The sequence below is a fragment of the Lactobacillus sp. IBH004 genome (genome assembly GCF_026185255.2).
Taxonomy (GTDB): Bacteria; Bacillota; Bacilli; order Lactobacillales; family Lactobacillaceae; genus Lactobacillus; species Lactobacillus melliventris.
In genome coordinates this window covers 977,227-1,034,897 of the sequence record NZ_CP110217.2, presented here as the reverse complement: position 1 = coordinate 1,034,897, position 57,671 = coordinate 977,227, and the positions used below count along the sequence as shown (strand labels likewise).

Genomic DNA, 57,671 nt, shown 5'->3' with positions numbered 1-57,671 from the left:
AAAAAATTGAGCAGGCAGCTAAAGATTGCGGAGACACAGTTCATATAGAAACACAGGGAACTATTGGAACTGAAGATGCATTAACGCCGGAGGAAATTAAGGAAGCTGATGTTGTTTTGTTAGCAGTTGACGTAAAAATAACTGGAAGAGAAAGATTTAAAGGTAAAAAAGTCGTCCAAATTTCAACGGATACTGCGATACAAAGTCCAAATAAACTGATGAAAAAATTACATTCAGCTTTAAATATTAAATAGAGGTTTGAAAATGGCTGAAAATAAAATTATAGTCAAAATTAAAGAACCTGCCTTAACAGCAATCTCATATTTGATTCCCGTTGTTGTTGCGGGTGGATTGTTATTAGCAGTTGGTAATATCTTTGGTGGTAAAAACATTACCAACTTTACAGGTACGATCGGTGTATGGGATGCTTTCAGTACTGCAGGAAGTTTAATTTTAGGTCTTCTTCCAGTAGTTGTTTCTACAGGAGTTTCTTTTGCGATTGCTGACAAACCAGGAATTGCTCCAGGATTTCTGGTCGGTCTCATTTCAAATATGATTAAAGCCGGCTTCTTAGGCGGTTTAATCGGAGGATATGTTGCTGGCTGGTTCACAATTTTAATTGTTAAGACAATAAAGGTTCCTAATTGGGCTCAAGGTTTAATGCCAACGCTAATTATTCCGTTTTTGTCATCAATCTTGTCTGCTGCTGTCATGTTTTATATTTTAGGCGCGCCAATTGCTGAAGGCCAAAGAATCCTTACCAGATATTTGACGCAACTGCCTTCGAGCCAAAAATTCTTTTACGGTGCGATTATTGGAGTTTTGGCATCAGTTGATTACGGTGGTGCTATTAATAAAACTGTTTTTGCTTTTGTGCTAGCTATGCAGGCTGAAGGCGTTAATGAACCAATTACTGTTTTGATTTTAGCTTCTATGGTGACACCTTTTGGTTTTACTTTTGCTTATTTCCTTGAAAAACTCTTTCACAAGAAGATTTATACTCAAACCGAGGTGAATACTTTAAAAACAGCATTTCCAATGGGTTTATGTGAAATAACCGAAGGTAGTTTACCAATTGTACTTAATGATTTATGGAGATCAATAGTTTCAACTGCTTGTGGTGGTGCTATTGGAGGAGGACTTTCAATGCTATGGGGTGCGGATTCAAAAATTCCTGCTTCTGGATTATTTGCAGTCCCAACCATGTCAAGGCCTGTTCAATTCTTAATTGCTCTTCTTATAGGTAGTTTGGTTACCGGAATAGTTTTCTTTCTTTTAAAACGACCAGTTAGTGTAGAAAGTGAGAAGAAAGAAGAAAAAGATGTTGATTTAGGAGATATTAGTATAGGATAAATGAGAAGCAAGAATTCAAAAAAATATATAGGCAATCAAGCACAACTTAATTCTGTCAAATATATTCAATTTCTTGAAGGAAAGGCTACTGGATTAAAAGCTTATGAAATAGCTACAGCCAGTGGCTTTTCAATTACAATTGCATTAGACAGAGGAATGGATATAACAGAATTAAAATTAGACGGCAAGAATATATCTTTCTTATCGGCAACGGGTCTTGTAAATAGTACTTATTTTAATGAAAACAATGACAAAGGCTTTTTGCGCAATTTCAATGTTGGTTTCTTAACAACAGGCGGTTTGACATACATGGGAAGCTCTGATAATCAGCGCGGTTTACATGGTACTGTTAGCAATACACCGGCATATAATTTCAGCTATAAGATTTTTAAAGATAATATTCAAGTTGAAGGTAACATTGCTGATTCACAGATGTTTGGGCCTAATTTAATTCTACACCGTAAAATTACTGTTTATACAAACAAGACAAGTATCAGTATAGATGATGCTTTAAGAAATGCTGGAGACGAAACTGTCCCTTACATGCTTTTATACCATAACAATTTTGGCTATCCTTTTTTAACGCCCGAAACAAAAATATTTTTTCAGCCTGATGAAAGTTGTGATCGTAAGTATCATAAAATTAAAGGTGAATACCCTTTTAGACTGAAAGAACCTGAAATGGGCAAACCTGAGCAAGTGTATTTTCATACGTTAAGAAAATCTGAATATAGTTTAATTAGTCCAGAAACAGGCATTTCTTTAAAAGTTAAATTTAGTAGTAAAACACTCCCCGTATTGAATGAATGGCGTTTGGAACGAAATCAAAACTATGTTTTAGGATTAGAGCCAGGTACAAATGATGTAAATGGCTTTATTCAGGCTAATAAAAATAACAAATTAAAATACATAAAACCGGATGAAATAGTTAAATTTAACTTGAAATTTGATTTTAGTGAGGTCAAAAATGAAAAGATCACAAATTAATAGAATTCTGCAAAAAGATATTTCTTTTGCAAAAGAAAAACAAGTGTATTTTCCAAAATTTGCAAGTTGGAATATTGATAATTGGACTAACTTAGAGGAAAGATACCGTGAAATTGTAGATAATATGTTAGGCTGGGATGTAACTGATTTTGGCAGCGATGATTTTACTAAATATGGTCTGGTTGCGTTCACATTTAGAAATGGTAATTATGATCATACTGACGTTTATCCTAAACCCTATTGTGAGAAGATTTTATTCTTAGAAGAAGGGCAAGAACTACCATACCATTTTCACAAATTAAAAGAAGAAGATACTATTAATCGTGGTGGGGGAAATTTATTAATCAGAGTATGGAATTCAACTGAAACAGGTGAGTTTGATCGACAAAAAGAGGTTAAAATAGTTAAGGATGGAGAAAAACTTCTAGTTCCAGCTGGAACAACTATCAAATTGGAGCCGGGTGAAAGTTTGACTGCTACACCTGGAATTTATCATAAATGGAATGTTGAAGCAGGAACTGGTAAAGTAATGGCTTGGGAAGTTTCTAAAACAAATAATGATAATTTGGATAATATTTTTTATAAGCCCATTCCTCGAATACCTGAAATAGAGGAAGATGAACTCCCTTACCGCTTGTTATTTGGTGATTATCCCATTTGGTCCAAAAAACTAAATTTTCAATTTAACCCTTATAAAAATAAATAATGGAAAGATATGTATTAGGAATAGACTTAGGCACTAGTGCAGTGAAAGTTAGTTGCCTAGATCATTCAGGAAAAATAATAGATCAAGAATCAGAAAATTATCCAGTCTATAATTCAGCTGAAGGTTTTAGTGAGCAAAATCCTAACGATTGGGTTCAAGGCACTTTAGAAGCCATTAAAAAAATCATGATCAAGATAAGAAATCTTGCAAAAATTGATGGAATATCATTTTCTGGACAAATGCATAGCCTGGTAATTTTGGATAAAAATAAAGAAATTATTCGACCAGCAATATTATGGAACGATGGCAGGACAGCAACTGAAGCTAAGTATATAAACGAAAATTTCGGTAAAAAAATAGTTGAAATCACTGGTAATAAGGCAACAGCTGGTTTTACTCTGCCTAAATTATTATGGTTACAAAAAAATGAACCAAATAATTTTGCTAGGATTAGATACTTCATGATGCCTAAAGATTATGTCAGATACAAAATGACTGGTAAGATAAACACTGATTATTCAGATGCTACTGGAACAATAATGTTAGATATTGCTCACAACTGCTGGAGCAATGAAATTTTGAATTTTTTTAAAGTTCCTAGATATTATTGTCCCGAGCTGGTAAATTCTACAGATTTTATTGGTTTTCCCCTGCATGAAGTTTGTGGAAAAACCGGTTTAAATCAAGACGCAAAAATATTTGCTGGGGGAGGGGATAATGCTGTCGCTGCGATTGGCTCTGGTATTCTGAATTCACAAAATATACTGTGTAGTATTGGAACTTCAGGAGTAGTTTTGGCTGATGAGAAAAGTCCTCACACACCCTATGAAGGAACTTTGCAAATGGAACACCATGCAATACCTGAACACTTTTATTCAATGGGAGTTACTTTAGCAGCGGGTGAATCTTTAAGTTGGTTTAAGAATACTTTCTTTCCTCAGAAATCTTTTAGTGATTTACTTTCGATGGCACAAGAATCAAACTTAGGTGCTGATAAACTATTTTTTACACCTTATATCAATGGTGAAAGGACTCCCTATTCAGACTCTTTCATTCGTGGAAGCTTTACAGGAATAAGTAATACATCAACGAAAAATGATTTTTGCCGAGCCGTCATAGAAGGTATTACCTACAGCTTACAGGATTTAATATCAATTTATGAGCAAAATAATAAAACTATTTATAATATTATTTCTATTGGTGGTGGTGCAAAAAGTAAATTTTGGCTGAAACTACAAGCTGATGTCTTCGGTAAAAATATTGTTGCTTTAAAGAATGAACAGGGACCTGGAATTGGTGCCGCTATGATTGCAGCAATGGGGTGCCGTTGGTTTAAAGACTGGAATAGCTGCATCAATGTATTTGTAAAATATAATGAAATTATCGCGCCAGATCCACATAACACTGCCCTTTATCAAAAATACTATCATTTATATCATAAAATATATAATTCTATTGCTCCTCTGGCCAGAGCTGCAACTAGGCTCTAAATAAAATTGCTTTGAGTATTAAATAATGAGAGAATTATTATTCAGTTATTATTTTTATACTAAGAGGACAATTTTATGACGGATAAATTTCACCATGCATTCGGGTGTTATGGCATTATTGGCGATCAACAAAATTTAGTTGTTATCAAAAAAGAAGGTGGGCCTTATATAAATCGGTATGACTTGCCAGGTGGTAGTTTAAAAGATGGCGAACCATTAGACCACGCAGTTAAACGCGAAGTAAACGAAGAAACTGGACTAATTGTGCAAGACTATGAACAAATCGGGGCCACTTCATTTAGATATCCCTGGAATTATGACCAATGGCATTTTAATCAACATATCTGTGTTTTTTTTAGAATCAATAAGTTTACTGGTAATTTACAGACCAAGGTTAAACAGTTTGCGGGACAAGATTCTTTTGGGGCTGTATCAGTTCCTCTCGAACAGCTCAATCTGGCAAATTCTTCACCTCTGGTATTAAAAGCAAAAGAGATTTTATTAAATCCAAATAAGTTTGACTTAGCAGATCAAACTTTTGCTAATTGGATTGTACTAGATCACCCAGTTTTTTAAACTAAAAAAGCGGTTAAGGAATTTTTTCCTTAACCGTTTTTGTTTATTTGTAATTACCGCAAATTTTGTAAAAATGTGAGTGCTTTGGCATAATTAGGTTCATTAGTTAACTCATGAATAAGTTCTTGGTACAAAACTTTTTTATTTGCATCTACAATCCAGATACTTCTAGAATCGAATTTCGTAGCGTCAATAAACAAACCCATTTTTTTGCCAAAGTCAAAACTCTCGTCTGACAAAAGCTCCATCTTTGATACTCCCTCTGCAGCACACCAATTTTTCTGTTCTTCTGGAGTATTGGTAGAAATAGTATAGAAATTAATGCCATCAAAATTATCCACCTCGCTGTTAAAGCGCTTAGTGGAAATACTGCAAACGCTAGTATTGATGTTAGGCACTACACTAATCAAAGTAACCTTATTAACCAAATCAGTGGTTGATACAACTGAACCATCTGACTTTTTTACCTTAAAATCTGGCAGTTGCTCGCCAATTTTGATTGGTTCTCCATTAGTTGACAGCGGCTCACTTTTCATTGTTACTTGCATAATCATTACCCTTTCTCAAAAATAAAAACAATTACCATTTCAAGTTTAACCTATCGCAGAATAGTAACTCAATAAATCAGCTTTTTAATTGCTTTCAGTATAGCTACTGATACGTTTAATAGCTTCTTTTAAGTTTTCTTCAGACGAAGCATAGGATAAGCGTACGTATCCTTGACCACCAGCACCGAAATAACTGCCTGGTGTTACGCCAACCTTGGCTTTTTCAGCTAAATCACTGGCAAACGCCACATCATCACAGCCAAATTTACTGGGAATTTTAGCAAAAATATAAAATGCCCCTTCAGGAGTAGCCATAGTGTAGCCATTTTTTTCGAGTCCATCCTGAAGCAGATGCATGCGTTTTTGATATTTTTCTCGCGCGGCAACATAGTCCTGATCTCCATAATTCAAAGCCTCTGTGGCAGCTGCTTGAACATTGTCAGTCACTGCAGAAATTAAAAATGAGTTCACCTTTATCATTGATTTCATTAACTCAGAAGGTCCAGCTATATAGCCTATACGCCAGCCAGTCATGGCAACACTTTTTGAAAGCCCTGATAATAAAACAGTTCTTTCAGGAATAAATTGTGTCAATGAATAATGCTTTTTTTGACCATAAATTAATTCAGCATAGATTTCATCACTGACAGCGAAAATGTCGTATTTAGTAATGACAGCTGCTAATTCTTGCAAGTTTTTCTTTGAATAAACTCGTCCTGTTGGGTTAGACGGATCAGTGATAATAACAGCCTTTGCGCCTTTTCCTTCATTTTCCAAAGTTTCCGTTAATTTTTCTGGAGTTAAAAGAAAATGATCATTAGAAGTATCTACTTGAACTGGAATTCCACCAGCCATTTTTATGATTCCAAAGTAGACTCCCCAAACAGGGGTAGGCACGATTATTTTTTCACCAGGATTAAGTAAAGTCATGGCGGCGATATTCAATCCTTCAGAAACTCCAACCGTCGCACAGATTTCACTTTTGGGATCATATGTAACACCTAAGCTTTTTGCTAGATATTTGCTAACAGCTTCCAGGTATTTTTCTTTCCCAGCTTCAGGAGCATAATGAGAGTCATCACTATTGATGTCATCAATTGCCGCTCTTTTTATGTGTTCTGGGGTATTTAAGTCAGGTTCACCAATAGTCAATTTTATAATTCCAGGTATTGTGGAAATTTTTTGATTGAAGGATCTGATCGCTGGATTAGGTATACTACTAATTTTCGAATTAATTTTTGTTGATAATTTTTTTGCTAATGTTGGCATAAAAAGAACCTTCCTTTTTTTATTGAAACCATATTATAACCCAGTATGTTTCTAAATAAAATTAAGAAAAAGTGTTTTTTATAAAGTTTTAGTTTAGTGTGTTATCCCAAATTTTGTTATAGTTAATTAAGGAGCGTGAGATAAATGGATCAAGATCAAAAAGCCAAAAGGCTAAAAGAACTAACACCAGACCAATTTCAAGTTACTCAAAAAGCAGCAACAGATTATCCTTTTAGAGGAAAATATGATGATTTTTACCAAAAAGGAATCTACGTTGATATTGTCTCAAGAGAGCCTTTGTTTTCAAGCGAAGATAAATATGATGCGGGTTGCGGGTGGCCTAGTTTTACCCGGCCAATCAAGAAATTGGTTTATCACCGTGATCAATCACACAATATGGAAAGAACTGAAGTTAAGAGTCCAGAAGGTGATTCACATTTGGGACATGTCTTTGATGATGGACCCAGTGATAAAGGAGGGCTCAGATATTGCATTAACTCCTCTGCTTTAGACTTTATTCCTTTTGATCAATTGGAACAAAGAGGATATGGTGAATACCGTAAACTTTTTAAATAATAAAAATTATGTAAAAAGACCTGATGTCAAAATCAGGCCTTTTTACTACTTAAACTATTTCTTGTTCCTTAAAACTGCCATAAACTCGTTCTACTTCGGTAACACTCATAAAAGCATAAGGATCGCTTTTTTTAACAATATGTAAAACGTCATACATATCATATCTATCAATAACTGTAATGAGAACTTTTTTCTCGTTATGGCTGTATGCACCCTCAACATCATGAAAGATAGTGATGCCCCGGTGCATTTTTTCTTGAATGCCATCAATGATTGTTTTAGGCTTTTCTGTAACAATTGTGACTTGTAATTTTTGATGCTGAGTGTATACAGCATCGATTACACGGCCATTGATGAAAATTGTCAAAGCTGAATAAAGGGCACGGGTCCAGCCGAAAGCAAAACCCGCAGCAGCAATAATAATCAGGTTAATTAAAATACTGATTTTACCGTAACTAGTACCCGTTTTCCTTTGAATCACTATTCCAATGATATCCAGTCCGCCAGTTGAAATACCATTCTTTAGAGCAAAACCTGTTCCCAGTCCGTTGATCATACCACCAAAAATAGCACAGACAAGGGGGTCAATATGCATATTCACCGGTTGAATGACTCTCATCATAATTGAACCAAGAATGACAGTAATAATGGTAAAGAAGGTAAATTTATGGCCAATCTTTATCCACGCTAAAAGAAGCAGGGGCAAGTTAAGAACAAAGTAGAGGACTGAAGTTGACAAGGTAAAGGGCAAAAACCGCTCACTCATAGTGTTAATCAATTGTGCAAAACCAGTAACCCCCGAAGAGTACATGTGGCCGGGTGTCCAAAAGAAATTTAAAGCTACGGCAACCGCTAATGAATAAAAAAAAGATGCAGAAATTTTTGATAGTAGGTTATACCGCCGATTGAACGCGTCAAGTTGATCCATTGTTAATAAATCCTTTTTATTAAGCACTCTAATTAATTTTTATAAAATAATAAAATACTAGTTTTCATATTAAATATAAAAACTAGTATTTTTCTTAAGTATACTAACACAACTACGTAAAATTTAAAGCACTTTTGGTCAAAACTTTGATTAATTCTGCCAATGTTTTTTTATGAAATCTGCTCTGCCACCAGACTCTTCAAGATTGTACCGGAAAGGATTTTTTTTGTAAAAATCCTGATGGTAATCTTCTGCCGGATAAAACGGTTTAGCAGGTTCAATTTGAGTAACAATGGGGTCATCAAATTTGCCGCTATTTTGTAAAGCTTCTTTTGAATTTTCAGCTGCTTCTTTTTGAGCAGGGGAATTATAAAAGATTACTGGACGATAGTTATCTCCACGATCCTGAAATTGTCCGCTTGCATCTGTAGGATCCGTTACTTGCCAGTAGTAGTCCAATAATTTCTGATACGACATAATTTCAGGATCAAAAGTTATTTCCACTGCCTCTGTATGACCAGTAGTTCCAGTGCAAACTTGCTCATAAGTAGGATTTGGGACATGACCTCCTGTATATCCAGAAATCACTTTCTTAATTCCAGGCAGTGAATCAAAAGGTTTAACCATGCACCAGAAGCACCCACCAGCGAAAATCGCAGTATCTAGTTTTTTATTGTTTGCTTGCATAATTTGGCCCTTTCTATGAACTAAAAGCTGTTATTACCTACTTCTATTTTATTTTTTGAGCCATTTTACTGCAATTAATCAGCCTATGAATTCTTATACTTGGTGATTTATTAAATAAGCCCTTTTCAGCTTAAAATATGTCCCTAGAAATTACTTTTGTACTCCTAAATGATTCATAATAATAGCTGCTGTTTCTTCAATTGAGCGGTGTGCAACATTAATTACAAAACAGCCTAATTTATCATAAAGCTTTTGTGCAGAATCTAATTCCTTTTTAATCGCATCGGTATTAGAGTAAGATGTATCAGGACTCAAGCCATAAGAAATCATTCTTTCCCGCCTAATTTCATTTAAAACGGATAAATCGTTAGTCAAACCGATAATCTTTTTAGGATCAATTTGATATATTTCCTTAGGAATATGGGTGTCAGGCACCAGCGGTAAATTCGCTACTTTCAAGTTTTTGTTTGCTAAAAATAAAGATAAAGGCGTTTTTGAAGTCCTTGAAACTCCCAGCAGAACAACATCTGCTTCCAAAAACCCTTTAGGATCCTTCCCATCATCATACATTACAGCAAACTCCATTGCAGAAATCCGATCGAAGTATTTTTGGTTCATTTTGTGTTGTGCACCAATTTTTTGCTCAGGTTTAAGACCAGTCAATTTTTGGATAGACTCAATTGCAGGTGACAGAATATCTACGCTTTCGATGTGATGTTCTCTGACAAAGCGAATAACTGGTATTTGCATTTCATCTTTTACCAGGCTGTAAATAAGTAACAAATTAGGGTATTGTATTATCTCTTCAAAAGTCTCCTCTAATTTTTCTTTGTTAATTATGAAAGGATATCTTCTGTAAGTGATTTGCGCGTCAGGAAATTGTGCTGCGGCAGCTACAGCATTATTAAACGCTGTATCTCCGGCAGAATCTGAAATAATTATAATGTTAACTTCTTTTTTTGGTGTCTCTTCAGCCATCATTTACTCCTTTTTAATTTATTATACAATTTAACAAAAGTCATTAACAGGTTAACTTTTTTTAAAAAAATATTGAACGTTTGTATTGACCGATTGTTGATGTTTGATATAATTTAGTTAAATGTATGACGGTAACGTCAAGAAATGGAAGGAGGGATCACATATGGCCAAGACAGTCGTTCACGAAAACGAGTCTATTGATGATGCTCTTCGTCGTTTTAAACGTTCCGTTTCTAGAAGCGGTACTCTACAAGAATACCGTAAGCGCGAGTTCTATGAAAAACCTAGCGTTCGTAGGAAACTCAAGTCTGAAGCAGCTCGTAAACGTAGACATTATTAATTATAAACGACTTTTATCAAAAGATAGAAGTCGTTTTTTTCATTACAAATATCAAAAGTTTAAGGCATTATTTAATTTAAACTAAGGTTCAAATTTGATATAATTTACCTAGACTTTACACAGAAAGAGGGAATTTATTTGAGTTTGTCTGAGCAAATAATGTCAGATATGAAAGACGCAATGAAAGCACGTGATAAAGTAAAATTAAACACAGTGCGTATGATAAAAGCAGCTTTGATGAATGAAAAGATTAAAGCTGGTCATGATTTAACCGCTGATGAAGAACTGACAGTTCTCAGCAGAGAAAAGAAGCAGCGTGAAGAATCAATTGCAGAATTTACTAAAGCTAATAGAGACGACTTAGTAGGAGAAACCAAACAGGAATTAGCTATTGTTGAAAATTATCTGCCCAAGCAAATGACAGATGAAGAGCTCAACCAGGCTGTTTCCCAAGCAATTTCTGAAACTGAAGCTAAGGGCAAGTCCGATTTTGGCAAAGTGATGAAAGCTTTGATGCCCAAAATAAAAGGTAAAGCTGATGGTAAAGCAGCTTCTAATGCGGTGCGTAAGCAGTTAAGTTAAACGCAAGAAAAGGAGCAGAGTTATTTGGCCCAAACCAATTTTATTCCTAAAAATCCTGAAAATATCCAAAAACTAGTTGGAGTTAATGATAGTAACTTGAATCTGTTATCAACTGGCTATAATACTAGTGTAATTGACACTGGTAATAGCATTGCCATTCAGGGTGAAGATAAAAATATCAAGAAAGTATCAGCTGTTCTGCAAGCTTTGGATAATGTAGTTAATGCCAATATCAACATTGGTCCCGCTGATGTTGTGAGTGCCATGAAAATGGCCGATAAAGGTACTACGGAGTATTTTCCTGACTTATACAAAAAGATTTTAATTCGGGATGCTAAAGGCAAACCGATTAGAGTTAAAAATATGGGGCAGAAAAAGTATGTAGAAGCAATTGAAAAAAATGATGTTGTATTTGGTATTGGTCCTGCCGGTACTGGTAAGACATTTATAGCGGTGGTATGTGCAATTGCTGCTTTTAAAAGAGGAGAAGTTTCTAGAATTGTATTAACTAGGCCTGCTGTTGAAGCAGGAGAGTCATTAGGCTTTTTACCTGGTGATTTAAAAGAAAAAGTTGATCCTTACTTAAGGCCAATCTATGACTCTCTTTATGCTATATTAGGAACAAATACTACTGATCATTTAATGGAACGGGGAGTTATTGAAGTAGCTCCTTTGGCTTATATGCGCGGACGCACTTTGGACGATGCTTTTGTGATTTTAGATGAAGCTCAAAATACCACTGATGCTCAAATGAAAATGTTTTTAACAAGACTGGGTTTCAATTCAAAAATGATTGTTAATGGTGATATGACTCAAGTTGATCTTCCTGGAAAACAACATAGTGGATTAATTGATGCCCAGAGAATTTTAAAAAATATTGCTGAAATAAAATTTATTTGGTTTTCAGCTAACGATGTTGTTCGTCATCCGGTTGTTGCCAAGATTATTAATGCATATGAAAAGGAAGATAAATAAAATTAATGAACCCAATTGATATTACTTTCAATGATGAAGTTGGTTTTCTTGATGATAAAACGCGTGATTGGAAGAAATGGATTAATGACCTTCTTTTGCTTGCTAAAAATGATATTGCTAAAAAGAATAACTTGGAAATGAGTATTAATTTCGTTGATGAAGAGAAAAGCAATGAAATTAATAAGAAATATCGTGACAAAGACAGACCGACTGATGTTATTTCGTTTGCAATTGAAGATGGTGAAGACCTGTTGGATTACAGTACATTTGAAGATGATCCAGAATTCAATGAGGATATAGGCGATCTATTTATGTGTCCGAGTGTAATTATGCGTCATAGTAAGGATTATGGTACAGGTTGGGACCGTGAATTTGGTTATACCTTGGTCCACGGCTTCCTGCATCTTAATGGGTATGATCATATTAAACCAAATGAAGCAAAAGTAATGTTTAAAATTCAGGGTAAAGTTTTAGAAGAATATGGGTTGCCACTATATCCGGATCAACTTGATGAAGGCAGAGGAAAATAATGACTGATGATATAAAAAATAAATCTGGTTTTGTTACTTTATTAGGAAGACCTAATGTTGGTAAATCTACCCTAATGAATTATTTAGTAGGTCAAAAAGTTGCTATTACCTCAAGTAAACCTCAGACTACGCGTAACAAGATTTCTGGCATTTTAACCACTGATGATATGCAGGCGGTTTTTGTTGACACTCCCGGTATATTTAAGCCTCACCTTGATTTAGATAATTATATGGATAAAGCCAGCTTGTCTAGCTTAAACGATGTCGATCTCATTTTATTTATGGTTGAACCAGAAAAAATGGGCAAAGGTGATGCTTATATTACTGATTTGTTGAAAAAAGCGAAGGTTCCAGTTTTGCTTCTTATTAATAAAGTAGATCAGGTTAATCCCAACGCACTGTTACCAATTATTGATCAATACCGTCAACTGGACATTTTTAAGGAATTTTTGCCAGTTTCTGCAACGCAGGGAATAGGGATTAGTGATCTGATTCAGGTGTTGCATCAATATTTACCTGTAGGACCTAAATATTATGGAACAGATCAAATAACTGATCGCCCTGAATATTTCATGGTAGCAGAATTAATTCGTGAACAAATTTTAAACCTGACTGCTGAAGAAGTTCCTCATGCTGCTGCTGTTTGGGTCGAACAAATGAATAAGCATGAAAATAATAAACTGCAAATTGAAGCTACCATCTATGTTGAAAAGAATGGTCAAAAAGGAATTATTATTGGCAAAAGCGGAAAGATGCTGAAGCAGATTGGCATTAATTCCCGACATCAAATTGAAGATTTGTTAGGTGAAAAAGTCAATTTGCATCTCTGGGTTAAAGTTCAACATAATTGGCGTTCTGATCCACGCTTTTTAAAGCAAATAGGCTATAATCCCAAGGATTTTAGCTAAAATGGCACGACAATTAAAAGAAGTGCAGGGAATTATTTTTAAAAGGCAAAAATACCGTGAGGCAGATTTATTGGCAAAAATAATGACCAAGAATAATGGAATAATTACTCTACTTGCTCATGGAGCACTTAAGCCAAAATCAAAATTAGGTGCATCTTTACTTAATTTTTCCTATGGCACTTATGTCATATATTTTACTGGTCACGGTCTAAGTACGCTCAGAACTTATAAAGACGTCAGTCAATTTGATGGCCTGTTTAGTGATTTAACTAAAAATGCATATGCTTCTTTTATCCTTGATTTGATAGATCATGCTTTTATTGAATATCAAAATCTGGGTAAATACTATAATCTGGCAAATTTTGCGTTACAAAAAATTAACGCTGGAACTGATCCTGAAATGATCACCCAAATTGTGCAAATGCAATTATTGCAAGCTTATGGTGTTGAGCCAGAAATGCGTCATTGCGTTATTTGTGGTAAAGAACAAGGCGAATTTGATTATTCCATTAAAAGTGGTGGCATTTTATGTAGTCAGCATTTTGATACAGATCCTGGCCGATTACATTTAAAACCAAAGGAAACTGCTGTTTTAAGAACGATCTTTTTACTTCCTTTTGAACGGTTAGGCGACATCAAAATAAATACTGCTACCAAAACGGCGACCCGTAAGGCTATTGACCGCATATATCAGGAAACAATTGATCTTAACCTCAAAACTAAAAAGTTTTTAGATGAACTTAAATTAAACGAGTGAGTCTTCTGCTTCACTGAATTTTATGGTAAAATAATAATGTATTTTGGCGATAATGAGGATAAAAAAAGTACCTGTTAAGCGAGTGCTAAACAGTGGGAGAGCATCTGGGAAAAGGCACCTCTAGTCAATTTAATTAAGAGCAGGAATTATTTCCTGAATTAGGGTGGAACCGCGATTAAATCTCGTCCCTATGCATGTTTTGCATAGGCTTTTTTTATGGTCTGATGCAGGAAGGAAATATAAATGGCAAAGAAAAAATTAACTATTCAAGATATGGTTTTTAAATTAGAAAAATTTTGGTCTTCAAAGGGCTGCATGGTAATGCCCTCTTACGATGTTGAAAAGGGAGCAGGAACAATGAGTCCCTATACTTTTTTACGCGCTGTGGGACCAGAACCATGGGCTGCATGTTATGTCGAGCCATCAAGACGTCCGGCTGACGGTAGGTATGGTGATAACCCTAACAGATTGTTTCAACATCATCAATTCCAAGTGGTGATAAAACCTGCACCGGAAAATATTCAACAATACTACTTAGACAGCTTAAAAGAACTAGGTATCAATACACTTGAGCATGACATTAGGTTTGTAGAAGACAACTGGGAAAACCCTTCAATGGGCTGTGCCGGTGTTGGTTGGGAAGTTTGGCTTGATGGAATGGAAGTAAGTCAGTTTACTTATTTTCAAACCGTTGGTGAACTTGATGTTAAACCCACAATGAGTGAAATTACCTACGGTGTGGAACGATTAGCTTCATATATACAGAATGTCAACTCTGTTTTTGACCTAGAGTGGGGCAATGGCGTTTTGTACCGTGATATTTTTAAAGAAGCTGAATATGAGAACTCCAAGTATGCTTTTGAAGAATCAAATCAGGAAGATCTTTTACAGTTTTTTGATGTCTATGAAAAAACAGCTAAAGAATTAATCGGCTTAAATTTAGTTCAACCGGCATACGATTATATTTTAAAATGTTCACACACTTTTAACTTGCTTGATGCCAGGGGAGCTGTTTCTGTTACTGAAAGAGCGGGTTATTTAGCTCGAATTAGAAATTTAGCTCATGAAGTAGCGGTATGTTTTGTAGAAGAACGTGAAAAAAGAGGCTTTCCATTATTGAAAAAAGCAGAAGATAAGAAAGCAGGACTTGAAAATGGCTAAAGATTATTTATTTGAAATTGGTACTGAGGAAATGCCAGCCCATGTTGTTGAACGGAGTGTTAAACAGCTTGCGCAGAGAACAGAAAATTTTCTTAAAGGAAAAGGTCTTAACTTTAAATGTACTAAAACTTTCTCAACACCTCGGAGATTAACTGTTTTAGTTGAAGATTTAGCAGAAAAACAAGAAGATATTGATGAAATAAAAAAGGGACCGGCAAAGAAAATTGCTCTTGATCAAGATAAGAATTGGACCAAAGCCGCACAGGGATTTGCCCGTGGCCAAGGAATGACCACTGACGATATTTATTTTGACAAATTAAAAGGTACGGAATACGCTTACGTGCATGTAAAAAAAGAGGGTAAAAAAACAAGTGATATCCTGTTGGGAATGAGTGAAATCATTAAGTCTATGACTTTTCCCACAAAAATGCGGTGGGATTCTCACGATTTCGAATTTGTCCGTCCTATTCACTGGCTTGTTTCACTATATGGCAGTGATGTAATACCCGTAAAAATTCTTGACATTACAGCTGGTAGAAAGACGGCAGGGCATCGTTTTCTGGGAGATAGCGTAGTTTTAGCCAATAGTTCCGATTATGAAGATGCGTTAAAAGATCAGTTTGTGATTGTTGACGCAAATAAACGTCGGAAAATGATCATTGACCAAATGAATAAATTGGTTAAGAAAAATAATTGGCAAATTAAACCTGATGAAAGTTTACTTGAAGAGGTAACAAATTTAGTTGAATATCCTACTGTTTTTGCAGGTTCTTTTGCTAAAAAGTATTTGCAGATGCCCAAAGAAGTTCTTATCACTTCGATGAAGGATAATCAGCGTTACTTTGAAGTCTATGATCAAAATGGAGAATTAATTAATCATTTTATTGCTGTGCGCAATGGTAATAAAGATTACTTAGAAAATGTGGTTTCAGGAAACGAAAAGGTCTTGGTAGCACGACTTGATGATGCGCAATTCTTCTATGATGAAGACAGAAAATATCCTTTAAGTCACTTTGTACAAAAATTGGACAATGTTTCGTTTCATGACAAAATTGGCTCAATGTCTGAGAAGATGAAGCGTGTCAATATCATTGGTGATTTCTTAGCAAAAAGATGGCACCTAGATAAGCAAGTTGTCAGTGATTTCGATCGTGCTAGCCAAATATATAAGTTTGATTTGGTAACTCAAATGGTAGGAGAATTTGCTGAATTGCAAGGTGTCATGGGCAAGCATTATGCCAAATTGGCTGGTGAAAAGGATGATGTTGCCGCAGCAATTGCAGAGCATTATATGCCAACCACTTCTGAAGGAAATTTGCCCAAAACAACTGTTGGCTCCTTGTTATCTATAGCAGATAAATTAGATACTATAATTACTTTCTTTGCTGTGGGTATGATCCCTAGTTCATCCAATGATCCCTACGCTCTTCGCCGCTATGCTTATGGTATTGTTCGCATTTTAATAAACCAGAGTTGGTCATTACCTTTTAATGATGTCTTACCAGAGATTGTGTCGGCTCTTGAAAATCAAACTCCGGCTAAGCTGCCTAAAAAAGCTGAGCAGGAAGAAGAGATTTCTTTATTTATTCGTGATCGTATTAAACAGTACTTACAGAAAAATAATTATAAATATGACATAATTGATGCAGTTTTAGCTTCAAGTCAGCAGGATCCAATACAAATTTTAGCTGCAGCAAAAGTTTTGCAATTACATCATGATGATGATAAATTCAAACCAGTAGTAGAAAGTTTAATTAGAATTAATAATATTTTGAAAAAGGCAAAATATAAAGGTAAGAATATGGTTAACAAGGACTTATTTGATAACGATACCGAAACCCAACTTGCCGAGGGCGTTAACGATTTAAGTAAAATTGATAAGTTAGCAGATCTTTATGACGGATTTGTGAAATTACAGCCAGTAATTGATCTTTACTTCGAAACTAATATGATTATGGCTAAAGATGAAGCTGTTAAAAATAATCGTTTGGCACAGCTAAGTGATGTGGCACAACTTTCAAAGCGATTGGGTGATTTAAGCAAATTAGTCATTAAATAAAAAGTAGGTGCAAAGATGGCCGGTCTTATACCTGAAGAAACTATTGCTAAAGTTCGTAATAATGTCAATATTGTAAATGTCATAAGCCAGTATGTTTCTCTAGAAAAGAAAGGCAAAGATTATGTTGGTCTTTGTCCATTCCATGAAGAAAAAACTCCTTCTTTTACTGTTAATGAAGGGAAACAATTTTTTAAATGCTTTGGCTGTGGCAAAGGTGGTAATGTGTTTTCTTTTCTAATGTATAAAGAAAATCTTACATTTCCTGAAAGTGTTCAAAAAGTTGCTGATTTTGGTCATATTGATATCGGGCAATATAATAACCAAAAACCAAAGTTTTCCAATATTTTAATAAAAATTAATGAGGAGGCTGCCGATTTTTATCATAAAGTATTAGTTTCAACAAATGCTGGTAGACCAGGATATAATTATGCCAAACAGCGTGGTCTTAACGATGAAATAATTGCTCATTTTCGTATTGGTTATGCTCCTAAACAAAACAATTTGCTTTTGACTTATTTAAGAGACCAGAAATTTAAAGATGAAGATTTGGCTGAGAGTGGCTTATTTGTGCAATCTCAGACTGGTGAATTATTTGATCGCTTTAGAGATCGGCTGATGTTTCCTCTCACTGATGAAGGCGACTATGTGGTTGGATTTTCTGGTAGAAGGCTTTCGCCAGATAAAACAGAAGCTAAATATATTAATAGTCCTGAAACCAAAATTTTTACTAAATCTAAAACTCTTTTTCATTTTGCGGAAGCAAAAAAAGCAGTCCGCAGTGAAAAGCATTTAATTTTGTATGAAGGATACATGGATGTAATTGCGGCCTATAAAGCAGGAATTAAATCTGGTATAGCTTCTATGGGAACCAGCTTGACTGATCAACAAATATATATGTTACGCAGGATCACTAAAAACATCATCATTAATTATGACGGAGACGACCCAGGAATACACGCTGAAGAACGTGCAGCCAGAATGTTTAATAATATTGGGGGCTTTAATTTAGGGATAGTAGTTCTGCCGGAAAAGCTGGATCCTGATGAATATGTAAAGAAATATGGTTGGGAAAAATATCAGGAAGAAGTTAAAGGTGCTTTAACTCCTACAGACTTTTTTCTTAAAAGGTTGGCTCAAAAATATAATTTAGCAAATGACCGGGAAAAATTAGCTTATCTCGACGAAGCAGTGAAAGAGATTGCTCAATTGTCTAATCCAGTAGAGCAAGATCTTTATTTGGATAAGATTTCGCAACAACAAGGTGTTTCTAAGGATTCACTCAAAGTTAATTTTACCAAATATCGCAGACAACAAAATGCGGCTAGAAGGCACCAAGCCAATTATAGTGCGCAAACTGAAGAATCAAATAATAATTATCCTGATTCTCCTGTTGAACCTGAACAGAATTATAGTAAAAATGATCCTGTTCAAACTCGGTTATTATATTTATTTATTCATTCAAGACATGCTCGTGAATATTTATTATCACACCAATTTTTATTTCCAGACCCTAAATATCAAAAATTAGCGGAATTATGGTTAAATTTTAGTGAAAATCAAGAAAATCCGGGAGTTAATAGTTTTTTAGATTTTATTCCTAGTGAACTTCAAGGTATAATAGTTAATGCTGAAATGACAGACATGCCCCAGGATTTTTCAGACCGCGAAATCGATGAGCAAATTAATGCTTTAAACAGGCGTAAAATTGATTTTAAACTACAGCAACTAATGAATGATTTACAAGATGCTAAACGTAAAACTGATACGGATGAAATATTAAGTATTACTCGTAAAATTTTGCAGTTAAAAAGAATCCAGGGTTAAAGGGGGGCTTATTGTGGTAGAAAATGGAAAAACCGTTAACACCGAAAAATTATCTTTAGACAAAATGGTCAAAAAGGTAGTTAAAGATGTTAAAAAAGATAAATCTATTACTGAAAAAGAATTCGTTGCTCAATTGATTAAGCCCTATAAACTACAGGGAAAAGCAGTTGACCAATTAGTTCAGGAATTTGAAGATAATGGCATTAGCATTGTTGACGAGAAGGGTAATCCTTCGAGATTAGCTTTAAAAAAGCAAAAAGATGTTGAAAAGGCTGAATTAAAAGATATGTCGGCACCTTCAAGTGTCAGAATGAATGATCCAGTCAGAATGTATCTGAAAGAAATCGGCCGCGTACCCTTACTAAATGCTGATCAGGAAATTTCTTTGGCTAAAAGAATTGAAAAGGGCGATGAAGAAGCTAAACAAGAATTGGCTGAGGCCAATCTTCGTTTAGTGGTTTCTATTGCTAAGCGTTATGTAGGTCGTGGCATGTCATTTTTGGACCTTATCCAGGAAGGTAACATGGGTCTGATGAAGGCAGTAGATAAATTCGATTACAGCCTAGGTTTCAAGTTCTCAACTTACGCAACTTGGTGGATTAGACAAGCTATCACCCGTGCGATCGCCGACCAAGCTAGAACTATCAGAATTCCGGTCCACATGGTTGAAACAATTAACAAGTTGATTAGAATTCAGAGACAACTGTTGCAGGACTTAGGACGTGAACCAACTCCTGAAGAAATCGGGGCAGAAATGGATATGCCTACTTCTAAAGTTAGGGACATTTTAAAAATTGCGCAAGAACCAGTATCTTTGGAAACTCCTATTGGTGAAGAGGATGATTCACATTTAGGTGACTTTATTAAGGATAAGGATGCAACTAGTCCTGAACAACATGCTTCATACGAAATGCTCAAAGAACAATTAGAAGAAGTGCTTGACACTTTAACTGATCGCGAGGAGAATGTTTTAAGGCTACGCTTTGGACTTGATGATGGTCGAACTAGAACACTTGAGGAAGTTGGTAAAGTGTTTGGAGTTACGAGAGAGCGTATTCGTCAAATTGAAGCTAAAGCTTTACGAAAACTAAGACATCCAAGTAGGTCAAATCAATTACGTGATTTCCTAGATTAGTTAGCCAAACAAAAGACAAGATTTAAAAAAATCTTGTCTTTTTATTATCTAAAAGTTAAATCGCTAGCAGCATGATTATTTTCTAGTCCCCATTGCTGCAAATTATATTCGATAACACTTTTTCGCTTACCTGATAATAAGAAGAAAGCAAAAGCCAAATAGATCAAAGTGGTAATAAAGAGATATTCCCAGTCAAAGATATGGGGTACTGTCATAACTGTTGAGCCAGTAGCTAGGAAGGCTAGTATATCATAAACTGCATGATAGCCCAAATTAACCAAAAAAGAACCTGTATATAAATAAACTGCAGCAAAAACAATACCTGCGGCAAACGCATTAATCATTTGTAAAATTGTGGCAGAGAGTGGTTGCATTAGTGCGTTAGTAAGATGAATTGAACCGAAAAGCAAACCATCCAGTAATACTGCCAATAAAACTTGATTTTTAGAATTTTTAAATATTTTGAGTAATATACTTAAAACACAAAAACGCATTAACCATTCTTCAGCTACACCAGCTTCTATGCCCTGACAAATATACTGAGTTACGTGTTTTGTTGTTATATGAAAATCCCAGCGTGTTAGCAATTGTCCTAAATTATCTGCAGCATTAAAAGCATTAATTAGGCAGTCAGCAATAATAAAAATAAATATAACCGCAAGAACTGAATACTTAGCTCTTGGACTTATTCTCAAACTCGGATTTTTATAATGCCAGCTTTTCATTACAACAATTGATGAAATCACAAAACAAATGCTACCTGTGATTCCTATGGTGTTGAGAACTTGAAGCCAAGAATGGCTATCCATAGTTAAAATTTCAGGTAGCGAAACAATCAAACTTGCAAACAACAATAAAGTTATGATCTGGCCAATCGGATTCTTTATTTTGCCCCATGCCAGTTCCGCCATTGGAAGAAGCATAATGAGTTCATACAGGGTAAGGAGAATTAATAAAAAGATCGCATTCTTATTATTCAAAATTTTGATGAATGCTGCTTCCAAAGTGAGTAGTACAAAAAAGCATAATAATATATTGACAGACTGAAAATAATGATTAAAATAAACCAATTTTCTTTCAGGATGTTTTTCATATAAAAGGGTTAGTTGCAATAGAACCAGTATGAACAAAATTGGCAGAACTATTATTGCTCCTAGTCTACTCTTGGTCAGGGGTTTGATTTTAAAAATAGCACAAATGCCACAATAATCAGAATTTCTTGGACTATTATTTGTCCTAAATGCCAACGCTTAATTGCTGGTTCAGAAAGCATTCGATACTTCTTAAAATAATTCATCCCGTTTACCGTCCAAGATATGCTCATCAATATCTTCGTTAAAGTATACCAACAAGTCGCGGTCAAAATTATATGCTAATTTATGTTGGAAAAGTTCTTCTTTAGTCATCCACGTCAATTTGCCTTCTCTTGAGGCTTTGACTGTGCCAGTGAATTCAGTCGCTATATAAAAAAGAACAAGATAGCGGTGATCATTTTCATCATAAAATTGCTTAATGCCACATAGGCGAGGGTTTTTGATATCTAAATTTGTTTCTTCCTTAACTTCTCTCACCACTGAGTCATGAAAAGTTTCATGATCTTCAACATGGCCTCCTGGAAAAGTAAGTCCTGGCCAATAGGGATCATTGCGATCCAATACTAAGATATTATTGTTTTTTTTAATCATACACATATTCGTTAAAGTAACTGGTTCAGTTCTATCCATTAAGTAAAAAATCTCTTTCTTTTAAATCTTATTATCAATTATAAAATAGCAATTTAGAAAGAAAAAGAAAATTTTTACACTTTGTTTTAATATAGCAAGCAATGATTTTTGCTTTAGTTCTAAATGAAGCTAACAGATGTATCAGCGCTGTTAGACCGCCAAATTGCTTTAGAAACTAATAATAAGAGTAGCTAAATTTATTATTTTATTTTTATCTTATAAAAAGCATTATGCTAAAATTCTATTATAAAGAAAGTAGGATGAGGATGAATTTACGATTACGTACTTTAGCACAAATGGTTGATCAAGGAGCCCGTGTAGCAGACATTGGAACAGATCACGCTTATTTACCGATCCAATTAGTAAAAGATGGTAAAGTGGATTATGCTATTGCCAGTGATGTAGCAGCTGGGCCTTTAGAAAATGCTGAAAAAGATATCATTGCTGCTGGCTTAAAAAACAAAATTGAAACTCGTTTAGGATCTGGACTTGAAACAATTAGCGCCAAAGACAGAATTGATACAGTGGTAATTGCCGGTATGGGTGGCAAGTTAATGACCAATATTTTAAACGAAGCTTGGTCAAGAAATTTTCATTTTGCTACATTAATTTTGGAGCCTAATGTGGGGGAGCCGGGTGTGCGTGAATGGCTTTCAGCACATAAGTATCAAATTATTAACGAAAAAATTATCACTGAAGCCGGGCATATATATGAACTGATTAAGGCACAAGAGCTGGAAAATACTATCAGTTTAACTGATCGGCAAACATTTTTTGGACCTGAAATTCTAAAAGAAAAAAATCAAGTTTTTTATCAAAAATGGCGTGATCAATTAGCTTACCATCAAAGGCTGCTAACTAATTTAAATAAGGCCCAGGAAAAAGATGGGGCACATATTAAGCAAATTGAGTATGAAATAAAAATGATTGAGGAAGAAATAAATGACTAAAGTAGAGGATATAGTTGCCGTTTTAAGGCAACACTTTCCAGAAGAAATAGCTAGCCAAGGTGATCCAATTGGCATCCAAATAGGCTCACTTGAGCAAAATGTCACTAAAATAATGACCACCTTAGATGTCAGACCACAAGTGGTGGACGAGGCAGTGCAAAATGGTGTTGACTTGATTATCAGTCATCATCCCTTGATGTTTCGCCCCGCTGCAAACTTGGATTTTGCCAATCCCCAATATGCTATGTACGGTAAAATAATTGCTCATGGCATTACGGTCTATTCTATTCATACCAATTCAGACAAGGCTGAAGATGGCTCAAGTGATTGGCAAGCTGAAGAGTTAGGTTTAAAAGATGTTGAACCGTTTTGTCCAGACGATGATGGAATTGCCATAGGACGCAAGGGGAGATTGCTTCAACCACTATCTGCCGAAGAATTTGCTTATTACGTCAAAGACAAGATGCAGGTAAAAATGGTAAGATTAATTACTGCTGATAATCAGCAGACTATTTCTTCAGTTTGTTTTATCTGCGGTGATGGCGGCAAATATTGGCATCAAGCAGTAGAAGAGAATATTGATGCTTTTATTACAGGAGATGTTTATTACCATACGGGCCACGATATGATTTCTGCCGGTCTGACGGTAGTTGATCCGGGTCACTACACTGAAAAGATTTTTAAAGAAAAAATTTATCAAAAGTTGCTTGAATGGAATAAAAAACATTCTTGGAATGTCGAAATTACCCAATCTGAAGTATCAACTAACCCATTTCAAGATTTATTTTAATTAAGGAGATAAGATGGAGTATCCAAATTTATTACCAAGATTTTTAAAATATGTCAAAGTTAATTCACGCTCTGATGAGCATTCAGACAGGTTTCCTTCAACTAAGCGTCAAGAAGATTTTCAAAAACAGGTTATTTTACCTGATCTCGAAGAGCTTGGCCTGAAAGATGTGCATTATAATCAAAAATCAGGGTGTGTTATTGCCGAAATTCCAGCTAATGTAGATTATGATGTACCTGTAATGGGACTTCTAGCACACTGTGATACCGCAGACTTCAATGCGGAAAATGTCAAACCGCAAGTTCATGAAAATTATGACGGCAAATCAAAAATTCGCCTTGGAGATTCCGAATTCTATTTAGATCCTGCGGAATTTCCTAACTTAAGAAAATATGCTGGCCAAACTATTATTACGGCTTCAGGTGACACCTTATTAGGTGGGGATGATAAATGTGGGGTAGCAGAATTAGTTACATTAGCAGAATATCTGTTAAACCATCCTGAAATTAAACACGGCAAAATTCGCCTTGGTTTTACTCCAGACGAAGAAATTGGCATGGGGGCCCAGCATTTTGATATTGATGAATTTGGGGCAGATTTTGCTTTCACGGTTGATGGCGGAGCTCCTGGTAAGTTAGATTGGGGCACTTTTTCTGCTGCTACTTTCACGCTTGATATTCAAGGAGTAAATGTGCATCCTTCTGTGGCAAAAGATCAGATGATTAATGCTATCCAAGTTGGCATTAACTTCCAAAATCAGCTTCCACAAAACGAAGTGCCTGAAAAAACGGCGGGCAGAGAAGGCTTTTATCATCTTACCAATTTTACTGGTACAGTTGATAACGCACAAATGGAATACATCGTGCGCGACTTTGAAAGAGATGGTCTGGAAGATCGTAAAAATAAAGTTAGATCTATTGTCAATCAAATGAATGAGGATTTCGGGACTGAGAGAATTAAGCTGAACATGAGAGATCAATATTACAATATGGCTGATATTCTTAAAGATCACATGGAGATTGTTAATTTGGCAAGAAAAGCATATAAGGCAGAAGGCTTAACAATCAATGAAGATCCAGTAAGAGGAGGAACTGATGGTTCACTTCTGACTTATAGAGGCTTACCTTGTCCGGATCTTTTCTCTGGTCAAGAAAACATGCACGGACGATTCGAATACACGGTATTGGAGTCTATGGCAAAAGCAGTAGATGTCATGATAAAAATGGTACAAATGAATGCTGCCGCTAACAAATAGTGAAACAAAAAAGGGTCTTTTTATGACTGTTTATAAAAAAATTAAAAGTTAAAAGCTTGTTCTGATAAAGGAAATTAAGCTTATAAAAGGTTAGCAAAATTATGCACAGTTATTAAAAATATGCTAACGAGCACCTAAAATCATTATCAAAAATGGTTTTAGGTGCCTTTTTTATTTCTTGTAATATTAACAGGCAAGATGTGGAACATTTAAATTATTCTAAGACTTTTGATTAAAAATAAATTTGCCAAAAAATAAAATTTATTTTATTATACTAGTGTACTACATATGTAGTTCACTAGTATAATAATTTTTAGTAAGGATGATTAAGAGTGAAAAATATTTACGCACTACAACTGGATAATGTTAGTACATTTATTGGCAAAACTGTGCTAGTCAAAAATGCTACTTTTGAAGTTAAACCAGGTGAAATAATCGGTTTGATAGGTCCTAATGGGGCTGGGAAAACCACCATTATGAAAACTATCCTGGGTTTAATGAAATTCAAAGGAAAAGTTGTAGTTAATGGACAAGAAGTTTCTGAAAATGATCATCAGACTTTAGATAAGGCAGGTGCGTTAATTGAACACCCTGCTATTTACCCATTTCTTACTGGTAAACAAAATTTAACTCTTTATGCTCATGACCAAAAAGATATGGTAAGTTTGATTTCTGATTTACAAATGGGTTCCTATATTAATAATAAGGCTAAAGGGTATTCTCTTGGTATGAAGCAAAAATTAGGAATAGCAATCGCCTTACTAAATCAACCTCAAATTGTAATTCTTGATGAACCAATGAACGGACTGGATATTGAATCAACTATTAGAGTAAGAAAACTAATCAAAAGGTATTCTGACCAAGGAACAGCTTTTTTAATCTCAAGTCATATTTTAAGTGAATTACAAAAAGTAATGACGAGAGTTGTCTTAATCTCTGGGGGACAAATCATATTGAATAAAGAAGTTGCAGAATTTGAAAAAATTAGTCACCAAAAATACCATTTGACTACTGAAAATAATAAACTTGCAAAAAAGATTTTTGCTGCTTACCAGATCACGTTTACAGAAAATGAAAAATATTTGATAGTAAGTCAAAACGACATATACAAAATACAGGATCTGCTTTTTAAAGAAGGAGTTCATTTAAAGGAGATGTTGCCTCTTGAGGCCAACCTTGAACAGATTGTAGTTGATATTTTGGCGGAAAAGAGGATTTAGCTACCATGAATACAAGTTTTAAACGGGAAATCTATAAGTTTAGCCATGAAAACATCGCTTTGTATGGTCTGATTGTTCTCATTGTAACAATGATTTACAACTTTTTTACTAAAACTATTACGGTCCAATCCCTTAGCTACGGATTTGGTGCAATTGAGTGGATTCCTTTAATAGTTATTACCGTAGCATCTGCAATTTTTTCAATGGAATACAAGAATAACACGATTATCATGCTGGAGTATAAGACTTCACACAAATTTCAAATTTATTTTGCCAAGTTTTTGGTTGTCTTAGTCTATAGTTTTCTCCTAACAGTGATTGCATTTCTACTTACCTTGATGTTAAGCATGTTCTTTAATAACGTCAGATATGATTGGTTAGTTACCAAAAATGGTAATAATCTTTTAAATGGTCTATTAGCTAACCTGGCAGGAGCATTGATTTATTCCTTTTTTAGCATTGGTTTATCCTTTATGCTCATTATGCTGGTTAAAAATAATGCCGTAGTAGTTTGTTTTGGAATTGTACTAGCATTTTTTGGTGCCAGTTTTTCGAGGGGATTAATGCAAAGCTTTCCCAATTTTATAAGTACTATTAAATGGAATTTTTTAAATATGATTTTTATTTCCCAGCAATTATCAAAGCCAAGTCTTAGCTTAAAATCGCACTTATCAAGTCTTGAGCTAATTATAGCCAATATCGTTTACGGCATACTTTTTATGGTTCTAGGATATTATCTATTCAAACATCGACAAGTATAAAGAGAGGAGATCAACAAAATGATTTATAGTATTAAGCAAGAATTATATAAATTAGTGCACCGCAAAATTACTTGGATTGCAGCTATTATATTATTTTTTCTAATGCTTATTACCGGTTTTGCTTTAGCAGATGAAAGTAAAAAGCTAATTTTAACATTAACTTTTGATTCATCTGATTTCATAATGTTTATCCTAGTGATAGTAGGTGCCACCTGTTTTTCAATGGAATTTCAAAACAATACGATTTTGACACTTTTATATAAATCCTCAAATAAAATATATGTTTACTTATCAAAGTATATTGTTTTATTCTTATACAATGTTTTTCTGCATCTGCTAGCTCTTTTTTATACAATTTGTTTGCGCTATACCATATTTAATTACCAAGTTAACTGGTCAGCGTCATATCTATATCATCAGCCAGTATGGCTAAACATGATAACTGCTTCTCTAATAGATTTAGTTACTACAATGTTAATTATTGCTATTGTTTTTTTACTTTCGTGCCTAATTAATAGTAGTGCAATTGTAATTACAGCAAGCCTTCTAGTTACATTCATGGGTCAAAGTATTTCTTCAGACCTAATGAACGGAGGCAAACTGGTAAACATTATGAAATGGAACCCTTTTAATATGGTGGACTTAACCCGGCAATATGGTAATTATGGCATGTATGTTTTAACTACCCACCTTAACAACCAAGAACTTTTAGTAGGTAGTCTAATCTATATCTTTATTTTTATAATTGCTGGCTATTTTATTTTTCGCAGAAAAAGATTTTAAGTAAGTAATTGCATAACTTTTAAGTTTATTGTAATATTATAGTGTATTATAAATGTAATACAGTTAGAGGGGAAATATGAAGTTTAAAGATGATAGGCCGATATATGTTCAAATCCAAGAAAATTTATGTCGCCAAATAATTACCGGAAAACTTAAACCCAGTCAGAAAATTCCCTCTGTCCGTAATTTGGCAACCCATCTAATGGTCAACGTGAATACTATTCAAAAGGCGCTCAGGCAAATGATCATATCGGGGCTTTTAATTACTAAAAGAGGAGAGGGTAATTTTGTGACTAATGATAAAAAATTACTGGAAAAAATTAAAAGAGACATTATCAGATCTGAACAAAGTAAATTTGTGCATAATATGAAGGACTTAGGAGTTTCAGCGCGACAGCTTAATTTAATTTTAACTAAACACTTAAAGTAGGGAGTAAAAAATGGAAAATCTATTGGAAATAAGAGATTTAACTTACAAAAAAAATTTAAAAACAATTTTGGATAACATCAATTTAAATTTACAACCGGGAAAAATTGTAGCCCTTCTAGGTGAGAATGGTGCTGGGAAGACAACTTTAATGCGCATCATCAGCGGCATGGCCAAAAATTACCACGGGACAGTTACTATTTCAGGTGAGAGCAATGTTGCAGAAAGAAAGGCACATCTGTCATTTACTGATGGATTATCTGGTTTTGCTAATTCAACGAAAATCAAAGAAATTGTTAAATTTTATGAGGTCATCTATCAAGACTTTGATCAAAATCAATTTGAACAGTTACGTCAGTTTATGAAATTAGATTCAGAGATGCGCTTATCTGAAATGTCCAAAGGAATGAAAGAAAAGTTAATCATTGCCCTGGCATTTTCGCGCAAAGTTGACCTTTATTTATTAGATGAGCCCTTTTCGGGGATAGATGCCATGGCGCGCAAAAAAATAATTAATTCGATCATTTTATGGAAACCGGAAAATTCAACGATTCTTGTTTCAGATCATTTTGTCAACGAAATAGCCAGTATGCTTGATGAAATCGTCATTATTAAAGACAAAACCATTTACACGCACAAATCTACTGAGGAGATCCGCGAGCATCATAAAAGTGTTGAAGATTATTATGAAGGTTTATACGATGCGGAGGAGGAATAATGAACGTTTTCAATCATTTGTTTGAAAAGTTACTGCAGAAAAAAGCCAAAAATGTTTATCTTTTAGTTATTCTGCAATTCATTAGTTCTCTAGCTTCAGCATTCTTTACTTATTTTAGTTTTTATTCTGGCAGATTTCACTTTAATTCGAACAATAATCTCGAGTTTTTACCAGGATGGATGGCACTGTTTGCATCATTAACTTTCTTGTTCGGACCGATTTTGTTCATTTTAACTGTAGTTGAAAATGAACGGTTAAATAGAAATCAAACCTGGCGTTTAGCACCAATCAGTGATGGCAAGTTTTATGTTGCCAATATCTTAAGTTCATTTGTTTCATTGGTTTATTTTGTGCTCTTAGATGTGTTAATTGCAATTTGTTTTTTATTTTTATCAATATTTACTAATTCTAAATTTGGCAAAAATTTACAGATTGAAGTTGATTTAAACAGTACTGCAATTTTTGATTTTATTGGCATTATGTTACTACTAATTCTTACTTGTCTTTTTCTTTACTTTTTGGTTAGTTTTCTTAACTTTTCCAGTCAAGCAATCTTAGACTTTTTACCACATGCATCAAGTCATATTCTAATTTCTTTCGTGCGCATATTTATAATTATCGTCTTGGTAGGATTACTAGTTAGGCTCTATAGTGTCTTTGCAAACTATATTATCAATATACTTTTACTAAGATCTACAGGTCTTGCGGGATTGGAATCCGTTGTATTAATGATGTTTATTATTGATTTAATAATACTTGGCATTAACGTCTTCTTAATCAATCACTTTTTTGAAGCAGGAGAGAAGTAAAACCTAATACTGTTTCATTGTTTTCAAAGGAGAAGGGAAAAGCATGACCTCTTTTAAAAATTTATTTGGCAGATTCTTTGTAGAAAAAGCCAAGAAAGTTTATTCATTTTTAATTATACAATTAGTTGGTGCCTTAGCATTTTCTGTTTTTGGGCTGCTGATTGGTACAGGTGAGTTTGGTGAATTTTTAAATCTTTACACTGAACTTTTACCTGATTGGCTAATGGGTTTTTGTCTATTGAGTGTCTTTTTTATCATTTTCTTTTTTATTTATATGGCTGTCAAAAATGAGCGAATTAATCGGAGTCAAACTTGGCGTTTAACTGCAATCACTGATGAAAAATTTTATATTGCTAATAGTTTAAGCTCGTTTATTACTTTTTTCTATTTCATTTTTCTTGACATTATTGTTGCAGGGATCTTACTAATTGTTTCATTTTTTATGGACAAGGCTTTTCGTAAATCATGCGAAAGAATGTTTAAGCAATTTAGACCAAATTTTGATCTGAATACAATTCGTTTAATTTTTGATATCATGTTACTCTTACTTTTATGTTGCCTTTTCATTTCGTTATTGATCAGCTTTTTAAATTTTTCCAGTAAAGCGATCATGGATTATCTTCCTGTAGCTTCAAACGGATTAATTGTCAAACTATTACATATTTTTATTGTTATCGTAATAGCCTGGCTTTTTACCAAAGTAGAAAAAATTTTTGTCGACCAATTTTTAGGCAGCCTTTTGCATTTTTTAAACTTAAATCCGGCTTACAACAACACTTTACCCTATCTTAATTTAATTGTTGTAGTTGTTAATTTAATAATGTACGTTATTAATATCTGTTTATTTAAGTATTTCTTTGAAGCAGAGTAAATAAAGTAGAGGCATAGTACCAATTTATATCAGTGACAATTTGTCATCGAGCAAAAATAAAAAATAAGGGGTCCCAAATGACAGAATTTAGCAGACTATTTAATAGACTATTTAAAATTAAAATTAAAAAATTACACATATTACTTTTTTTCCAGATAATTGCAGCTCTTGCATGTGCCTTTTTTACATATTATGAAGTAATCAATTGGCATATCCGCAAAAATCCCCAAAACAATGTCGGAATTTTACCGGAATGGGCATTATATTTTGTCTTCTTGGCCTTTTTTGTTATCTTTTTTGTTTATTTTATTACGCCATTACAGAGCGAGAAATTTAACCGCAGTCAAACTTGGCGCTTAGCAGCCATAAGCGATGGGCAATTTTATCTTGTTAATGTATTAAGCACGTTCGTATCTTTTATTTACTTTATTGTACTTGAATTCGTCACAGTAATGATATTACTGTTTTCATCGTATCTGACCGATAAGCCTGTTGTATACTTTTTCCGCGATTTATTAAAAAGAATTCAACGCAATCTTGACATTAATGTATTCTGGATAATACTTGGTACGATCGTTTTAGCTATTTTAAGTTGTTTCTTTTTATATTTTGTTATCAGTTTCTTTAATTTTGCCAGCCGCGCAATACTAGATTTTGTCCCTGCAAACATTAATGGCGCAGTTGTGAAAGTATTACACATAGTCATAATCTTCGGCTTAATCTGGTTTTTCTTTAAAATCCAAAATATCTTTGTTTACCAAGTTCTTTTATCAGTGATTCATCCGACTAATTATGGACTTAATCTTTCTAGTAGTTTACCTTTTGCAATTTTGGCAAACGCAATTAGCGATCTTATTTTATTAGGCAGCAATATTTTCCTAATTAATCATTTTTATGAAGCAACTGAACATAAGTAGGGTTACTAATAAAAAGTAGAAACTTACCAACTATTTACAAAAAGTAGTTTAACTACAATAATTAAAAGGTTTGCGGAAAAAATCAATCTAGTTTATGATAGTGTATTATAGGTGTATTACGGCCAAAGGATGGTGGACCTGTGGAATTTAAAGATAACATTCCCATTTACTTACAAATTAAGCAATACCTATATCGACAAATAATTACCGGTAAATTAAAGCCAGGTAAAAAAATCCCTTCTGTACGTGAACTGGCAGTGCAGCTCACTGTTAATGTCAATACCGTGCAACGTGCTTTACAACAGATGAATTTTGAAGGTATTTTGTACACCAAGAGGGGAGAAGGTAATTTTGTCACTGAAGATACTACTTTACTTGATAAAACAAAAAGGGAACTAATTAATGCGGAACTAGATAAGTTTGTACATAGTATGAATTCTTTAGGAGTATCTGACGAACAAATTCTCAAATCTTTATCTGAATATCTTAAAGAGGAGCGTGAATAATGGCAAACCCTTTAGAAATAACCGATTTGGTTTACAAAAAGAACCAGAAAAAAATTATTACTGATTTAAATTTAACACTCAAACCGGGAAAAATTGTCGCTCTTTTGGGCGAAAACGGTGCAGGTAAAACCACATTGATGAGAATTATTAGCGGAGTTGCCAAAAATTACCATGGCACGGTAAAAGTTGCAGGCTTTGCTAAGGAGGCTGAAAGAAAGGAACATCTTTCTTTTACTGACGGTTTAACTGGATTTTCTAACTCCGTTAAAATTAATGAAATCGTCAAATTTTACCAAATTCTATACCATGATTTTAGTCTAAAGCAATTTGTGCAGTTAAGAAAATTCATGAATTTAGCTTCTGATCTGCGCTTATCTGAAATGTCCAAAGGAATGAAAGAAAAGCTGATAATTGCTCTAACTTTTTCTAGAAAAACCGATTTATATCTTCTGGATGAACCTTTTTCCGGCATTGATGCTATGGCTCGTAAAAAGATTATCAAATCGATCATCTTATGGAAGCAAGAAAAGTCCACAATTCTAATTTCTGACCATTTTGTCAATGAAATTGCGGCCGTTCTCGATGAAGTTGTCATTATTAAAAATAAAACTGTCTGTATGCAAAAGTCTACTGAAGAAATTAGAGCGGATAACCAAACAGTAGAAGATTTTTATGAAAGCTTTTACCAGAGAGAGGAGGAGGAATAATGGCAATTTTTAATCGTTATTTTACCGTACTCTTTAGGTTAAAAACTAAATGGATTTCTCTTCTGTTAATTATCCAGACTGTTGCCTCATTTGCGATGACTTTTTTCAATTTTAATAACGGCCACGTTTATATCAACAGACAAATTTTTTCTAACTTTTTTACATTATGGCTAGCTATTTTTATTGTACAAGCATGGCTGTTCACTGGAATCTTTTATTTAACTACCTGTTTTCAAAATGAAAGGGTGAGTGGTAACCAGACTTGGCGCTTAATACCAATTGATGATAAAAAGTTCTACTTTGATAACATTTTAAGTTCATTTGCTGCTTTACTTTTCTTTGTGATATTAGAAATTATCTGCACATTAATTTTAAGTGTTGTAACTTTCACTTTTGATAGTCAGTTTCATAGCTCCCTAATCGAATTGTTTGCTGATATTGGCAGAAATTTGCAACAAGTTGACTTGGAGATTATGTTTAATTTCTTTGGTGCACTTATGATGGTTATTCTTTGCGCATTTTTTGGTTACTTCATTATCAGCTTTTTAAATTATTCTAGTCGTGCACTTTTAGACTTCCTGCCGCAAGCGCTCAGCAAAGCTTATTTTCGAATAATTGCCGTTTTAGTCATTATTTTAGTTGCCTGGCTTGCAATCAAAGCCAGTAACATTGGCCTACAAATAATTTCGTTTCCGTTTAGGTTTATGATGGGAGAAACCACAGGTACAAATGATGATTTAGCTATTGCATTATTATTAATGCTTCTAATTAACATATTGTTTTGGTTTTTTGATACCATTCTTTTCAGTAAGTTTTTTGAGGCAAGGGAAGGCAAATAAAAATAGGCATACTAAAAGACGCTAAAAAATTTTTTAGCGTCTTTTTAACAGCCAAAAAGAAACCATGAGACAAATAATAAAAATGTTAAACCAGATAAAAGACAAAAGGCGATATAGTCTAAGCAACAATGCTTTTAGTTATTAAAGTTGTCAAAAGTAGAATATTTCTGCAACTAGTCCTATAATGAGCATTCTTCTAAATTTACTAAAAATAAAAGCCTGCAATTAACTAAGACGAATTGCAGGCTATACTTATAACTAACTTTTTAATGATTCGCAGCAAGGTAATCATACAGCTGATTAATTTCTTCAGGAGTAAATTCACCTTCACTAGTTTTCATCGCATGAATCTTTTCAACTGACAAATGACTAGCAAAAGCTAAATCCGTATCAGTAACATGATGTTTGACTTGAAAGTCAATAATTGCATCGGATAATTCTTCTAACTGCTGATTCATTTTAAATTCTCCTTTACAATTTATTTTAACGGAAAAATACTAAAATTCAAAGAAAATTAAAGTTAAAAACCTTGAATTTTATTAAATGGCCAATACCTGAATTTGACTTTACCAATCAGATTCTGTCTTTTAACAGGTCCAAACATATGCGAATCCTTAGATATATCGCGGTGATCACCCATTACCCAATAATAACCCTTAGGGACTTTATAAGTAAAATTGGTCGTATACGTCTGTCCTTGAGCATTATTAGCTTTTTTAAAATGATTTTCTAGATAAGGCTCAGGTAAGAGCTTACCATTGACGTACATCTTATCATTCTTGGAAACCAGCTTATCACCCGGTAAACCAATGATGCGTTTGATGTAATAAGCACCAGGGGTGTCATTTGCGGCTTTTGGAGCAAGCAGCACTACCACGTCATTGCGCTTGGGAGTGAAATGGCGGACAGCGATTAAACGATCATTATCTTCAAACGTTGGTTGCATCGATGGCCCTGAAACTCTATCATTAGAAAGTACGAAATGGAATAAAACAAAGAAAACTCCCAAAATTACTGCCATCATTATGACAACATCAAGAATAAATTTGCCTAAGCTTTCTTCCTCTTCGTCTTGGTTTTTTGTAACTTTTTTTGCCATAAAATATTCTCCTTTTTCATGTTACTCTTTATTATAACTGAAATCTGGTCGTTTGAATGTTAAAATCATTATAGGTATTTGATAATGACAGATTTTTTAAGTAAAATTAACCAATTGGATGCCAGACTTATTATTGAGTCTGTGCATCAACAAGTAGAGGAAATTAATAATATTGTTGCTACCATAAGGCAAAAGCAGGTTTTAAAAAGAGCACCAGAAAAGCTGGGGTTTTTACCCGATATTGCTGAGGAAATTTGCCACAAATTTAATTCTAGGGATCAAATAGAAGATTTTAAAACGATTAATCGGCTGCTAAATAATACCCGGCAATTTTTAGCAATTAAGTTTGGCCTATGGTCAATTCCAAATCTAGAAACAGCCCAAGTAATTAAAGATCAGCTAAAAGTTAACACTGGGTTAGAAATAATGGCAGGTAACGGCTATTGGAGTAAATCTTTGTCACAAGTAGGCGTTAAAATGACGGTCACGGATAATTTTAATTGGTCAAAGACTTCAAACACTGGCGTTAAAGCATTTGTGCCTGTTAGTAATTATGATGCTGTAACAGCTGTAAATCAATTTAATGATGTCGATTTAATAATTTGCTCCTGGGCACCTAATTTTGGCAACAGTGATGAAAAAGTCGTTAACGCTTGGCAAAAATTAAATTCTGCCACACATTTATTGTTTGTAGGTGAAAGAAATGGTGTGACCAACTCTGCAAGTTTTTGGCAAAAGGAGCCATTTCTTCATTCAAAGGAACTAAGGCTAATCAACCAGACATTTACAAGTTTTGATTTTATTGATGAACAAATTTTTGAGATAGCACATGAAATTTAAAAAAATAATTTTAGTTATTATTATATTTTTATCGTTTCTAGGAATTGGCAGTATGCTGTCAAACGTTCAGTCACGAGAAGCGGATCAACTACTTGAGGCATATGGTCTAAGTAATAATACCCGCTACATTGAAATAAAAAATAAGCAAAATGTTAGATCTTTTTTGCTATTTTTGCAAAAAAAATATCCCCGTAATAAAATTCAAGTTCATATGACTTGCAAATCTAAGAAAAATCAAACTCTGGTGTGGTCAAATCATGATGTATTAAACCTACCGACTGAATCTGGCAGATATTTTACCAAAGATGATTTTAAAGGGCGGGTTTCTTTTGCTGTACTGGGATTAAATGCTAAAGTCCCTACATATAAGGTGCAAGGAAACGAATATGTTTATTTGAATAAAAAATATTACACGGTTGTGGGTACTTTAAAACATTATCGCCAAATGAAGCAGGATAGTTATTATCTTAGTACTAGTCCCAAACAGCCAACTGGAAAATTCAAATTACGTGATTATCAAATTATAATAGATAGTTCAAATAAAGTAATTCGCCAAATTGCCAAACATTATGGGGTTAAGGCTAAAATACCGCTTTTTGTGAAAAACCACCAAATACATCAGTTTTCAATCATTAGGGAAATTACATTTATCATAATCTTCTTGTTAATTGCTTCATTTAGCAATTTAGTTTTAGCTTTTATAGATTGGAAAACGGTTAAGTCAACTCACTTAAAGGGCAATTTATTGCGTAATTGGTTAATAAATCACGGTATCAGAATTTTATTGATTGAAGTATTGGTAACTATAAGTGCATATTTCTTCTTGATATGGCGAACATTTTTATCAAAGCCGCAGCATTTAATCTGGCTCCTTACAGGCTGCTGGATCATCATTTCTATTATATACAGCATATGCATCTTGCATTTATCACGAAAGGATCAAAATAATGCCTAAACTGCCTGAGGATTTTAAGGAAAAATATACTAGGTTATTAGGAAAAAGTCGAGCACAGCAGTTTTTCAATTCAATTAATGATAGTCCCAAAAGTGCATTTCGCGTTAATTCATTAAAAGAAAACCACTGTCTTTCTTGTGATCCAAAAAAAGAAGTTTCAGGCATACCCCAAGCCTATTATGGTAAAATCAGTGGTCAAGATCCAGCCTGGGTAAGTGGAGCTGTTTATTCACAGGAACCCACGGCAATGTTTCCAGCATTATTTGTTGAAGCGCGTCCGGGACAAAAAGTGCTTGATTTATGTGCCGCACCAGGTGGCAAGAGTACTGCAATCAGCGAACAGCTAAAGGGTGAAGGACTTTTGGTTGCAAATGAAATTTCACACGCTAGAGCAAAAGTATTGCGCGAAAATCTTGAACGTTGGGGTACAACAAATTCTTTAATTGTCAGCGAAAAGCCAGAAAAATTAGCACAGTGTTTTCCTCATTATTTTGATAAAATTTTAGTTGATGCGCCTTGTAGTGGCGAAGGTATGTTTCGTAAGAACCCTCAGGCTATTAAGTATTGGTCACAAAATTACGTCATGCTTTGCCAAAAACGGCAAAAGGAAATCTTAAATGCGGCAGTCAAAATGTTAAAGCCAGAAGGAGAATTAGTCTATTCAACCTGTACATATTCTCCAGAGGAAAATGAACAAATAGTTTCGTGGCTAACGCAAAAATTTAATTTGACTATTATGTCACTAAACGTAAAAACGCACGCTATTGCTCATGGACACCCTGAATGGGCTGACAATAACCCTGATCTCATTAAGACAGTACGATTTTGGCCTACAGCTGAACTAGGTGAAGGGCAATTTGCTGCAAAATTAAAATTATCACCAAACGTGGTGGTTCAAGCCAAAATCTCGCCAAATCAAAAAAAGAAGAAAAAAATAAGGCCTCAAAAAGAAGCTCTAACTAAATCTGAAATTCAATTAATAGCGGAAGTACTAGATAAATTTAGTTTACCAGCAGCAATAAAAAATTGGCGGTTAAATAGTCGAGTACGTAATAATCACGTTTTTATACCGGCATTATCAGATAGTGCGAATCTTCATTTGCAGATACTAGCAAATGGCGTTGAACTGGGTGTGTTAAAGAAAAACCGTTTTGAACCCGGACATCAATTAGCCATGGTGTTAGCAGAACAGAAACAAAACAGAGTAGTTGAACTAAGCAGGGAAAGCTATTTAAAATATTTACACGGAGAAACATTAAAAACGCAAGCTAACGAAACAGGTTTTGTTTTGGTCAGCTACAAAAATTTCATTTTAGGTTTTGGTAAAATCAGCAATCATATTATTAAGAATTATTATCCTAAGGGACTACGAGTTTAATAGAAAGAAAAAAAGAATGATTAAACTAATCGCTACAGATATGGACGGAACTTGGTTAACAGATCAGAAAACGTATGATCAGGAATTGTTTTTGCAAGAATTTCAGATTATGCAAAAAAAGGGAATTAAGTTTGTTGTTGCCAGCGGAAATCAGTTTGAAAATTTATATTCGCGATTTCCACAAGTGGCCAATCAGCTATTCTACATAGCGGAGAATGGGGCACTAGTAGCACAAGGCAAGCAGGTAATTCACGTTGATTGTCTTTCTGAAAAGGACTGGCAAACAATCATGAAGATAATTCAGGAAAGTAATGAAAAAGTCACGGTTTCGGGTCTTGCCAGCGCTTATATTTTAAAAAAAGATGGACCTGAGTACGCTAAAGAACTAAAAAAGTACTATGAAAAACTGACAGTTGTTGAGAGTTTTAATCACCTTGATGATCAAATCTTCAAGGTTACGTTTGATGTTGCTGAAAATAAAATGCCGCATCTTTTAGAAAAATTAAGACGTAATTATCCTGAAATTGACTTTGTTTCTGGCTCTTCTTCATCGATAGATATGTCAACAAAAGGTATGAATAAGGCAAAGGGCTTACAGTTTTTAAGTAGTAAATTCAAAATTAATCCTAAAGAAATGGTAACTTTTGGTGATAGCGGCAATGACGTGGGGATGCTAAAATATGCTGGCACCAGTTATGCCACAGGAACAGCACTTCCCGTGGCTAAGAAGGCTGCTACTCACATTATCGGCTCAAGCAATGACAGCGCCGTTCAAAAAGAGATATGGCGTCTATTAAATCAAAAAAACAAATAACTAATCATATGTAAGACAATAGTTATTTGTTTTTTTATAAGAACCTATAATAGCTGATCAATGGCTATTTTCAATGGTAAATCATAATATTTTTTAATCTCGTTTAACTTTGTTAAATCATTTTGACCATAAATAGCTAACAGATTAGCAAGTTCTTCTTGCCATTCTAAAATAAGATTTTGCAAATAATTAACATCATGTTTGATTAACGCTTGCAAAAAAACATTTGATATACCAATAGCTTTTCCACCTAGACATAATCCCTTAAAAACGTCCAAAGGATTACGCACGCCACCTGAAACAATAAAATCAACCTGCTGTTTAGCAGCCATTAAGCTTGAAATGACAGTGGGTAAGCCGATATCACTCAGATAAGAAACATCATTGGTATTACGAGCATTTTCTATCTGGGCAAAATTTGTGCCCCCACTGCCAGCAACATCGAAAACTTTAAAGCCTTCATTTTTCAACAAATGAATTGTTCTTTCATCTAAACCAAAGCCGACTTCTTTAATGATAATTGGCACGGTTACTTTTTGACGCAATTTTTTTAAATTATTTAGCCAATAAAAGTCACGGTCTCCCTCAGGCATGGCTATTTCTTGCACTGCGTTCAAGTGAACTTGTAAAGCGTCAGCCTTTAATTCTGTGACTATTTTTTGTGCTTGTTCGGCCGCAGTTTTAGCATTTACATTTGCAATTAAAACGCCAGTGGGATCTTGCTGACGTGCAATCAAAAAGCTGTCACTAAGAGAAGGTTCTTTCGTCAAAATGCTGGCTGAGCCAAGTGCCAGAGCAATATTGGTTTTAGCGGCCACTTGTCCGAATTTCTTATTAATCAAATAGGATTTACGAGAACCACCGGTCATTGCATTAATAAAAAAGGGAGCTGCCACTTTTTTGCTAAACATTGTGGTTTGTATGGCTTTGACACTTACTTCAGTTTCAGGTAAGGCCGGCCGCACCAAATGCATCTGATCAAAACTATTTTGTTTATTATCTTGATAAAATTTTTGTGCTAAAACCAAATGTTCTTCTTTACGATTAGATCTAAGTGACATGTTCTTCCTCTAGTCTGCAACCCGAATTTGGTGAACGCGAAAGTCTAGCGGCATTATACCGTTTTGGCGCCATTTATCTTCAAGATAGGCAGTATCTGTATTTGTATCAGCGATTACAATACCACAGTCGCCATTACCGGCACCGGAAGTTTTAGCTGCTCCTCCAAATGACTCGGCGATATTAATCAGTTGGGAAAGTCGCGGAATTTCAATTGCAATCTGATTTATTTGAGCAAAATGTTGCAACAATTTGCGGTTAACTCGAATTTGCTTTTTTATTAACTGAATATCTTGTTGTTCAAATCCGGCAATCATCTTTAGTACACATTTACGCGAAAGCCTGAGAAATTCTTGATATTGTCCGTTTAAGGCAGCCTTATTGGCATTAGTTTCATCAACGAGCCGGGAAGTGGATGCAGGCTTTTGACTCCAGCCAATCATCAGTTTTAAGCCGGCGGGAGGGGTTAAAAGTTGTATCTTCAAACCAGGCCAGGCTTCATTGACCACTTCCGATAATGTTTTATGAGCCAGTTCATTAGCAAGCCATTGTTTATCAAAAGTCTGGTAAGCAATCCAGCCACCATAAACACTGGCTGCAATGTCACCAGCCGAACCGTTTCCTTGAACTGAGTAATGAGAAATGGCTGATAATTTATAAACTAATTCATTACTAAAAGCAACATTATAAAAACGCAAGATTGCTTTGACTGTGGCTACTGTAACTGCAGCACTGGAGCCCAAACCATATTTTTTCCCATCCGAAGAATCAAGATCTGAATTGACATATAAGTCATAGACTTTCATCTTGACTTTTTGTTCCAAGCAGAAACGTTCCGTGTATGAAATTGCAGCCAAAATATATTCGAATGGATTATCACGATTGTCAATAACCATTTTTGCGCCATTTCTAACCCAATGAATGGAGCTTTGAGAATATTGTTTAGAGTGGATTAAACCAGTTTTTGATTTCGACTTAATGATTGAAACACGAATAAATTGATTGACTGCGACTAAAATTGCAGGACAATCTTGTTCTAATACTGCGTACTCGCCAGCTATGTATAATTTTCCGGGTGCTTGTTCTGTTATCAAAAGAATTAAATCTCCTAATCAATTAATTTACATTAACTAGTTCAGACATGAAATACCTGGACCAAAACTTGCATTTATTATGTTAACATTATGGAATTCGGATACAAACCTCTTAGTAATATCTTTTACATTTTTTAATTGACTTAAGATTTTTATATTAGGTCCGGCATCTATTGTGAAGTAACATTCTATACCAAGCCTGCGCAAATCAGCTACTAATTTGATTGCTTTAATAGTTGCAGGCTCAAAATATGTAAAACCCGGTTGGGCAGTTAAATTAACAGCATGCATTTCACAGGCATTTAATTCTGCTAAACTACCCAGTTTTGAAAAATCATTTGCTTTGATAGCAGCAACCATCTGGGCCAACTCAGCTTGATTACGCTCAAGCCAGGGCCTGAAAAAAGGAGAGGTTTGCGCTTGTTTCATGCCCTGAGTAGAGGATAATTCTTTAGGATTTTTATTCAATTCAACCACCAATAGTTGTAAATCCATTTTAGGTTTTTCATCTAAAGCATAGGCATAGGATGATTCATTATCAGTACCTTTTTGCCAAATCGCAAAGCCGCCATATATTGACCTGCTGGCTGAACCTGAACCCCAACGAGCCAGACGGGAAAGTTCAACTGCTGACAAATTAATACCATAGTGCACGCAAAAGGCTCCGGCTAAGGCCGCAAAAGCAGAACTGGAAGAGGCCAGGCCTGCAGCTGTAGGAACGTGATTAACTGACTCAACCTTTAAATTACCCTTAACGTCAAATTTTTCTTGTAACAGTTTTAAAAAAGAAAAAACCCTTTGATAACTGTGTCCGCTTTGTTCAACGCCATTTAACCAAAACTGGTTTTTAGGACCTGCAGAAACTTTAGTATCAGTATAAAATTGATCAAGTGTCATAGACAAACTGGACATTAGTGGTAAACGCAGACTTTGGTTTGCTTTTCCCCAATATTTGATCAGGGCAATATTGGTATGAGCACGAACTGTTTTTTCCATAAATTAAATTTCCTCAATCCAACTATGTGCCACAATATTTTGACATTTATGCGCTATTTTCAGAGCATCATCCTCATTGCGACACAAAGCAATCACGATGCCGCCCAGTCCACTGCCAGACAATTTAAAACCCAAGGCCTCATTTGCGAGAGCTATTTTTTGTAGTTGATCAATCTTACCAGTTGAAAGGTTAAATGAATGCAATATTTCTTGAGCCCGATTAAAATATGAGCCTACTGTCGCTGCATCTTTATTTAACCAGGCAGTTTTAGTTTCATCAGCTAATCTACCTAATTGCTCAAGATTGCTTTGCGCTGTCGGGGATTCAGTTAGAAGCTTATGAACTTGAGTGACAGCTTTTTTCGTACTACCCAAATCACCTGTATCCATGATAAGTAAGGTAGCTTGTAATTTCGACCTTAGCGGCTTGGGACCATCTTTTTGATTAAAAAAGATGAGGCAATCAGAATTAACAGTGGCAGCATCAAGGCCCGATGCTTTACCATGGTTGATCATTTCTGCGTGGTTAGTTATATTAATAATTTCAGTTTCAGTTAAATTTAAGTGGAAATAATCATTCATTGCGCGTGTAGTCGCCAGCGCCACGGTTGCACTAGAACCTAAGCCGCGTTCAATTGGAATCTCTCCCGTATAGGTTATTTTAAGAGCTGCTTGACTTGCGGCTTTTTTTAACATTGTTTTAACTACATATTTTAAGCCATCATATTCATCCGGAGCCATAAAAAAAGGCCCCTGGTAATGAGCCGTATCCATCCACATTTTTTCAGATGGTTCTACAGTTGTTTTAATATGCAAAGAAGTGATTGGCAATGCCAAAGCATCATAGCCATAAACTACTGAATGTTCACCAATTAAAATAACTTTTCCGTGTCCTAAAAAACTTGATTTCATTTTATTTAAGATCCTTATTGTTTTTAAAAATTTTTAGTTCCTATGCTAAAATAATGGCAAAGGAGCGCAGAACAGATGATTAAAATTTTACTAGGTCGGCAAACCGATCCCATGCAGGAAAAAGTTTTACAGGAAGCAATAGAAAATTATCAGCGTTTTCCTAATCATAAAACTTTTGTCATCGTTCCTAATCACATTAAGTTTACCACAGAAGTCAGGGCAATTGACAGGCTAGCTGTTAGTAAAAACCAGACAGAGCAATCAGTGAAAAATTTACAAGTTTTATCTTTTTCCAGGTTGGCCTGGTTCTTCTTAAAAGATGCCAAGCAGGGCTTACCAACAGAGCTGGATGATGCTGCAGCGGCTATGCTTTTAGCAAAAATCATTGAGCAAAAAAAAGAGCAGCTGCATCTCTTTCAAACCACCAATTTAAATCCCGGCTTGCTCAAACAACTGTATGACACAATCTTGCAAATACGCGAAGGTAACTTGGATCTTAACGAGATTGATCTGGATACTCTTGATCTTGAAACCAAAAACAAAGTTGCAGATTTGAATATTTTATATTCTGCTTTCATTGAGGCTATTGAAGGTAAATTTTCTACTTCAAATGAAATTCAATTGCAATTAAATGAATATCTGGCTGATTGCAAGGGACTAAGCACAACTGACTTTTACTTCAGTGATTTTTCCCATTTTTCACTGCAAGAATGCTTAACCGTCAAATTACTAATGGCTAAAGCTCATAGTGTCACTTTGGCATTCAAAACCAAAGAGGGTGAAATTAATTCTACCCCGGAGCCGGGTGATTATGATTACGTTATTCAAACTACCATCAATAAACTATTGCAGTATATTCAAACCCGTAATTTGCCTCATCAAATATCAACGACAATTATTAATCCCAAACCTACCAAAAGAGAGTTACTCAATGAATTTTGGACGGGGACGGTTAGTGATATTAGTGAACTGGATCAGGTGCAGCTTGTGCGTGCTGACAATAGATACGCTGAAGCTTATTACGTTGCTCATACCATTTATCAGCAGGTTGCTTTAAGGCATTATCGTTACCAGGACTTTTTGGTTTTGGCACCTAATTTACATGAATACGAAACGTATTTAACTCCAATTTTAAGGCAGAATCAAATTCCATTTTTTAATGACTTGCAGCAGGAAATGAAATATCACCCTCTGGTTGTTTTGATTGAAAATATTGCGCAGTTGCTGAATAGACCATTTCAAACGCAAAATATGCTGGCAATCATGAAAACTAGGCTTATTATCCCGAAGTGGTATCAAGATGAATCTGCTTATATATACGATGTTGATCAGCTGGAAAATTTTGTTCTGGCACACGGCATTAACCATAATCTTTGGCGCAGAAGTTTCACTGAATATATGGCTGCAGAGGTAATTGATTTAGACAAGGTACCAGAAGAAGTTAACAAAATAGATAAACTAAAGGATTTTTTTGTTAAACAAATTACCAAGTTGTTCCAAAGCTTAAAAGATGAGACAAATACCCAAAAAGCAATTACGACCTTTTTCGACTTTTTAACTCGAAACGGAGTGAATAATATTTTAGAAAAGTGGCGTGCTGATGCTCAAGAGAGTGGAGCCTTGCAAGAAGCGCGTCAGTCTGAGCAGGTTTGGGACTTATTGATCAACCTCTTACATGATTATTTACTGATTAATCCGGACAGTTTTGACCTTAAGAGCTTTTTTAATGTACTGATCAATGGTTTTAAGGAAGCTACCTTTTCGCAAATTCCGGCCACACTTGATGCAGTCAATTTATCTGAAATGGGGATTGTTCAAGTTAGTGGCTATAAACAAGTTTTTATTATGGGCGCAACGGTTAATGGACTGCCGCAGATACAAAACACTCCCGGGTTTTTAAGTCCAGAAAACCTAGCAGAACTGAAAAAGGATTTTGGTGAAGACTCATATATTGAAGACAGACAAGAATTAAGCAACTGGGATCAAAATTACCAGTTTGGTAATTGCCTGGCTCTAGCACAGGATAAGATTTATTTATCATATTCTTTAGCAACTGATGAGGGTAGTACTGTTCAGCCTTCAATTTATTATGAAAGGTTTAAAACAGCTGGTGCAGCAGAATTTTCGCAGCATAATCTGCCAGAAGAAACGAGTCAGCTACTGTCTTTTATTACTAATGCCCAAGCAAGTTTAGGCTACTTAGGTTACCTTAATAAGGCTGAAAAAAATATTGGCGTAAAAGAATTATTAAAGCTAACTCATGATCTCTTACCACAAAAGACGACTAAAGTTATCGCCGCAAGCCAATTTATTAATGAACCCCAAAACATTGGGCCTGACTTGGCGCAAAAATTATACGGCAATAACCTTAATTCTTCGGTTTCTCAGCTAGAAACATTCTATGAAAATTCATATGAATATTTTCTAACTTATGGCTTGCATCTGCATAAAAGATTTGAAAATGAACTTGATACCATCCAGGCCGGAAACTACTTTCATGAAACTTTTGATAGGTTAGTTAAAGAATTAAATGAACGCTCACTCGATTTAGAAGAAATTGATGGCCCAACACTTAATGAGCTCCTCAAAGTGGCGCGCACTCAAATGCAGAGTGAAGCCCGGTATAAGCAGCTTTTGAACGATCCCTTTAACGAATTTTTATTTAAATGTCTTGACCAAACCACTACTAAAGTTGCTACTAACTGGCACAAGGCAGTCACCAAAACGCCGTTACGTGCTAAATATTCAGAACTTAGTTTTGGTAATGGTGAACTGGTCAAGGGTCTTAACTTGAAAATTCCTAATCTCTCTGGCAAACATTACGTCAATTTAAGGGGCAAAATGGATCGAGTAGATTTAGCTCGGGTTGCTGATCAGAATGGATTAATAGCTCAAGTAATTGACTATAAGTCTTCCGCTAAGAAATTTAATTTAGGATTATTTTATCATGGTATTTCTTTACAAATGGTTTCCTATTTGGATGTCTTGCTGCAAAATAAAAAGTTTTTTGCAGGGTCTACGCCTTTTTCACTTTTAGGTGCTTTTTACCAAACTGTCACAAGGCAAACGGATAGACTAAATGGTAAAGATTTATATAGTAATAATTTGCAGGTCAAAAAAGCCAATTTAGATGGTCAAGTTAAGCTTAAATATACCGGTTTGATCAATAACGACCAATTATTAATGCTGGAAGCTGAGCCTGATTTAAAACAGCCAAGCTATTCATCTTCTCTTTATACCGGGGTTAGATCCAAAAAAGATGGCACTTTAAAATTTAGTGGCAGTTCTTTTAAAGATGATGAACTTGACTTGCTGCTCAAATATGACGAAGAACTGATTAAAGAAGCCTCCAGTCAAATTTTATCAGGGCAAATAAAATTAAACCCTTATAAATACGGCAATGGTATCAATGCCTTAACATATTCAGATTACCGTGACATTTTCTTTTTTGATGCCATGCTGAAAGAAAATAAATATCATAAAATTGGTAATATTAAAAAGGAAGAATTACTTGAAAAAATCAAAAAACGGCTAAAGGAGAACGATTAAGAATGTCCCTAGGAGAAAAACGGTTTACACCAGTTCAGCAAAAAGCAATTAATGATCATGGCCGTGATATTTTGGTATCAGCTTCCGCTGGAAGTGGGAAAACAACGGTATTAGTGCAGCGCTTAATAAACGAAATACTTGCCGGAACCAGTGTTGACAAGCTACTGGTAGTGACTTTTACTAAAGCTGCTGCTTCCGAAATGAAGAAAAGAATTAAAACAGCATTATTATCGGAGCTACAAAAAGCTTCCTCCAAATCATACCTGCGTCAACAGCTTAACTTGGTCGACTCTGCTAATATTTCGACAGTTGATGCTTTTTGCCTGGATGTAATACATCATTTTTATTACGTGATTGACGTTGATCCCAGTTTCAGTATTTTGACTGATGATTCTCAAGGTGAGCTAATGCGCGAGCGAGCATTAAAAGAAATAGAAGGAGAGTTTTTAGAAAATAAAGACGCTGATTTTGTTGCTTTCTATGATAATTTTGCTGGTGACAGGGATGCACAGACGCCACAGAATTTATTACTAGATTTGTATAATTATGCCATGACTAAGCCTGATTATCGTGACTGGCTTAAAGAACTACCTCAAAAATATCAATGTGGACCTGAAGTGGTTAAATCTTCATTATGGCAAAAGGCAATCAAACCGTATTTATTAGATCTTTTTCAGAATTTAGCTGACAATATCGCGCAACTTTGTCAAAGTACTACCATGGCTACCAAGCAGTTAAATAAAGTCAAAGAAAGTTTTGACTTATTTGCAAAATGTCTTGCCAATTATTTGGCTGCTCTCAAAAATGATGCCGACTATGATGACCAAAGAGAAAAACTACGTGACTGTATTTTTCGTGGAAGTATGCATAAATCTGCGAAGTGGGATGAAGATGTCATTGCCTTTTATGATGAATGTCATAGCGTAAAAGAAGAAGCAGCGGAACAAATTTTTACCTCTTTTACTTCTTTTTATGCCACGGATGAGCAAGAACAATTGGCTTTAATGCAAAAGGGTAAGCAGATCATGTCAGCAATTGTAAAAGCTGAGCTAGCATTGATTGATCATTTTACTCAGTTAAAAAGAGCAGAGAATCTTCTTGATTTCAGCGACATGGAACAATTAGCTTATCAAATCCTCAGTCAGGATACTTCTGCATCCCAGATGGCGCGGTCTTTTTATCAAAATAAATACAGTGAGATATTGGTTGATGAGTATCAGGATATCAATCCCCTGCAAGAAAAAATATTGCAGCTGGTTAAAAAAGACGGCCAAAATAATATTTTTATGGTGGGTGACATCAAACAGTCAATTTATGGTTTTAGGCAAGCAGAACCGAGTTTGTTCTTGCATAAATATCAGGAAGCAGCGCTTAAAGAAAATGAACAAAAAGAAGAACTAATTTTATTATCTGATAATTTCCGCTCAACTAAGCCAGTAATTGCTATTGTCAATCAGGTATTTAAAAATGTTCTTACTTCAGACTTTGGTGGGATTGACTATCAAACTGAAAGCCAGCTGGTCTATGGAGCGAGCTATTATCCTGAGAACTTACCAGCTGCAACAGAAATACTTTTTCATGAAAAAGACAATGATGAAAATACTGCTCAGGATGATACTGCTGATGATATCGATTCAGCTGAGATTGCCATGGTTATTAACCGCATTAAAAAGCTCACAGAAGAAAACTTCTTAGTTTACGACAAGTCAGCAACTAATGATAATCATTTAAGACCTTTCAAATACAGCGATATTGTGATTTTAACCAGAAGCCGTAGCAACAACCTTGAGATAATGCAGGAATTCGCAAAGAATAATATCCCAATCATGGTTACGGATGCTAAAAATTACTTTCAAACTCTGGAACTAACTATCATTATGAATTACCTGCGCATAATTGATAATCCGGACCAAGATATTCCACTGGTAGCCGTCTTAAGATCACCCTTATTTAATTTTAAAGAGCCCGATTTAAGTCTTATTAGAATTCATACCCCCAAAGCTAGTTTTTACAATGCTTTAACTTCTTATGTGGCTGTTGGCGATGAGCTCAGTCAGAGAGTAAAAGATTTTTTGAACCAGCTTGAAGATTTGCGCAAATTTGCGGCAATGCACAGAATTTCAGAATTGATTTGGAGTATTTATGAAAGAACCAGCTTACTGGAAATTATGACGTCGCTACCTAACGGCAAGCAGCGCAGAGTTAACTTGGAAGCTTTGTATGAAAGAGCTGCATCCTATGAAAGTGCGGGCTTTAAGGGATTATACCAATTCATTAATTTCATCGAAAGAATGCGGCGTAGCCAGAAAGACCTGGCTCAACCACTGTTAACTAAAGAAGCAGGAAATTCAGTGCGCTTAATGACAGTTCACGGTTCCAAAGGACTTGAATTTCCCATTGTGTTCTATTTAGGTTTGCAGCACCTCTTTCAAATGCGGGATTTAAGTAATAACTATATTATCAATAGCAAGTCAGTAGGTCTTACTATTAAAGAGACCCAGTATCGGGCTGATACACTTATCAAAGCAATTGATAATGTCACCAAAAAAAGACAGCTTTTAGAAGAAGAAGCACGTATCCTTTATGTCGGAATGACGCGTGCAAAGCAAAAGTTGATCTTAGTGGCGGATTTAAAGAATTTGCCCAAAATGATTAAAAAATGGCAAGATCAAGTTAATCAACATGGTCAGATAACTCTTAGCAGTAAACTTAATGCTACTAACCCCATGAGTTTCATCGGTCCTGCAATTGACTGGCAGAAACTTCTAAGTCAAAAAATCACAGATATAAACTTAGCTGCAGAAACAAGTCAAAAACTGCTTTATCTGCAATATCAAGGTGAAAATATCAATTTAAAAGAGCAAGCAGTTCCAGAAAAAGCTGAAAAAGATAATGTGTCAGCGTTAACAGAATATGCCAAAAAACTGTTTAATTTTAATTATCCTTTTCAAGATGCCAGTCACACAACTGCTTATCAGTCTGTATCTGAAATTAAAAAAGCTTTTAATGACCCTCTTGATACCGAACTTGAAAACGCGCACCTGATTTCTTCTACCAACCGTTATTTGCAACCGATTGATACTAAACCTGACTTTTTGTATCAGACAAAATTTACCGGGGCGGAAATTGGGACGGCAATGCACCTTCTTCTGCAATACTATGATTATCATGGTTCCGGCAAAGCAGAGCAGGTTGAAGAAGAAGTGCGGCAGTTAGTAAAACAAAATAAGCTCAACAGCAAAATTGTTGCCAGTTTAAATTTGCAACAAATAAATTGGTTTGTTCATAGTGAATTTGCCCAAAAATTTTGGGAAAATCCTGCAAATCTGCAACGCGAAATTGAATTTTCAAGTCTGTTGCCAGCTGACGTTCTATTTGCTAATTTCAGTGACCCGGATGCAAAAATTTTAATTCATGGTACAATAGACGGTTATTTTAGTGAAAAAGATGGCATAATATTGTTTGATTATAAAACTGATCATATCGATCACAGCCATTTAGAATTAGCTATCGCCAAGATTAAACAAAAGTATGCGGGGCAATTGCGTTTATATGAAAGAGCTTTAAATTCTTTTTCCGACCAAAAAGTTAAAGCTAAATATTTAATCTTATTAGATGCATGCCAAATTGTTGAAGTTAAGTAAAGAAAGGAGGGCTAATGCAGAATGAAATCATTTGAGCAGACCGTATTTGCAGTTGTTGATCTGGAAACTACCGGAACACAGCGAGAAGATAACAATCATATTATCCAGTTTGGCTGCGCCATTATTAAAAATATGAAAGTTGTCAAAACATATTCCTTTATGATTAACCCCCACCGTGAAATTCCAATAGCGGTTCAAAATCTGACTCATATACATAATAAGGATGTGGCTCATGCAAAAGATTTTTCTTTTTATGCACCAAAGATTGTAAAAATTTTAAAAGATACTGTTTTCGTTGCTCATAACGTCAATTTTGATTTGCCGTTTTTAAATTATGAATTAGTACAACATGGTTATGAGCCCTTAACCAATCGTGCAATTGACACCGTGGAGCTGGCCAAAATTGCTTTTCCTACGGAACCATCATATAAATTGAGCGATTTAACGGCATTATTGCACATTAAACATTTAAACCCCCATAAAGCTGACTCTGATGCCTATGGCACTGCAGTTTTACTAATAAAAATTATTGAGCGGCTCGAAAGTTTACCCCAAGCTACTCTTAACACGTTAAGCTCTTTGGCGCACGGTTTAATCCGTGACACCTCTTGGATCTTTACGACTATTGCTGATGATGCACGTAAAGAGAAACGTCCTTTATCTTCTGCATACCAACAAGTACGACAAATAATCTTGCGTAAGCAGGAAAAAGTAGCAATCACCGCAGGTCAGTCGTCAACTACTTTTCCGAAAAGTGATAGCGCAAAAAAGAAGCTGTTTCAAAATAAAATTAATTACCGGCAACCGCAGGTAGACCTAATTAATCGCATTGAACAGTTTTTAAGCGCCTCAAAGCAAAGGACGCTATTAGTTGAGGCTCCTAATGGCACCGGTAAGACTTTTTCTTATTTATTTGCTTATTCCTATCATTTATATACCAATAGAAAATTAGTAATTGCTACGCCTACAAAAGTTTTGCAAAGACAGATTATTAATCATGAAATACCCCAATTATTGAACGTTACCAAGTTGGACTTAAAAGCCGAAGAAGTCAAAGCCAGCAGTCATTACCTTGATCTAGATGGCTTTTATCAGAGTTTATATCAAGGTACTCCTAATAAGTTGACTTTAGTTTTGCAAATGCGTATTTTAGTATGGTTAACCGAAACTAAGACCGGCGATTTAGACGAACTGCAGCTTACTAACTATCGTGCACCTTTATTTACTCAAATTGCCCATCCTGGAGATGCTCGCGTTGGTAGCATTTTTGCGGGCGTTGATTTTTGGAACTTGGCTAGACAAAGGCAAGAGCAGGCTGACATTTTAGTGACCAATCACGCCTATTTAGCCAATCATTATAACGATACTATTTGGGGACAAAATCCGTATCTTGTTATTGATGAGGCTCACCGCTTTGTAGACAATGTTATCAGTTCTAGAAACGATTCGTTTCAGTTCGAATCATTATGGGGGGCTCTCAACCATCTGCGTAATTTGCTTTATTATGCCGATGACAGTGTATTTAATCAATACGGTAATGACGTTCAGTTTAATTTTTTATTGGAAAAGCTGGATCCGGCAATCCTTGATTTAATTAAGGTAATTAATCATTTGCAGCGTTTACTTTTTTCTAAAAAGAAAAAGGCTGTCAGCCAAAATACTTTGGCTAATGGTAATTTGCTGCTTAGCTTTAGAGGAAGGGATTTATTTCCCAAAAATAGTCAGTTTTTAGTTAAGCTGACTGAACTGCAGCGGAAACTGGAAGACATCAGGCAGAATACTAATCAAATTTTATTTAAGATGTACAATGAAACTGACAATTCAAATATTGACCGGGATGCAATTTTAAGTGAAACTTCAGGCCAAATTGATCAACTGGATGATTTTATTACAAAAAGCTATCAGCTATCTGATTTACTTCGTAAAAAAGCTTATGTTGAATCAGAAGGCTTCATTGTGACTTTAACTAATCCTCAAGATCCTTTGAGTGCCAATTTAAGCTGGCTGATGCTTGACGCAACGCCAGAGTTGCAGAAAATATACGCTCGCTTCGATCACATTTCATTTGTAAGTGCAACTTTGACTAGTGAAAATGGTTTTGATTTTATAATTAAACTTTTGGGTTTAACCGACTTAGCACCACAAAAATACATCGGAACAAGCACATTTAAATTAGCAAAACATCTTGAGGTTTTATCTGTAACTGATTTTCCAGATATCAATGATCCTTCCTACGAAAAAAAGCTAACACAAATTATTGAAAATGACTTGGCAAATAAAAATCACGTTTTAATACTAATGACAAATTTAGAACAAATCAAAAAAACATTTAGTGCTATTATCAATTCGCCCAACTTACGTGATTTTGAAATTTTGGCTCAGGGTGTTTCTGGGTCAAATAATCGTATTATTAAAAGATTCGCCATTGCTAAAAAAGCTCTGATACTTGGTGCAGATAGTTTTTGGGAAGGAATTGATTTTCACGAATGTGGTGTAGATTTGGTAATAGCAACAAAATTGCCATTTGAAGCCCCCGATTTACCTGAAGTTAAGTTGCGCCAAAGACAGCTCGTTGACAGAGGAATTGACGTTTTTCATTCTGACACGATGCCTCGGGCGGTTATTCGGTTTAAGCAGGGAATGGGCAGGCTAATACGTGGTGAGCAGGATAGAGGGCAATTTTTAATATTAGATTCGAGAATTTGGTCTCAGGATTATGGTCCTATCTTTCTGGCTGCGGTTCCCGTTAAAGTTAAAAAAATATCTTTGAATGATTTACAAGAAAAGCTAGAAAACTATGATACAAGATGATACTAAACAAACATTTAAATTTTTAGCATGGGTATTCTTAATACTGGTATTGTTATACTTTGCTTTTATAATAATTTTTTATAAAGCTGGTAATCCTGAAAGAGCAGAAACCCGCGAGCTTAACAAAATTGCCCTACAAAAGACTCCGATCAAGTACACCGAAAAGACCTATCATTTGAATCGTGGCATTAACAGCTATTCTTTAAAAGGTCTGACTAAGAATCATAAGACCTATTATTTTATTTATTTGCCAGGGTCTAAAAAAGCATATTTATATCCAGCAAGTAAGGGTGTTAATGAAGCAGTTATCCGCAACAAATACAGTGCTAAAAGGCCAACTGCAAAAATTACTGAGGTAAATCTAGGCTGGTATCAGAATAAGCCAGTTTGGGAAGTAAGTGCTAAAAATGATGCGGGGGAATATCATTATCAACTTTTTGATTTTAAAAATGGAAAATTAATAGGTTAAGTCGCTAAATTGCTCAAACTTTGGTATTATTAATTTGATTATGATAAGGAAAGTGGAATAAAAGTTTATGACAGAATTAATTTCTATAGCAGATTGTCGCAATCATGTCGACCAGGAAGTGCAAATGCACGTTTGGCTGACGGATAAACGTTCAAGTGGCAAGATAGTTTTCTTACAATTACGTGATGGTACAGCATTTTTCCAAGGCGTTGTTCGTAAAAATGCTGTTTCAGATGAAGTTTTTGAGACAGCAAAATCATTGCATCAAGAAGCAAGTTTCTACATCAAGGGGACTGTTCATCAAGACGAACGTTCTCACTTTGGTTATGAAATTCAGATTTCGGATTTGAAGCTTATTACTAATAATGAAGGCTATCCTATCGGTAATAAAGAACACGGTATTGAATTTCTTCTTGATCACAGGCATTTGTGGTTAAGAAGCAAGCGCCAATTTGCGATCATGCGAATCAGAAACGTCATTTTCAAAGCAACTGTTGACTTCTTTGAAAATGAAGGTTTTATAAAATTTGATGCTCCGATCTTTATGCATTCTGCTCCCGAAGGAACTACGGAATTATTCCATACTGAATATTTCGGTGGGGATGCATACCTTTCTCAATCTGGTCAACTTTATGGTGAAGTAGGGGCTGAAGCATTCGGAAAAATTTTTACGTTTGGCCCAACTTTTAGAGCAGAGGAGTCCAAAACTCGTCGTCATTTAACCGAGTTTTGGATGATGGAGCCGGAAATGGCCTGGATGCATCAAGCTGAATCTCTTGCTTTGCAGGAACGGTTCTTGTCATATGTTACTGGACAAGTTTTACAAAATTGCCAATATGAACTGGAAATTTTGGGAAGAGATCCTAAGAAGCTTGAGCCAGCTTCTCAGGGCAATTATACCCGCTTGTCTTATGATGATGCAGTAAAAATGTTGCAGGATGATGGACGAGACTTTAAATGGGGGGATGATTTTGGCGCACCTGATGAAGCTTTTATTTCTGAACAATTTGATCGGCCGTTCTTCATTGTAAATTATCCAACCGCTATTAAACCTTTTTATATGAAGAAGAATCCTGAAAACCCTAAGGAATATCTATGTGCAGACGTTCTAGCACCTGAAGGTTATGGCGAAATAATGGGTGGTTCTGAACGTGAAAGTGATTACGATACCTTACTTAAACAAATTCATGAAGCTGGCTTAAATGAAAATGATTATAGCTGGTACCTGGATTTGCGTAAATATGGTAGTGTACCTCATTCTGGCTTTGGCATGGGATTTGAACGGGTAATTGCTTGGATTTGTAATTTAGACCATGTTCGTGAAGCTATCCCATTCCCAAGAATGATTAACAGACTTGAGCCTTAATAATAAAATCAATAAGATAATTAAAAGTTGAACTAAAATTACTTTAGTTCAACTTTTTTAAAGGAGAAAAATCATGCAATATAATGATTACCGTGCTTTAGGTGTAACTCTGTTATCAAACGGTTTGCTAGCTTATTATCCCCAGCTAAAAATCGATGACGCTGAAATGATGGTCATTTTGCAACTGGAAATGTTTGCTCAAAAAGGAGACTTTTTTCCAACTAATGAAGAAATTGCGGCCAACACTAATTTTTCCGTTGCAGAAATTGGATCCTTATTGCAAAAATTAATTGAACAAAATTTTTTGGTAATTGATCAGGTAACTGATCAAAAGGGCATGATTGGAAATAAATATAACCTTAACCAGCTGTACGACAAACTGGATAAATTGTTGGCAGGAAAAACTGATAGTACCCTCAATAAAAATGGCAAAGATAATTCAACCTCTGTAATTGACAACAGTCCTCTAAATCAATTAGTTCGCCAATTTGAAATTGAATTTGGCCGCTACTTAAGCCCAATCGAACGCGAAGAAATTGCTGCTTGGCTAAACGTTGACCATTATGATCCTGCTATTATCAGGCTGGCTTTGCGGGAAGCTGTTTTATCTCAGGCATATAGTTTAAAGTACATCGATCGCATTCTGTTAAATTGGCAAAGGCATAATTTAAAAACAGTGAGTGAGGTCCAAAAGTTTTTGAGGAGGAATCGCTAAATGGAAACAGAAAAAATTCTTAGTGCTAAAGAAGCCAGAAAAGTTTTAGAATGTATCAACAAAATGTATCCTGACGCAAAAAGTGAATTGGTGTGGGATAATAAATTTCATTTATTATGCGCGGTTTTAATGAGCGCTCAAACCACTGATAAAATGGTAAATCGAGTAATGCCTAAATTTATGGAGGACTATCCTGAACCAAAAAATTTGGCAACTGCGACAATTCCGGAAATAGAAAAACATATTTCCCAAATTGGTCTTTATCATTCTAAAGCTAAGCACTTAAAAGCAACAGCTGAAATTCTAGTATCAAAATATGATGGTAAAATTCCTCATGACAAAAAGAGTTTGCTTTCTTTACCCGGAGTCGGAGAGAAAACCGCCAATGTTGTTTTAGCTGAAGGATATGGCATACCTGCGATAGCGGTTGATACTCATGTGTCGCGGATTTCTAAGCGTTTTCATATAGTACCGCAAAATGCTAAGCCACTGGAAGTAGAAAAGAGATTAGAGGAAATTTTACCTAAAAGTGAATGGATTCATACACATCACGCTATGATTTTATTTGGTCGCTACTCAATGACAGCACGGGACAAGAATGACCCTTATACTTATTTAAAAGAAAAATAGTGCTAAAAAACTAAAAAATTTAGTATAATTCCTTTAACAAATTAATTAAAAGGGGTTTTAAAACATGAGTAGGTGGCGCATAACTAACATTATTTTAGTTGTTTTATTTGCAAGTTTGGCATTATTTCTCTGGCTGCGTCCCTATGATGGCACGGGTACAGCTAATACAATGAATGTCAAACTCATTTCCTTAGCTGTTTTAATAGTCTTTTTTGCTTTTATTGGCCTAATAGAACTAATAGTTTATTTATTTGTGAAAAAATAATAAAAGAACCGCTGAAATTTTTTCAGCGGTTCTTTTAATTAATGATGATTCTCGTCATTGGCCGAGTTATTACTTTCGCCCCCAGGCTTGTTCGGCTTTTGTTCATGGTGCGGGTTATTTTCAGAATTGGAATTATTTGCATCATTATTTTGACTAGAATCAGATGAATTGTCTTTACCAGTATTACCTGTTTGCGGCTTATCTTTTAAATCCTTATCTTTCTTTTCATTTTTATTGTTTTTGGTCGTTGAACCATTTTCGTGATGAACTGAATTTCTTTCTTGAGTATTGCTGGTAGAAGATGAATTATTTGTATTAGTTTTTTCATCGTCTTCATCATAGTCGCTGCTATCATCAACTATACCAACAGGAGAATGTCCACGAACAAACAGTTGCCATTCCCCAGTAGAAGAAACCTCTGGAGGATTCGAATTTTTAGCAATTCTAGCCCTAATCACCGAATCGGGCTTTTGCCAGTCAACATTTTCTTTATTTCTCATTAAATAGGTCATCATGTTTTTATAAAAAAGCTGCGCTGACTGCTGTCCGATGCCGGAAATAGTACCATCTTTTAGATTATCGTAACCGGTCCAAACACCAATTGCATAACGAGGTGTGTAGCCAACAAACCAGGAATCCTTTGGCGTAGCTGCGTACCCCGGATAACGTGCTAAATCTTGTTCAGAATATTTAACGGATCCGGTTTTACCGGCATGATACAAACCATTAATCTGGGCATTTCTGCCGGAACCATGTTTTATAACACCTTTTAACATATCCGTAATTATGTAAGCTGTGGCTTTACTCATAACACGAATACCCTCAGAATCATAATTTCTGGTTAATCCATCAGGAGTTTCAATTTTTGAAACAAATTGCGGTTTATGATAAATACCCATCGTTGCAAATGCACTAAAGGCTCCCGCCATTTGTAAACTGGAAGCATTCGCACCAATGGCTACAGACAGTCCGGAATCTTTCGGAATATCAATGTCCATTTTGCCGGCAAACTTTCTCGCACGAGGTATGCCGACTTCTCTTAACGTTTTTACTGCAGGAACATTACGTGATTGTTCCAATGCATACCGCATTGTCATCATACCATCATATTTATTGTCCCAGTCGTATAATTGAACGTTGGTTCCCGGATAGACGTATTTGCTATCATCTAGCATTTTAGCTGTTGACCAATTAAGGTATTCAATGGCAGGGCCATAATCTAGAACAGGCTTAATTGAAGATCCAGTTGAACGAGTAGTTTGCACAGCCCGATCTAAGCCTAGCTGGACTGAAGAAGGCAGATGCCTGCCGCCCAATATAGCTACCACATGACCATTGCTAGGATCAACTACGGAAGCACCAATCTGCATTTTATCGTTAGTAAAGGGAACCTGCCCATTATTAGCCAATTGATATAGTTTCTTTTGAG

57 protein-coding genes (2 of these 57 only partly in view) are annotated in these 57,671 nt (G+C 35.1%); 43 read left to right on the top strand and 14 right to left on the bottom strand.

The window, feature by feature from the left end; translation table 11 throughout:
- The 6 genes from LDX54_RS05210 to LDX54_RS05185 all read left to right on the top strand — a co-directional run.
- On the top strand, positions 1-254 hold the 3' portion of the coding sequence (locus LDX54_RS05210) for a fructose PTS transporter subunit IIB (RefSeq protein WP_110446130.1). The gene continues 61 nt to the left of window position 1, outside the view; the window shows 254 of its 315 coding nt (coding positions 62-315); the start codon falls outside the window, past its left edge; the stop codon is at positions 252-254.
- 10 nt (positions 255-264) lie between these two features.
- Positions 265-1,353: a PTS fructose transporter subunit IIC gene (locus LDX54_RS05205; protein ID WP_110446129.1), complete on the top strand. Its 1,089-nt coding sequence runs from the start codon at positions 265-267 to the stop codon at positions 1,351-1,353.
- Positions 1,354-2,340: an aldose 1-epimerase family protein gene (locus LDX54_RS05200; RefSeq protein ID WP_265666687.1), complete on the top strand. Its 987-nt coding sequence runs from the start codon at positions 1,354-1,356 to the stop codon at positions 2,338-2,340.
- Complete coding sequence (locus LDX54_RS05195; RefSeq protein WP_265666688.1) at positions 2,321-3,046, top strand: D-lyxose/D-mannose family sugar isomerase; 726 nt, start codon at positions 2,321-2,323, stop codon at positions 3,044-3,046. Before LDX54_RS05200 ends, LDX54_RS05195 begins: the two co-directional genes overlap by 20 nt.
- On the top strand, positions 3,046-4,536 hold the full coding sequence (xylB, locus tag LDX54_RS05190) for a xylulokinase (RefSeq protein WP_265666689.1): 1,491 nt from the start codon (positions 3,046-3,048) through the stop codon (positions 4,534-4,536). Before LDX54_RS05195 ends, xylB begins: the two co-directional genes overlap by 1 nt.
- Positions 4,537-4,611: 75 nt before the next feature.
- Complete coding sequence (locus LDX54_RS05185; protein WP_265666690.1) at positions 4,612-5,112, top strand: NUDIX hydrolase; 501 nt, start codon at positions 4,612-4,614, stop codon at positions 5,110-5,112.
- A gap of 53 nt (positions 5,113-5,165) precedes the next feature.
- Here LDX54_RS05185 and tpx read toward each other — a convergent pair whose 3' ends face one another.
- Positions 5,166-5,660, bottom strand: coding sequence for a thiol peroxidase (gene tpx / locus LDX54_RS05180; RefSeq protein WP_265667656.1), 495 nt, complete (start codon positions 5,658-5,660; stop codon positions 5,166-5,168).
- Positions 5,661-5,744: 84 nt separating this feature from the next.
- Positions 5,745-6,929, bottom strand: coding sequence for an aminotransferase class I/II-fold pyridoxal phosphate-dependent enzyme (locus LDX54_RS05175; RefSeq protein ID WP_265666691.1), 1,185 nt, complete (start codon positions 6,927-6,929; stop codon positions 5,745-5,747).
- A gap of 144 nt (positions 6,930-7,073) precedes the next feature.
- Between LDX54_RS05175 and msrB the strand changes: the two genes are divergently transcribed.
- Entirely contained in the window at positions 7,074-7,505 is a 432-nt protein-coding gene (gene msrB / locus LDX54_RS05170) for a peptide-methionine (R)-S-oxide reductase MsrB (protein ID WP_265666692.1), read from the top strand.
- Between the two features lie 49 nt (positions 7,506-7,554).
- On the opposite strand, the gene LDX54_RS05165 is transcribed toward msrB, so the two are convergent.
- The 3 genes from LDX54_RS05165 to LDX54_RS05155 all read right to left on the bottom strand — a co-directional run bounded on the left by LDX54_RS05165 (position 7,555) and on the right by LDX54_RS05155 (position 10,098).
- Positions 7,555-8,433 (bottom strand): YitT family protein, encoded by an 879-nt coding sequence (locus LDX54_RS05165; protein ID WP_046324883.1) that lies wholly within the window; start codon positions 8,431-8,433, stop codon positions 7,555-7,557.
- Between the two features lie 150 nt (positions 8,434-8,583).
- The gene (gene msrA / locus LDX54_RS05160; RefSeq protein WP_122026103.1) at positions 8,584-9,120 is read right to left on the bottom strand and encodes a peptide-methionine (S)-S-oxide reductase MsrA; all 537 of its coding nucleotides are present in this window, start codon (positions 9,118-9,120) and stop codon (positions 8,584-8,586) included.
- Positions 9,121-9,270: 150 nt separating this feature from the next.
- Positions 9,271-10,098, bottom strand: a complete 828-nt coding sequence (locus LDX54_RS05155) for a pyruvate, water dikinase regulatory protein (RefSeq protein ID WP_187157218.1) — start codon at positions 10,096-10,098, stop codon at positions 9,271-9,273.
- A gap of 163 nt (positions 10,099-10,261) precedes the next feature.
- Between LDX54_RS05155 and rpsU the strand changes: the two genes are divergently transcribed.
- The 10 genes from rpsU to rpoD all read left to right on the top strand — a co-directional run bounded on the left by rpsU (position 10,262) and on the right by rpoD (position 20,369).
- Positions 10,262-10,438, top strand: coding sequence for a 30S ribosomal protein S21 (gene rpsU / locus LDX54_RS05150; protein ID WP_009560161.1), 177 nt, complete (start codon positions 10,262-10,264; stop codon positions 10,436-10,438).
- A gap of 138 nt (positions 10,439-10,576) precedes the next feature.
- Positions 10,577-11,020, top strand: a complete 444-nt coding sequence (locus tag LDX54_RS05145) for a GatB/YqeY domain-containing protein (RefSeq protein WP_046324880.1) — start codon at positions 10,577-10,579, stop codon at positions 11,018-11,020.
- Between the two features lie 24 nt (positions 11,021-11,044).
- On the top strand, positions 11,045-11,995 hold the full coding sequence (locus LDX54_RS05140) for a PhoH family protein (protein WP_046324879.1): 951 nt from the start codon (positions 11,045-11,047) through the stop codon (positions 11,993-11,995).
- Between the two features lie 5 nt (positions 11,996-12,000).
- A complete protein-coding gene (ybeY, locus tag LDX54_RS05135) occupies positions 12,001-12,525 on the top strand; it encodes an rRNA maturation RNase YbeY (RefSeq protein WP_265666693.1) in 525 nt (174 codons plus the stop codon).
- A complete protein-coding gene (gene era, locus LDX54_RS05130) occupies positions 12,525-13,433 on the top strand; it encodes a GTPase Era (RefSeq protein ID WP_265666694.1) in 909 nt (302 codons plus the stop codon). Before ybeY ends, era begins: the two co-directional genes overlap by 1 nt.
- A 1-nt stretch (position 13,434) precedes the next feature.
- The gene (gene recO, locus LDX54_RS05125; protein WP_174794490.1) at positions 13,435-14,190 is read left to right on the top strand and encodes a DNA repair protein RecO; all 756 of its coding nucleotides are present in this window, start codon (positions 13,435-13,437) and stop codon (positions 14,188-14,190) included.
- A 243-nt stretch (positions 14,191-14,433) separates the two neighbouring features.
- Positions 14,434-15,351, top strand: coding sequence for a glycine--tRNA ligase subunit alpha (glyQ, locus tag LDX54_RS05120; protein ID WP_046324875.1), 918 nt, complete (start codon positions 14,434-14,436; stop codon positions 15,349-15,351).
- Positions 15,344-17,410 carry a glycine--tRNA ligase subunit beta gene (gene glyS, locus LDX54_RS05115; protein ID WP_265666695.1) on the top strand — a complete coding sequence of 689 codons (2,067 nt, stop codon included), beginning with the start codon at positions 15,344-15,346 and terminating at the stop codon, positions 17,408-17,410. Before glyQ ends, glyS begins: the two co-directional genes overlap by 8 nt.
- 15 nt (positions 17,411-17,425) lie before the next feature.
- Complete coding sequence (dnaG, locus tag LDX54_RS05110) at positions 17,426-19,234, top strand: DNA primase (protein ID WP_265666696.1); 1,809 nt, start codon at positions 17,426-17,428, stop codon at positions 19,232-19,234.
- Between the two features lie 64 nt (positions 19,235-19,298).
- Entirely contained in the window at positions 19,299-20,369 is a 1,071-nt protein-coding gene (gene rpoD / locus LDX54_RS05105) for an RNA polymerase sigma factor RpoD (protein WP_046325207.1), read from the top strand.
- A gap of 44 nt (positions 20,370-20,413) precedes the next feature.
- Here the strand turns inward: rpoD and LDX54_RS05100 are convergent, their stop codons facing one another.
- Together LDX54_RS05100 and LDX54_RS05095 are read right to left on the bottom strand one after the other, a co-directional pair.
- Positions 20,414-21,439 (bottom strand): CPBP family intramembrane glutamic endopeptidase, encoded by a 1,026-nt coding sequence (locus LDX54_RS05100; protein ID WP_265666698.1) that lies wholly within the window; start codon positions 21,437-21,439, stop codon positions 20,414-20,416.
- A 213-nt stretch (positions 21,440-21,652) separates the two neighbouring features.
- On the bottom strand, positions 21,653-22,093 hold the full coding sequence (locus LDX54_RS05095; protein WP_265666699.1) for an 8-oxo-dGTP diphosphatase: 441 nt from the start codon (positions 22,091-22,093) through the stop codon (positions 21,653-21,655).
- Between the two features lie 266 nt (positions 22,094-22,359).
- Here LDX54_RS05095 and LDX54_RS05090 point away from each other — a divergent pair, with 266 nt between their 5' ends.
- The 14 genes from LDX54_RS05090 (at position 22,360) to LDX54_RS05025 (ending at position 33,646) form a co-directional block, all read left to right on the top strand.
- Positions 22,360-23,043, top strand: a complete 684-nt coding sequence (locus LDX54_RS05090; protein WP_265666700.1) for a class I SAM-dependent methyltransferase — start codon at positions 22,360-22,362, stop codon at positions 23,041-23,043.
- A complete protein-coding gene (locus tag LDX54_RS05085; protein WP_122037609.1) occupies positions 23,036-23,833 on the top strand; it encodes a Nif3-like dinuclear metal center hexameric protein in 798 nt (265 codons plus the stop codon). The genes LDX54_RS05090 and LDX54_RS05085 overlap by 8 nt, the downstream gene beginning before the upstream one ends.
- A 13-nt stretch (positions 23,834-23,846) precedes the next feature.
- Positions 23,847-25,088, top strand: coding sequence for a peptidase T (gene pepT, locus LDX54_RS05080; RefSeq protein WP_198202501.1), 1,242 nt, complete (start codon positions 23,847-23,849; stop codon positions 25,086-25,088).
- 332 nt (positions 25,089-25,420) lie between these two features.
- A complete protein-coding gene (locus tag LDX54_RS05075) occupies positions 25,421-26,308 on the top strand; it encodes an ABC transporter ATP-binding protein (protein WP_265666701.1) in 888 nt (295 codons plus the stop codon).
- Positions 26,309-26,313: 5 nt separating this feature from the next.
- Complete coding sequence (locus LDX54_RS05070; protein ID WP_265666702.1) at positions 26,314-27,069, top strand: ABC transporter permease; 756 nt, start codon at positions 26,314-26,316, stop codon at positions 27,067-27,069.
- A gap of 18 nt (positions 27,070-27,087) precedes the next feature.
- A complete protein-coding gene (locus LDX54_RS05065; RefSeq protein WP_265666703.1) occupies positions 27,088-27,852 on the top strand; it encodes an ABC transporter permease in 765 nt (254 codons plus the stop codon).
- Positions 27,853-27,928: 76 nt separating this feature from the next.
- The gene (locus LDX54_RS05060; protein WP_265666704.1) at positions 27,929-28,282 is read left to right on the top strand and encodes a GntR family transcriptional regulator; all 354 of its coding nucleotides are present in this window, start codon (positions 27,929-27,931) and stop codon (positions 28,280-28,282) included.
- A gap of 10 nt (positions 28,283-28,292) precedes the next feature.
- Positions 28,293-28,997: an ABC transporter ATP-binding protein gene (locus tag LDX54_RS05055; RefSeq protein WP_187157204.1), complete on the top strand. Its 705-nt coding sequence runs from the start codon at positions 28,293-28,295 to the stop codon at positions 28,995-28,997.
- On the top strand, positions 28,997-29,806 hold the full coding sequence (locus tag LDX54_RS05050; protein ID WP_110446106.1) for a hypothetical protein: 810 nt from the start codon (positions 28,997-28,999) through the stop codon (positions 29,804-29,806). Before LDX54_RS05055 ends, LDX54_RS05050 begins: the two co-directional genes overlap by 1 nt.
- 43 nt (positions 29,807-29,849) lie before the next feature.
- Entirely contained in the window at positions 29,850-30,677 is an 828-nt protein-coding gene (locus tag LDX54_RS05045) for a hypothetical protein (RefSeq protein WP_198202494.1), read from the top strand.
- A 77-nt stretch (positions 30,678-30,754) separates the two neighbouring features.
- Positions 30,755-31,594: a hypothetical protein gene (locus LDX54_RS05040; RefSeq protein WP_198202493.1), complete on the top strand. Its 840-nt coding sequence runs from the start codon at positions 30,755-30,757 to the stop codon at positions 31,592-31,594.
- 140 nt (positions 31,595-31,734) lie between these two features.
- Positions 31,735-32,100, top strand: a complete 366-nt coding sequence (locus LDX54_RS05035; RefSeq protein ID WP_038522688.1) for a GntR family transcriptional regulator — start codon at positions 31,735-31,737, stop codon at positions 32,098-32,100.
- Positions 32,100-32,807: an ABC transporter ATP-binding protein gene (locus tag LDX54_RS05030; protein WP_265666705.1), complete on the top strand. Its 708-nt coding sequence runs from the start codon at positions 32,100-32,102 to the stop codon at positions 32,805-32,807. Before LDX54_RS05035 ends, LDX54_RS05030 begins: the two co-directional genes overlap by 1 nt.
- Positions 32,807-33,646: a hypothetical protein gene (locus tag LDX54_RS05025; protein WP_265666706.1), complete on the top strand. Its 840-nt coding sequence runs from the start codon at positions 32,807-32,809 to the stop codon at positions 33,644-33,646. The genes LDX54_RS05030 and LDX54_RS05025 overlap by 1 nt, the downstream gene beginning before the upstream one ends.
- Before the next feature lie 266 nt (positions 33,647-33,912).
- Here LDX54_RS05025 and LDX54_RS05020 read toward each other — a convergent pair whose 3' ends face one another.
- A complete protein-coding gene (locus tag LDX54_RS05020) occupies positions 33,913-34,104 on the bottom strand; it encodes an LBP_cg2779 family protein (RefSeq protein WP_265666707.1) in 192 nt (63 codons plus the stop codon).
- A 62-nt stretch (positions 34,105-34,166) separates the two neighbouring features.
- The gene (gene lepB, locus LDX54_RS05015) at positions 34,167-34,745 is read right to left on the bottom strand and encodes a signal peptidase I (protein WP_110446101.1); all 579 of its coding nucleotides are present in this window, start codon (positions 34,743-34,745) and stop codon (positions 34,167-34,169) included.
- An 84-nt stretch (positions 34,746-34,829) separates the two neighbouring features.
- On the opposite strand from lepB, the gene LDX54_RS05010 reads away from it, so the two are divergent.
- From LDX54_RS05010 to LDX54_RS04995, 4 genes are read left to right on the top strand one after another with little or no spacing between them, the layout of a single operon-like run.
- Positions 34,830-35,585 (top strand): SAM-dependent methyltransferase, encoded by a 756-nt coding sequence (locus LDX54_RS05010; RefSeq protein ID WP_265666708.1) that lies wholly within the window; start codon positions 34,830-34,832, stop codon positions 35,583-35,585.
- A 52-nt stretch (positions 35,586-35,637) separates the two neighbouring features.
- The gene (locus tag LDX54_RS05005; protein ID WP_233557715.1) at positions 35,638-36,540 is read left to right on the top strand and encodes a hypothetical protein; all 903 of its coding nucleotides are present in this window, start codon (positions 35,638-35,640) and stop codon (positions 36,538-36,540) included.
- The gene (locus LDX54_RS05000) at positions 36,533-37,918 is read left to right on the top strand and encodes an RsmF rRNA methyltransferase first C-terminal domain-containing protein (RefSeq protein WP_265666709.1); all 1,386 of its coding nucleotides are present in this window, start codon (positions 36,533-36,535) and stop codon (positions 37,916-37,918) included. Before LDX54_RS05005 ends, LDX54_RS05000 begins: the two co-directional genes overlap by 8 nt.
- Before the next feature lie 16 nt (positions 37,919-37,934).
- Positions 37,935-38,732: an HAD family hydrolase gene (locus LDX54_RS04995; RefSeq protein ID WP_265666710.1), complete on the top strand. Its 798-nt coding sequence runs from the start codon at positions 37,935-37,937 to the stop codon at positions 38,730-38,732.
- Between the two features lie 44 nt (positions 38,733-38,776).
- Here LDX54_RS04995 and fni read toward each other — a convergent pair whose 3' ends face one another.
- Genes fni through mvk form a run of 4 tightly spaced genes read right to left on the bottom strand, consistent with a single transcriptional unit; the run spans position 38,777 to position 42,793 of the window.
- Positions 38,777-39,793, bottom strand: coding sequence for a type 2 isopentenyl-diphosphate Delta-isomerase (fni, locus tag LDX54_RS04990; RefSeq protein WP_265666711.1), 1,017 nt, complete (start codon positions 39,791-39,793; stop codon positions 38,777-38,779).
- A gap of 9 nt (positions 39,794-39,802) precedes the next feature.
- Positions 39,803-40,885 (bottom strand): phosphomevalonate kinase, encoded by a 1,083-nt coding sequence (locus tag LDX54_RS04985; protein ID WP_265666712.1) that lies wholly within the window; start codon positions 40,883-40,885, stop codon positions 39,803-39,805.
- A gap of 36 nt (positions 40,886-40,921) precedes the next feature.
- The gene (gene mvaD, locus LDX54_RS04980) at positions 40,922-41,881 is read right to left on the bottom strand and encodes a diphosphomevalonate decarboxylase (RefSeq protein WP_265666713.1); all 960 of its coding nucleotides are present in this window, start codon (positions 41,879-41,881) and stop codon (positions 40,922-40,924) included.
- A 3-nt stretch (positions 41,882-41,884) separates the two neighbouring features.
- On the bottom strand, positions 41,885-42,793 hold the full coding sequence (gene mvk, locus LDX54_RS04975) for a mevalonate kinase (RefSeq protein WP_265666714.1): 909 nt from the start codon (positions 42,791-42,793) through the stop codon (positions 41,885-41,887).
- A 75-nt stretch (positions 42,794-42,868) separates the two neighbouring features.
- Here mvk and LDX54_RS04970 point away from each other — a divergent pair, with 75 nt between their 5' ends.
- The 8 genes from LDX54_RS04970 to LDX54_RS04935 all read left to right on the top strand — a co-directional run bounded on the left by LDX54_RS04970 (position 42,869) and on the right by LDX54_RS04935 (position 56,242).
- The gene (locus tag LDX54_RS04970) at positions 42,869-46,342 is read left to right on the top strand and encodes a PD-(D/E)XK nuclease family protein (protein WP_265666715.1); all 3,474 of its coding nucleotides are present in this window, start codon (positions 42,869-42,871) and stop codon (positions 46,340-46,342) included.
- Between the two features lie 2 nt (positions 46,343-46,344).
- Positions 46,345-49,986: a helicase-exonuclease AddAB subunit AddA gene (gene addA / locus LDX54_RS04965; protein ID WP_265666716.1), complete on the top strand. Its 3,642-nt coding sequence runs from the start codon at positions 46,345-46,347 to the stop codon at positions 49,984-49,986.
- A 21-nt stretch (positions 49,987-50,007) separates the two neighbouring features.
- On the top strand, positions 50,008-52,797 hold the full coding sequence (locus LDX54_RS04960) for a helicase C-terminal domain-containing protein (RefSeq protein ID WP_265666717.1): 2,790 nt from the start codon (positions 50,008-50,010) through the stop codon (positions 52,795-52,797).
- Positions 52,784-53,266: a hypothetical protein gene (locus LDX54_RS04955; protein ID WP_198202481.1), complete on the top strand. Its 483-nt coding sequence runs from the start codon at positions 52,784-52,786 to the stop codon at positions 53,264-53,266. The genes LDX54_RS04960 and LDX54_RS04955 overlap by 14 nt, the downstream gene beginning before the upstream one ends.
- A gap of 67 nt (positions 53,267-53,333) precedes the next feature.
- Complete coding sequence (asnS, locus tag LDX54_RS04950) at positions 53,334-54,632, top strand: asparagine--tRNA ligase (RefSeq protein ID WP_265666718.1); 1,299 nt, start codon at positions 53,334-53,336, stop codon at positions 54,630-54,632.
- A 73-nt stretch (positions 54,633-54,705) separates the two neighbouring features.
- On the top strand, positions 54,706-55,347 hold the full coding sequence (locus LDX54_RS04945; protein WP_046324840.1) for a DnaD domain protein: 642 nt from the start codon (positions 54,706-54,708) through the stop codon (positions 55,345-55,347).
- Positions 55,348-55,977, top strand: a complete 630-nt coding sequence (nth, locus tag LDX54_RS04940) for an endonuclease III (RefSeq protein ID WP_265666719.1) — start codon at positions 55,348-55,350, stop codon at positions 55,975-55,977.
- Between the two features lie 64 nt (positions 55,978-56,041).
- Entirely contained in the window at positions 56,042-56,242 is a 201-nt protein-coding gene (locus LDX54_RS04935; RefSeq protein WP_046324838.1) for a DUF3923 family protein, read from the top strand.
- A gap of 38 nt (positions 56,243-56,280) precedes the next feature.
- Here the strand turns inward: LDX54_RS04935 and LDX54_RS04930 are convergent, their stop codons facing one another.
- Positions 56,281-57,671, bottom strand: partial view of a transglycosylase domain-containing protein gene (locus LDX54_RS04930; protein WP_265666720.1) — the 3' portion only. Its footprint extends 976 nt past the window's final position; the window shows 1,391 of its 2,367 coding nt (coding positions 977-2,367); its start codon lies beyond the right edge, outside the window — the gene reads right to left on this strand; its stop codon occupies positions 56,281-56,283.

Bases quoted from the DNA above. Each gene is read 5' to 3' on its own strand.
- LDX54_RS05065 (WP_265666703.1), top strand. From the start codon at position 27,088: ATGATTTATAGTATTAAGCAAGAATTATATAAATTAGTGCACCGCAAA.
- mvk (WP_265666714.1), bottom strand. From the start codon at position 42,793: ATGAAATCAAGTTTTTTAGGACACGGAAAAGTTATTTTAATTGGTGAA.
- LDX54_RS04995 (WP_265666710.1), top strand. From the start codon at position 37,935: ATGATTAAACTAATCGCTACAGATATGGACGGAACTTGGTTAACAGAT.
- ybeY (WP_265666693.1), top strand. From the start codon at position 12,001: ATGAACCCAATTGATATTACTTTCAATGATGAAGTTGGTTTTCTTGAT.
- mvaD (WP_265666713.1), bottom strand. From the start codon at position 41,881: ATGGAAAAAACAGTTCGTGCTCATACCAATATTGCCCTGATCAAATAT.
- LDX54_RS05000 (WP_265666709.1), top strand. From the start codon at position 36,533: ATGCCTAAACTGCCTGAGGATTTTAAGGAAAAATATACTAGGTTATTA.
- glyS (WP_265666695.1), top strand. From the start codon at position 15,344: ATGGCTAAAGATTATTTATTTGAAATTGGTACTGAGGAAATGCCAGCC.
- glyQ (WP_046324875.1), top strand. From the start codon at position 14,434: ATGGCAAAGAAAAAATTAACTATTCAAGATATGGTTTTTAAATTAGAA.
- LDX54_RS05060 (WP_265666704.1), top strand. From the start codon at position 27,929: ATGAAGTTTAAAGATGATAGGCCGATATATGTTCAAATCCAAGAAAAT.
- LDX54_RS05055 (WP_187157204.1), top strand. From the start codon at position 28,293: ATGGAAAATCTATTGGAAATAAGAGATTTAACTTACAAAAAAAATTTA.
- tpx (WP_265667656.1), bottom strand. From the start codon at position 5,660: ATGCAAGTAACAATGAAAAGTGAGCCGCTGTCAACTAATGGAGAACCA.
- LDX54_RS04970 (WP_265666715.1), top strand. From the start codon at position 42,869: ATGATTAAAATTTTACTAGGTCGGCAAACCGATCCCATGCAGGAAAAA.
- LDX54_RS05040 (WP_198202493.1), top strand. From the start codon at position 30,755: ATGACAGAATTTAGCAGACTATTTAATAGACTATTTAAAATTAAAATT.
- dnaG (WP_265666696.1), top strand. From the start codon at position 17,426: ATGGCCGGTCTTATACCTGAAGAAACTATTGCTAAAGTTCGTAATAAT.
- LDX54_RS05095 (WP_265666699.1), bottom strand. From the start codon at position 22,093: ATGGATAGAACTGAACCAGTTACTTTAACGAATATGTGTATGATTAAA.
- asnS (WP_265666718.1), top strand. From the start codon at position 53,334: ATGACAGAATTAATTTCTATAGCAGATTGTCGCAATCATGTCGACCAG.
- xylB (WP_265666689.1), top strand. From the start codon at position 3,046: ATGGAAAGATATGTATTAGGAATAGACTTAGGCACTAGTGCAGTGAAA.
- LDX54_RS04955 (WP_198202481.1), top strand. From the start codon at position 52,784: ATGATACAAGATGATACTAAACAAACATTTAAATTTTTAGCATGGGTA.
- lepB (WP_110446101.1), bottom strand. From the start codon at position 34,745: ATGGCAAAAAAAGTTACAAAAAACCAAGACGAAGAGGAAGAAAGCTTA.
- LDX54_RS05070 (WP_265666702.1), top strand. From the start codon at position 26,314: ATGAATACAAGTTTTAAACGGGAAATCTATAAGTTTAGCCATGAAAAC.
- LDX54_RS05045 (WP_198202494.1), top strand. From the start codon at position 29,850: ATGACCTCTTTTAAAAATTTATTTGGCAGATTCTTTGTAGAAAAAGCC.
- rpoD (WP_046325207.1), top strand. From the start codon at position 19,299: ATGGTCAAAAAGGTAGTTAAAGATGTTAAAAAAGATAAATCTATTACT.
- LDX54_RS05205 (WP_110446129.1), top strand. From the start codon at position 265: ATGGCTGAAAATAAAATTATAGTCAAAATTAAAGAACCTGCCTTAACA.
- LDX54_RS05155 (WP_187157218.1), bottom strand. From the start codon at position 10,098: ATGGCTGAAGAGACACCAAAAAAAGAAGTTAACATTATAATTATTTCA.
- LDX54_RS05005 (WP_233557715.1), top strand. From the start codon at position 35,638: ATGCTGTCAAACGTTCAGTCACGAGAAGCGGATCAACTACTTGAGGCA.
- LDX54_RS05200 (WP_265666687.1), top strand. From the start codon at position 1,354: ATGAGAAGCAAGAATTCAAAAAAATATATAGGCAATCAAGCACAACTT.
- nth (WP_265666719.1), top strand. From the start codon at position 55,348: ATGGAAACAGAAAAAATTCTTAGTGCTAAAGAAGCCAGAAAAGTTTTA.
- addA (WP_265666716.1), top strand. From the start codon at position 46,345: ATGTCCCTAGGAGAAAAACGGTTTACACCAGTTCAGCAAAAAGCAATT.
- LDX54_RS04945 (WP_046324840.1), top strand. From the start codon at position 54,706: ATGCAATATAATGATTACCGTGCTTTAGGTGTAACTCTGTTATCAAAC.
- LDX54_RS05030 (WP_265666705.1), top strand. From the start codon at position 32,100: ATGGCAAACCCTTTAGAAATAACCGATTTGGTTTACAAAAAGAACCAG.
- LDX54_RS05175 (WP_265666691.1), bottom strand. From the start codon at position 6,929: ATGCCAACATTAGCAAAAAAATTATCAACAAAAATTAATTCGAAAATT.
- LDX54_RS05020 (WP_265666707.1), bottom strand. From the start codon at position 34,104: ATGAATCAGCAGTTAGAAGAATTATCCGATGCAATTATTGACTTTCAA.
- LDX54_RS05195 (WP_265666688.1), top strand. From the start codon at position 2,321: ATGAAAAGATCACAAATTAATAGAATTCTGCAAAAAGATATTTCTTTT.
- LDX54_RS05010 (WP_265666708.1), top strand. From the start codon at position 34,830: ATGACAGATTTTTTAAGTAAAATTAACCAATTGGATGCCAGACTTATT.
- LDX54_RS05165 (WP_046324883.1), bottom strand. From the start codon at position 8,433: ATGGATCAACTTGACGCGTTCAATCGGCGGTATAACCTACTATCAAAA.
- fni (WP_265666711.1), bottom strand. From the start codon at position 39,793: ATGTCACTTAGATCTAATCGTAAAGAAGAACATTTGGTTTTAGCACAA.
- LDX54_RS05025 (WP_265666706.1), top strand. From the start codon at position 32,807: ATGGCAATTTTTAATCGTTATTTTACCGTACTCTTTAGGTTAAAAACT.
- msrA (WP_122026103.1), bottom strand. From the start codon at position 9,120: ATGCAAGCAAACAATAAAAAACTAGATACTGCGATTTTCGCTGGTGGG.
- LDX54_RS05085 (WP_122037609.1), top strand. From the start codon at position 23,036: ATGACTAAAGTAGAGGATATAGTTGCCGTTTTAAGGCAACACTTTCCA.
- rpsU (WP_009560161.1), top strand. From the start codon at position 10,262: ATGGCCAAGACAGTCGTTCACGAAAACGAGTCTATTGATGATGCTCTT.
- era (WP_265666694.1), top strand. From the start codon at position 12,525: ATGACTGATGATATAAAAAATAAATCTGGTTTTGTTACTTTATTAGGA.
- recO (WP_174794490.1), top strand. From the start codon at position 13,435: ATGGCACGACAATTAAAAGAAGTGCAGGGAATTATTTTTAAAAGGCAA.
- msrB (WP_265666692.1), top strand. From the start codon at position 7,074: ATGGATCAAGATCAAAAAGCCAAAAGGCTAAAAGAACTAACACCAGAC.
- LDX54_RS05050 (WP_110446106.1), top strand. From the start codon at position 28,997: ATGAACGTTTTCAATCATTTGTTTGAAAAGTTACTGCAGAAAAAAGCC.
- pepT (WP_198202501.1), top strand. From the start codon at position 23,847: ATGGAGTATCCAAATTTATTACCAAGATTTTTAAAATATGTCAAAGTT.
- LDX54_RS04935 (WP_046324838.1), top strand. From the start codon at position 56,042: ATGAGTAGGTGGCGCATAACTAACATTATTTTAGTTGTTTTATTTGCA.
- LDX54_RS05185 (WP_265666690.1), top strand. From the start codon at position 4,612: ATGACGGATAAATTTCACCATGCATTCGGGTGTTATGGCATTATTGGC.
- LDX54_RS04960 (WP_265666717.1), top strand. From the start codon at position 50,008: ATGAAATCATTTGAGCAGACCGTATTTGCAGTTGTTGATCTGGAAACT.
- LDX54_RS05090 (WP_265666700.1), top strand. From the start codon at position 22,360: ATGAATTTACGATTACGTACTTTAGCACAAATGGTTGATCAAGGAGCC.